Origin of the sequence: Rahnella sp. CJA17(1/100) (assembly GCF_963881615.1) — a bacterium.
In the GTDB taxonomy this organism is placed as follows: domain Bacteria; phylum Pseudomonadota; class Gammaproteobacteria; order Enterobacterales; family Enterobacteriaceae; genus Rahnella; species Rahnella aceris.
In genome coordinates this window covers 287,995-345,665 of the sequence record NZ_CAWOJA010000044.1, presented here as the reverse complement: position 1 = coordinate 345,665, position 57,671 = coordinate 287,995, and the positions used below count along the sequence as shown (strand labels likewise).

Here is a 57,671-nt window from a genome sequence, read left to right as displayed (position 1 = left end):
CGCATGTTCGCTACCAGCGGTGCCATGAATGCGATTACCTTTTCTCGCTTCCGGCGCTGAAACGGACGCAAACTGCACATTGCCCGCGCTGTAACGCCAAAGTGGAAAAAGGCAAAGTTTGCTCCCTTCCCCGGCTGATCACTATGGCCATCAGCATTTTGCTGCTGATGCCTTTCGCTTATACCGAACCACTGATCAGCATCCGTCTGCTTGGCACGCGTATCGACGCCAGCCTGCTTGAAGGCATCTGGCAGATGTCGCGTCAGGGCGATCCGGTCACGGCAAGTATGGTCGCGTTTTGCACCATCGGTGCGCCGCTGACACTCGCTGTTTCAATTCTTTATCTGCATTTTGGCAGCAAGCTGGGGATGAATCTTAAACCTGTATTGCTGATGCTTGACCGCCTGAAAGACTGGGTGATGTTGGATATTTATCTGATTGGCATGGCGGTCGCCAGCATCAAGGTCAAAGAATATGCGGATATCAATGCCGGAGTTGCACTGGCCGCGTATCTGATGATGACTGTGATGGTCACACTGACGATGATTAATCTTAATATTGAGCAGCTGTGGGAGGAGTTTTATCCGCAGCGCAGGCCAAAGGGCGTACCGTCTTCACTGCGTTTGTGCATCGCCTGTAAATTTACCGGATTACCGGATGAACGCGGGCGCTGTCCACGCTGTCATGTTCCCATGCAACAACGCTACAAACACAGTCTGCAAAAAACCTGGGCGGCGTTGATTGCGGCCATGATGTTTTTAATCCCGGCCAATTTGCTGCCGATTTCCATCATTTACGCCAACGGGCAGCAACTGAAGGACACTATTTTCTCCGGTGTCGTTTCGCTTGCCACTTCAGGGAATATTCCGATTGCCGCGATTGTGTTTATTGCCAGCGTACTGGTGCCTTTTACTAAAGTGATTGTGATGCTGACACTGTTACTCAGCATCCATTTTAAAGCGATTCAGGGACTGAAAACGCGCATCCGTTTACTGCGACTGGTCACCTGGATAGGACGCTGGTCGATGCTGGATTTGTTTGTTATTTCATTAATGATGTCGCTGGTAAACCGTGACCAGCTTTTGTCTTTTACTATGGGTCCGGCCGCCTTTTACTTTGGCTCTGCCGTAATTCTGACCATTCTTGCCGTTGAATGGCTTGATAGCCGCTTGATTTGGGATGCACATGCAACAGGAAACGCCGAATACACCGACTGAAGCACGGATAAAACACAGGCGCCGGATTTCGCCTTTCTGGCTTCTGCCGTTTATTGCTTTACTGATCGCCGGATGGCTGATTTACAGCAACTATCAGGAGCGTGGAAATACTGTCACGATCGATTTCCAGTCAGCAGCGGGTATCGTTGCGGGCCGTACTCCTGTGCGTTATCAGGGGGTTGAGGTTGGGACAGTAGAGTCCATCAGTCTGACCAAAGATCTGCGTACCATTCAGGTAAAAGTCAGTATCAAAAGCGATTTGTCTGACGCCCTGCGCGAAGGCACACAGTTCTGGCTGGTGACGCCAAAAGCCTCACTGGCCGGGGTTTCCGGCCTTGATGCGCTGGTGGGCGGTAACTACATCGGCATGATGCCCGGCCCCGGCAAAGAGAAAGATCATTTCGTCGCGCTCGATACCCAGCCTAAATTCCGCCTGAATACCGGCGAGCTGATGATTCACCTGCATTCAAAAGATCTGGGCTCACTGAGCACCGGCTCCCTGGTGTATTACCGCAAAATCCCTATCGGGAAAGTTTACGATTACGACATTGAAAGTGGTAATGACGGCGTCACGATTGATTTGCTGATCGACAAGCGTTTTGCCGGTCTGGTGAAAGACAACACGCGCTTCTGGAACGTATCCGGTTTTAAAGGCGACTTCAGCCTGAGTGGCGCGAAAGTGCAAATGGAAAGTCTGGCCGCGCTGGTTAACGGAGCCATTTCAATGGATTCGCCAAATGATGGTAATCCGGCCAAAGCAGACCAGTCTTACGTGCTGTATCCGGATCTGGCGCAGAGCCAGCGTGGGGTTGAAATCAATCTCGATTTGCCGAACGGCAACGGCTTGTCAGAAGGACAGACACCGCTGATGTATCAGGGGTTGCAGGTCGGTACCCTGACCAAAGTCACTTTGCAACCCGACAATAAAGTTACCGGTAAACTCACTGTTGATCCTTCGGTAATCGACATGATGCGTACCGGAACGCGTATCGAAATGAACAGCCCGAAAATTAGTTTGAACAACGCTAATATCAGTCAGTTACTGACGGGTAATACGCTGGAACTGATCCCGGGCGATGGGGAACCGCAAAAGCATTTCGTGGTGCTTGACAGTAACCAGCGCCTGCTTCAGAACCCCGGTACCGTCAAGATTCAGCTGATTGCGCCGCAAAGCTATGGAATTGATGCGGGGCAGCCGATCAAGCTTTACGGTATCAACGTCGGCTCGGTGATTGACCGCACGCTGACTGATGAAGGCATCCTGTTTAATGCCGCGATCAAGCCGGAATATAAAAATCTGCTGCACAAAGACAGCAAGTTTGTGGTCAACAGCCGCGTGGATGTGAAGCTGGGTATTGATGGCATGGAAGTGTTGGGTGCCAGCGCACAGGAATGGGTCGATGGGGGTATCCGCCTCATTCCTGGCAGTAAAGGTGAACCCGTTCAGAAATACCCGCTTTACAGCAACGCGGAAAAAGCCGCTGAAGGTATTCAGGGAGATCAGCCAGGTGCCACACTGACATTGACGGCGAAAACCCTGCCTGATATTCAGGCAGGATCAGTGGTGCTTTACCGTAAATTCCAGGTCGGGCAGATTGTGAATGTTCGCCCGAAAGCGAACGAGTTTGAAGTGGATGTGTATATTCAGCCGCAATACCGCAATCTTCTGTCTGAGAAAAGCATTTTCTGGGCTGAAGGTGGTGCCAAAGTGCAGCTCAATGGCAGCGGTCTGACCGTTCAGGCCTCGCCGCTGGATCGTGCGCTGAAAGGCGCCATCAGCTTTGATAATCTTGAAGGTGTCTCCACCAGTAAAGGCGTGAAACGGGTTCTGTATGATTCAGAAACCGCGGCCCGCGCTGTCGGCAGCCAGATAACGCTGAACACTTATGATGCCAGTAAGCTTTCTGCTGGCATGCCAATACGCTATCTGGGCATCACAATTGGTCAGGTCGAATCACTGAAGCTCGATCCGCAGCTCAATCAGGTTTCGGCCAAAGCCGTGTTATATCCGGAATTTGTGAACGACTTCGCCCGTCGCGGTTCGCGCTTCTCGATTGTTTCTCCGGAAATTTCAGCCGGTGGTGTCAGTAATCTGGAAACCCTGCTCCAGCCTTATATCAACGTTGAAGCAGGCAAAGGCGTTCCGGCGCGCAATTTCGACCTGCAGGAATCTACCATTACCGATTCCCGCTACACCGACGGTCTTGGTATTGTTGTTGACGCAGCAGAAGTCGGTTCATTGCAAATCGGCACGCCAGTGTTGTTCCGTGGCATCGAAGTAGGTACGGTCTCGGGCTTCTACCTTGGCGCGATGGCCGACAGGGTAAACGTGACGTTGAGGATCAGTAAGAAATACCAGTATCTGGTGCGCGAAAACTCGGTGTTCTGGCTGGCATCCGGTTATGACCTTCAATTCGGTCTGACCGGCGGCGTGTTCAAAAGCGGCACATTCCAGCAGTTTATCCGTGGCGGTATCGCTTTTGCGACCCCACCGACAACGCCGCTGGCGCCGAAAGCCAGCAATGGCAACCATTTCCTGCTCAATCCGGAAGCGCCAAAAGACTGGCAGAAATGGGGAACGGCAATCCCCAAAAATTAACCAATATGATTTTCATCAAGGCCACCTTCGGGTGGCCTTTTCGTTTCCTGGTTACGACTGAAGCCCCTCCCTGCGCAGGTAAATATGCTAAACTCCGCGGCTGAAAACTTATTCAGTTCTGGAACCGCACTCTTGTCAAAGCTCACCACTGCCAGCAGTTTTGCTGATAAATTACCCGCCGCTTTTCTGGAAGCCACTCGTGCAATCATGCCTGCCAGCCTGAGCATGGAGGATTTTATCGCTGCCTGTCAGCGCCCTCTTCGCCCCAGCCTGCGGGTCAATACCCTCAAAATCAGCGTGGAAGATTTCCTTACACTGGCCGGCAGTTATCAGTGGGATTTAGAGCCTGTGCCGTGGTGCACCGAAGGTTTCTGGATCAACCGCCATGCCCTGGATGAATCGCGTTTAGGCAATGCGTTGTCTCATCTTGCGGGGTTGTTTTATATTCAGGAAGCCAGCTCAATGCTGCCGGTCACTGCGTTATTTGCTGATGGCACTCAGCCGACGCTGGTGATGGATGTCGCCGCCGCACCGGGTTCAAAAACCACGCAGATTGCGGCGCTGATGGAAAATCAGGGCGGCATAGTTGCCAATGAATATTCCGCAAGCCGGGTAAAAGTTCTGCACGCCAATATCAGCCGCTGCGGTGTCAGCAATACAGCACTCACCCACTTTGACGGGCGCGTATTTGGTGCCGCATTACCGGAAACTTTCGATGCCATTCTGCTTGATGCCCCCTGCTCGGGCGAAGGCGTTATCCGTAAAGATCCTGATGCCATGAGCAACTGGTCTGAAAACAGCGTGTCGGAAATTGCTGCCACGCAGCGTGAACTGATCGACAGCGCTTTTCATGCGCTGAAACCGGGCGGTGTTCTGGTTTATTCAACCTGCACCCTTAATGCGCAGGAAAACCAGCAGGTCTGCCAGTGGCTGCTCGAGACTTATGCTGATGCGGTGGAAAGTGAATCGCTGGCAGACTTATTCCCGGGTGCGCGGAAAGCGGTGACGCAGGAAGGCTATCTGCACGTATTCCCTCAGGTTTATGACAGTGAAGGTTTCTTCGTCGCGCGTTTTCGCAAAACGGACTCCGTACCGCACTTGCCTGTTCCGGGATACAAAGTCGGTCGTTTCCCTTTCTCTCCGCTTTCCCGTCAGGACAGCGCAGAAATTATCAAAGCTGCCGGTCAGTCCGGACTGTTATGGCAGGAAAAACAATATACGTTGTGGCAACGCGACAAAGAGATCTGGATATTCCCGGCAGTTCTGGAACCGCTGTTTGGGAAAGTACGCTTTTCGCGTATTGGTATCAGGCTGGCTGAACGCTTTCCGAAAGGCTTCCGCTGGCAACACGAAGCCGTGGTGGCATTCAGCGATACTGAAACTAAAAACCGTTTTGAAATTGACGATGAACTGGCGCAAAGCTGGTTCCGGGGCGTCGATATTTATCCGCAAACTGCCCCACCGGCAGATGAATGTCTGGTGACATGGCTCGGCCAGCCGTTGGGATTAGCGAAACGAATCGGAAGCCGGATTAAAAATAGTTTGCCGCGTGAGCTGGTCAGGGATGGCGCGGTTCGTCCGCAGACCTTATCGAACGATTAATTAATTTAAACTTTTTGCAAACTTCTGTGCCATAAGATCATCGTGATGGCGCAGAATATTCTACCTAATCATTATCTTTAACGATTAAAAACTCATCCTGACAAGCATTTTGGCGAATTCTGTACAACGTCGTGTTTAGGTGAAATAGGGGTGACAAAGTGTATGGAACCCTTACTTAGGCAACATTTTATGCCGAATATAGTAGATAATTATTTATATTATCAAGAAAGATTTATTGAATTATAAGTAGGAATAATCCTACCGTGACATGTATTATTGCCATCAAGATAACATTGCTAGTGATATATCATTTTCAGATATAAATCTTAATGCCTGATGTTGAGTAAAGACCTGCCAGTCGGAGAAGTGTCATGTCGGATGAAATGAAACTCGAATCAGCAGATGGGCTGCTATTACAGCAAATGGCCAGCCTGCGGGATATCATCGATAACAATTCTGACTGGATCTGGGAAGTCGATACGCAGGGCCGTTATGTTTTCTCTTCCAATAAATGCATCGAGTTTCTCGGTGTTCCACCTGAAAAAGTATTAGGCAAAACGCCTTTTGACTTCATGCCACCTGATGAAGCCAAACGGGTTGGCGAGCAGTTTGCTGCTATCGTCGAACGACGCGCGCCATTCGGCGGTTTGCTGAACCGTAATATTCGCCCTGACGGGACGGAAGTCATTCTTGAAACCAGCGGTGTTCCGCTGTTTGACAACGAAGGTAATTTCCGGGGTTATCGGGGGATCGATCGTAACCTGACCAGCCTTGATCAGGCTCCGGGTCAGCGCCTCTTCCAGCTTGAAACCATTTATTCCAATGCGCCGGTCGGCCTGTGTTTTATCGACCTGCAAATGCGCTACGTCACCGTAAACGATGCCATGGCAAATATTATCGGTTTACAACCTTACGAAGCGATTGGTCGTAAAGTCGGCGTGTTTCTGCCCGGTCTTTCTCCGTTGCTCAATAATGCACTTGAACTTGCGAAGCGGAATGAAACCACGCCGGACCGCGAATTTTCCGTTCCCGGTAAGAATCAGGTTTTCTTTGTACGTATCAAAGCCGCCTGTGATACGCAGAATCAGCTTAATGGCCTTTCCGTCGCGATGACCGACATTACCAGCCTCAAACGTATGGAAAGAGCACTGCGTGAAAGCCAGGAGCATTACCGCAATATGGTTGAGCTGAACCCGCAAATCCCGTGGACAGCCGATCCGCGCGGCCTGCTCAACGACGTCAGCTCGCGCTTCCAGCGGATTACCGGCATGACGCGACAGGATATTCTGGCAGATAAGTGGATCCAGAGTATGCATGTGGAAGACCGTCGTGCTGCCGTACAAACCTGGGAACATTGCCTGAAGACCGGCGCCCCCCTGGATATTGAAGTTCGTTTCTGCCACGTAGACCGCGGCTGGAACTGGATGCGTATTCGTGCCGCAGCGAGCTATGCCGCTGACGGCTCCATTCAGCGCTGGTATGGCACCGCCGAAGATGTGCATGAACGTAAGTTGCTGGAACTGAAACTGGTCAAAGCTAACCGCCGTCTGGAAATTCAGGCGCGCACGGACTCGCTGACCAAATTGCCGAACCGCCGTGAATTTAAAAAAGTGCTCAGCCATGAATATATGCGTGCCAAGCGTAACCGCACGCCGCTGACCGTGGTGATGATCGACATCGATTACTTCAAACATTTTAACGATCACTACGGCCATCTTTCCGGTGACGCCTGTCTGCGTCTGGTCGCCCGTACATTACGAAAATCACTCAAACGCAGTACCGATGTCGTGACACGTTTTGGCGGCGAAGAATTTGCCGCGATTCTGCCGGATACGGATTTGAAAGGGGCGTGGATTGTGGCGCAGCATATTATGGAATCCATTGAAGTGCTGGGCATCAAACACAGCTTCAGTGAATTTAATCGCGTGACCATCAGCCAGGGAATTGCGACCTATATGCCAGATCAGGATCCGGACATTGAGGATCAGTCGGATATTGTGAGTGCCGCTGATGAAGCGCTGTACCTCTCAAAAAACAACGGCCGCAATCAGATTAATGCCATGCCCGTCTCGGTAAGATTCAATAAACTTTAATCCTCTGTACAGTCAGTCGTGCGCTATCTGCCGCGCGGCTGGTCACCTTTCCCTCCTCATTTTTTGCCTGTTTTATGCAGCAGTAAAATTCAGGTGGCACTTTTTGTGCTGTCGTCTATCCTCATATAAGGGCGGCCAACTGGTCATACCTGATGTTGTTGAAATTACTCACGACACTCTGGCAAGGGGTACCTGATGGGAAAATCGAGCATAAGAATTGGTAGCTACGAAATTGACGATGCGCATCTCTCAACGCCTGAAGCAAAAGGCGGCGATAAAGTGCACATCCCCTGCAAGTCAGATCCTGATTTGTGTATGCAACTTGATGCCTGGGATGATCACACCAGTGTCCCGGCAGTGGTCGATGGTCGTCACTCTGTGTTGTACAAGGAGAAGTATGACGAACAGAAAGATGAGTGGATAATGCGACTGGAGTGATACAGCATGGCGAACGGGATGATGTTCGCCATGCCGCTTGCGTTCACTCAGCGTTTTCAACCAACGAAATACCCCGTCCGGCAAAAAAGCGGGCGAAGACTTTCACCGGTAACGTGACATCCTGTTGTGTGGAAATATCATGACCGGAAGGATTATGAAAGGTCACAAACTCCCTGTCGGCACGCGTCACCAGCACCAGATGCCCGCCTTTACGCGGCGGAACAGTCTCCGGAATACGAACCGACGGATGCACCGAGGCAATGAAGAACCGGTGATCTACCATTTGTGCAGCAATATCCTCAGCAGCAATTCCCACTTTAACTACTGCGGTCATCCCCAACTCCTGGCGAACATACTCAACAAAAGGTGCATAAATCAACCCCTTAATGTTGTCGCCATCACGAACATACGCGCCATATGGCAGACTGCGCTGAGTCAGATTAAGAACAGGCACCACTTTTCCGGAAACCGCCGCCAGCACCATTTTCAGGCAACACATCCCACAAACATGGTTTGCCCACTCAATAAATTCCTGCTGGGTTGATGCGCCAGACTGGGCCCATAGTTTGATATCACTCAGTTCGAGTTCACCGGCAATAATTCCGGCAGCACAGTCAGGGTCTTCCCACTGGCTGAAATAAGGTATTCCTGAAAGGGTTGCAAAAGCGCGTTGATTTACTGAATTCACTGACATGACATATTCCTGAACGGCAGATCGACAACATCAGGTTGATCATATAGCTGGCTGGCGAGATTTAAGGCCTGATTTTCCTTATCAGGCCCCTCAGATATTTAGAACTTCTCTATCATCCGGAACTTCATCAGTAACAATGGCATAGTGGGTTCAAACATCTCGTACTCTTCGAAGAAACGCTGATGCTCAGCGCGCCAGTAAGCCAGCGTGCGATCACCTTCACCTTCTTCCCAGGCATGTTGCTCTGTCACCTGATCAAAAGGAACTTGTTTCACTTCGGTCAGTTGTACGGCACACACCGGATTATTGCGACCATCGACCACCACAAAGATTTCGCCAGGTTCTGGTTCCGGGTCATCATCCAGGTTTGAACAGGTGGCGGTTTTTGTGCCTGCAATAACACGTTTAGCCAGTTCGTCTGCTGACGACTCGGTATCACCAAACGACCAGCGCTCTGCATCCCTGTATTTAAGTGGGATCTGCGGAATCATAATTTATCCTTTCAATTGAGATAGTTCACTACTATGACAGTTAAACATTAGCACAAAAAAACCCGCCGTAGCGGGTTTTAAAAGCCAGAAATGCGTTCTACGGTTTGCAGTTATCCGGCATCGCTACCGGCCACTGTCTTGCGCTGCCAGCGCCGTATAAAACGGCAATGCCGCATTCCTTATCGATCCTTGCAAGCGGTTTACCCGTTTTATCAATCATCATTGACATCGCAGGCGTTGAAACGACGGCAACGCCGCTGTCAAACGGTGAGACGGCACTGAATAGCGGTGCAATGGCAAAGTTACCCTGTACATCGACAAAACCGTAATTATTGTTCGTTTTGGCGAATGCCAGGCCATCCACAGGCAAACCTAAGTCGGCATAAGCAATACCCTCAGCTTGTTTCCCCTGGCCGTTTATCCAGGTTTTCATGCCGTCTGCGCGTGTCAGTACAGCATGATCATTCACCATCAGGCTGGCATTCCCCTGTACCGTCAGTACTAATTTACCGGTGTTGTCGACATAACGGGTCGCTGGCGCACCATCCTGCGGGTCGTTAGAGACAGACCACGTGCTGGCTGACGGCATTGTCCACCTGCCCTCAGGCATAGCCGCAACCCGCACACCTTTATCATCGATCAGCTCATACCCTGCCAGCGTCGAACGCAAAGCGCGACCCTGCACAAAAGCAGAACTTTGGGCTTCCGCTACGGGCTGAATTTGCCATTCTCCTTGCGCAGAAAGATAACCTTCCTGCGGCTTACGGGATAATTTTACCCAATCGCCCAGCGCGCTGATACGGGTTTGCTGTTCGTGCAGTTCAATGTTGCCTTGGGGATCCAAAAGCCAGGACTGTCCTGCGACAGAGGTGGCAAGAATGCGTCCATCACTGAACTGAGTGACTGATAACCCCGCCGTTGGTGCGACTCTCGCTTTCGCATCATTGCCAATGATTTCAGCAATCACACTGGATTCGGCTTGGTCAGGAGCGGCCGGTTGCGTCAGCAGCCAGAGCGCAGAATTAATACGTTTTGCTTTAGCATACTTCGCTTCAACAATGATTTTACCCTGACCGTCCACAATGCCCCATAAGCCTCCCGGCGCTCTGAACGCCGCCAGACCATCGGCGTAGTCACCCACATCCTGATAAGAGGGCTGAACAACCGTTTTCTGTGTGTTGACATCAAAGATGCCCCACAGCGCGCCTTCGGCAGCGGTTTCGCGAAAACGGAACCAGCCGTTACCCACAGACTCAATCTCGAATACGTTGGGCAAATCATAATGCTTACCCGCGTGATCCAGTGCGGTCAGCTTGCCGTCCAGATAATCAAGCGCATAGCCATGAACAAAGGGCGAAATATTGTCTTCGGTCAGCGGGATAACAATTTTCCCCTGAGCATCGACAACACCGGTTCCCTCAGCCGTTCTGACAATAAACTGTTCGATATTACCGTCTGCGTCAGCAGATTGAATATCCTGCCATTTGCTGTCGAGCTGAAGTGAACCGTCCGGGCGCAGGAAACCGGCACCGTTTTTACCGCTTCCGGATTCGGGACGAATCAGTGCCAGTGGCGATTGTGCAGAAGTAACATCATTTCTGACATAGAGAGGTTCAATCCGGCTGCCACCAAGGGCGCTGATATTCTTCTGATTCAGTAACGCCTTTCCTGATGCATCAACAATATTGACGACATCACCCTGGTCGTTGCGCAGCCATAAACGGTGGTTGATCACTTCTGCGCTGGTGATTTGCGCCAGCCAGCCCACATTCTGTGAGCCTCCGATGATGCCGCCAGAAGGTGCAACAATCGCGTTAACCTTTTTCGGTTCACCTTTGGTAGTGATCAGATATTCACCCGTGCTGTGCTCCCAGGGCTCACTGCCCGCAGGCAGCAAAAGAGGTTGTTTACGTCCCGGTATATACAATGTAAGAGCATCTTTGGTGACGGGATTCAACACGTAATCACCGGAGACACGGAGCGAAGAGGCCTCGGCTTCGCTAAAGGTGGCGATAACCACCGCGGAATTATCAAGTAATTTGATCCCTTCAGGGGTTTTCGCCAGCCAGAAAGCGCCGGTTTCTTCACTGACCGACAAGTACTTCTGTTCGTCCGGCACACCGTCGGTGCGAATTAAGGTAATTCCTTCCGCATTTTTCGCCAGGGCGACAGAAGAGTTTTGCGGATCAAGGGTGATTGCGCTGTATTGCGGCAGAACGCGCCAGGTAAGATTGCCATCAATGATGCCGTAACCTTTGCTGGCATCAAAAGCGATAAAGAGATCTTTCGGGCCAAACGGTTCAACCACTTCCATTTTGTCGGTAGCCACATGACGGACACCATCAGGCGAAAGCAGAACGCTGTTAAACGTCAGAGTCAGGCGGGCCGGAACGCCGTCACTCAGAGTGGCGTCATCCACTAATTCATCCAGCGCTTTACCGACCTGGGCACCTTTGTGGTCAATAATTTGTGGTTTACCTCCCGCCGTCACCACGGCCAACCCGGATTCGGTAAAGGGCTGGACGCGATCAAAAGCCGGCGGAATCATCCAGTTTCCTGTCAGATCGATGAATCCCCACTTGCCCTGTTGCATGGCAGCGGCGGCACCAAAATGATAGTCACCGACTTTTTCAAAAACAGGTTTAATGACCAGTTGCCCCTGATTGTCTAAAAAGCCCCAACGCTCGCCATTTGCATCTGCAGCAGGCAAAAGCACTGCTGCACGGCCTTCATGGACATCACGGATACATAAATTCTGAACCACAGGCAATGCATTATGCCTTTGTGCATCCGCCTGCGCCGCAGATAACGGCGCAAAGCAACTGTCGGGCTCTGCCGCGATTGCAGCGGATGTCAGCGTCAATAAGGCCAGTGTACTGCTGGTATTCAGAGCACAACGGAGTGCATTTCTTAGCCTTGAAGGTTTGCTGACAATCATTAATTACCTCCGGTACCGCATGCAGGAGCCTTGGCTGGCCAGAGATAAGCCCCCTTAGCATCCACAATGACACGCTGATTACAGCGCACCTGAATTTTCGCCTGAACAGCGCCATCACTGTTTAGCAAACTGACCACACCTTTACCCCCTGCCCAGGCATGTTTCTCGCTGAAATCATTTGCCCAATCGAACTTAGGCAAAATAGCGAAACGCCCTGTGGTATTGATGTAACCTAGCAAATTGCCATAGGTCGATTTCTTCATGGCGGTAGCAAAATTATTGCTCATTGCACCAACCTGATCAAAGTAAGAACCGATCAGTTTCTTGCCTTGCTGATCAACAAAACCATACAGGCCTTTGCTATCACGCAGAGGGATGACGCCAGAGTTGGCTTTATCCGCCTGCAGGCTGTCGAGTCCGGCGAAACGCTGAATCTCATTGCCGTCGTTGTCATACAACACAGTTTCGCCTGTAAGGTCGTCATTCATGACCAACCGTGCCATCGAGTTCAATGCCTGGGCCTGTTCAAAACCGTCTAACGGAACCGCGCCATGATCATTAATCAATGTGACGCGGCCATCACTGACCGCGCGGCTCAGATTAAGAGGCGGGATGAAATTGAATTCAGCGGTATAAAGTGGTGGGATTTGCCAGTCGCCCTGACTGTTAATCGCCCCAAAATGAGGGGAAAAACTGAGCATAACCCAGTCGCCATCAACAGAACTTGAAGATGCAGTAATTGCCTTGCTGACAGGGAAACGCCCTGCGCTGTCGAGCAATGCAACACCACCTTCGGAAGGTTGAACCAGCCAGTGGTTGCGGCCCACAGGCTGCGGCCTTGAGAGCAAATCTGTGGCTAAAGCCTGACCGTTTTCAGCGCTGTAGAGGCTGTAATGGCTGGCAAGCGCACCACGCTCACCGGGCTGATCGTTATCAGAAAGCGTAAAGGCACCCTGCCCGATATACTGGAATTTACCGCTACGGCCCGCATCAGGCGCAATCGCCCAACTGCCGTCGGTTCTGATCACGCCCCAGCCCGTATCTGTCTGCGCCAGGGCATAACCGTCATTGAAGGAATCAATCTGGATAAACTGAGGTGCAGCTTTATTGCTTTTACTCGCGATGTCCCATAAACCCCAGCGTTGGGCATCTTTTTCGCCCCCGGTATAAAACAGCAGTCCGGATGACAAACGCTGAGCGCTTTGCTGAATATTTGCCGGAACGTCTATCGCGTTACCGCTGCGATCAATAAGGTGCTTAACGTCTGTATTGCCATTGTTGTCAGTGGCCCAGGTATAGTCGCCGTTAAACGGGGTGATTTGCGTAAAGACTGGCTGGATAACCCATTTCCCTGCGGCATCGATCGCGCCAACTTTTTTGTTTTCAGTATGGATGATCAACGGAGCCTGAGAAGCCTCTCCTTCAATCGATGCCCACTGAGGATCGGAAAGCACGTTCCCCTGGGAGGTGAGGATTGCGGGAGGTTTTGTCGCATCAACAGGCGTCAGAACTGCCCATGGCAGGCTTTGCGCCGTATCTGTGGTTGCTTGCGCCAAAGCATTGATGTCATCGGTCATCGGCGTCGTGGCCAATGGTCTTAACTGATAGTCTTTCAGCGCTGTCAGCGTGGCGTCATTAAGAAGCGCTACGCCGTTATTGTCATAGATCTGCGCGACCTGAGGCGTTTTCCCCTCAGTTTGCATCACCCAAAGACGGTTGCCCTGTTGCAGAACTTGCGGCTTATTCACTTTCAGCGAAGCAACCTGATTATCAGCACCGATAATCACAATGCCTTTACTGCCCGTTCCCAGCGTAGCTTTACCCCAGGCGAGGATGTTTTCAGATTGATCTGCAGGAATATCCTGCACTTTTTCCAGCTTATTGTTGAGCAGCTGTTTGCTGCTATCCGCAGCTGTAACCAGCCAGCTACCTGAAGCCAGCGGACGTACAGATTTATATTGCTCTTTATTTAACGAAACACCCTGCCGGTCAACGAACATCCAGACGTTTTTGGTTTTCACCGCAACGACATCAGCACTAAATTGCGGCTCGTCGCGGGTTTTCAGGATCATCGGGTCAATCGCCCAGTCACCATTTTCGTCGAGATATCCCCAGTAACCGTCTTGCGCAGAATCACGCTTTTTAGCTGGAATCAGCCCGGACTGAGGCAAATCCAGTGCGATGACATCATCAGGCAGAGAAAGGGAACGATTTGTGGAGGCATTCCACAAGGCAGGCGAAACTTGCGTTTGCACACTTGCCAATGCCTGACCGCGCACAAATCCCTGGCTGTCGAGAGAAACGGCAAACGGCAGCGTTTTTATCACTGCACCTTTGCGATCAATCAGTACCAGACGGTTATCGGTCACGACCAGCGCGGTGCCTTGTGCATTGAAATCGGTTGCCCGCGTAAATTTAGGTTCAATAACCCAGTGGCCTTTCTTATCGATATAGCCGAATTTATCGCCTTTTTTCGCAGCAGCCAGGTCGTTCACAAAACCCCGGGCTTCACTGAAATCAGGCTTGATCACCATATGCCCGGTGGTATCCACGTACCCCCACAACGGTTCGCGGGATAACCCGACCTGCACAGGGGAAAGCCCTTGCTGGAAAGGCAACTGGCAATCCTTGGCCGTTTTTGCATTGCTACACGCCCGTAACAGTGCGTCATCCGCATGTACCGGCAGGCTAAAAAAAGCATTCAGAACCAGGGATAACGCACTGAAGTTTCTGACATATTTGAATTTTTCGGAGCAATTCATCCGATGCCCTTATAACTGGATAAAATTAGAAAGTGTAGCGCCCGCATTTTTTTCATCACCCGCAGAATGGGCGCGTGAGACGGTAAAAAAACCGATAATAATCAATTTAAAGCGAGCGCACATGCCATACGCCTATAGGGTGTCAGCTTGTGAAAGAAAAAGCAGCTATTTTATTACTCTGTAACGAATGAATACATATTATCAATTCCCGGAAAGAGACGCCCTGTGTGTTACCGCTCACCTGCATTACTCACCCGCCGATAACCTGACAGCAACATTCCAACCTCCTTACTAGAAATTAGATCATTTTCATTTACATGTGTTTGAGTGGCTAACAATTAATCTTCGGAAGATTATTACAACTCTTGATTAAGGTCATTATTTCCCCCTCTTTTGTCTGGTTTTATAGATTCCAGAGCGTTGTGTGACCAATATCACTCCCGGTCCGGGTGGCGTCAAACCTGGCAGTGTTCGGTTACAGCGTATTTCAGGTGTTTTATCTTATTGGGGGAAGTCATGCCTATCGTTCGAGCCAGATTGAGTCTGTTTGGTGGCGACACCGTCGTCATACGTTGTTCAGAAAAATGTCACATTCATCTGATGTGTGAAAATGATGTTGAGCGAAAAGGACGTCACTCAGGTTTCGGCGATATTTTGACGGTTAATGATCAAAATACGGCTTATGTGGGGATCCCTTATAAAGGCATCTGGAATGTTCTTATCGATTCCCAGTGTGACTCACTGGAGCACTCAATAAGTTATATGCCCGCCTGAAACCCGCTATTACCTCCTCGATTCTGCTGCTTTATCTGAGACCTTTATCAGGCGGATGGAAAACCATTTGCCTGATATTTCATGAATTACCAGTCAGCCCGGTCTGCATCACAACGGTACAGTTAACCGCTGACACCATCCAGCAGCAAAATGTTGAATTGCGTAACGTCGCGGAAAAAACTTTAGTCTGTCACATCAATTACATACCGTTATTGAATTGAACATTCCATAATTTTCAAAAGTCCTTTTTTTGCCTGATTTATGTATTGCCAGTCCGGATTTCACATTGCATTCTGTCAAAGGTAATGACATGGCACCGGTCATATTGGCCGGATTTCTTTCAGGCAAAAAACAGATCCTTATAATGAATAATAAATCACTTTGCACCATCGCTGACGTAGCGGATCTCGTTCCGCAATTGCGCCAGGTTCGCCAACACCTGCACCAACACCCTGAACTTTCCAATGAAGAATCTGCAACCGCAGCACTGGTCGCTGAAAAACTCGAATCTCTAGGCTATCAGGTGACCACCGCCGTGGGCGGATACGGCGTCGTCGGCTCAATGAAGCATGGAAACGGGTCACGTAGCATTGGCATCCGCGCAGATATGGATGCCCTGCCCATCACCGAACGAACAGACTTGAGCTACTCCAGCCAGTTTCCTGGAAAAATGCATGCCTGCGGCCACGACGGCCATACGACGATGTTGCTGGGTGCCGCTGAACAGCTTGCACGCAGCAAAAACTTTTCCGGCACCGTGCATCTTATTTTCCAGCCCGCTGAAGAAATTGGGTTTAACAGCGGTGCAGAGCGCATGCTGGCCGAACAGTTGTTTGAACGATTCCCCTGTGATGCCGTCTACGGGCTGCATAATCATCCCGGCTATCCGGTCGGCAAAATGATGTTCCGTTCTGGCCCGTTTATGGCAGCCTGCGACACGGTCAACATCACTATTCATGGTAAAGGCGGACATGCAGCCCGCCCGCATATGACCGTAGATCCTATACTGGTTGCCAGCAGTCTGGTCATCGCCCTGCAGTCTGTTATTTCGCGCAATATCGACCCTAATGACACAGCGGTTGTCACCATCGGCTCATTACATTCAGGGCATGCGGCAAATGTCATCCCTGAAACTGCACGCCTTGAAATGAGTGTTCGCTCCTTCGATCCCGAAGTCCGCAAAACGCTTGAGCAACGTATCCGCACTCTGGTGGAGAATCACGCTGCCGGTTACGGCGCCCGCGCTGAAATTGAATATGTTCCCGGATATCCGGTACTGGTGAATCACGATCAGGAAACGGCATTCGCGGTGGAAGTGGCAAAAGAACTGCTGGGTGAAGAAAACGTGGTCGATAATCTTCCGCCAATTTCTGGCAGTGAAGACTTTGCGTATTTCCTGCAGCAGAAGCCCGGCTGCTTCCTGCGTCTGGGCAACGGAGACAGCGCGGTGCTGCATAATCCGGCCTACAACTTTAATGATGAAAGCCTGAGCTTTGGCACCGCCTACTGGACGCGTCTGGTGGAGCGCTATTTAGTCGATTAACGGCAAAAACCGAACCAGCGCATGCCGAGGTGGAAGTGATTGGCATGCGCTGCGTTGTATTCCGGCCCGATGGAATTGCCAAAATACGGGCAGCTCTCTGAAAATAATGTCCGCACATACTCCCCTTCTGCGCCGGGCTGAGGCCATTGTTTCAGCACCGTAAGATGGCGCCCGTCAGACAGCGAGAAACCGGCAATATCCAGCGCTTGCGCCGTAGCGTGTTCGCTTAGCCGGGCGTCGGGCTTGTTATAGACGTTCCTGCAGGCATAACTGCCCAGATGATCAATACGCACCAGCGGCGAACCTAATTCCCGAGTGGCCAGCGGTTTCGCCACCTGCGCGACAAACATTGCGCTGCTCAGTGCAAGGCGACAGCTCGCCAGATAACTCGAACTCAATGAAACATCACCAAATCCGCGAACGCGCACAGAATGAGTCAGCGGACATTTCCCGCCCATATTTCCGGCGCTGTTAAACTCAATCATCCCCTCTTGCTGAGCCCGTTCAAGCACAGCCAGACATTCCTGAGGATTGTTATCCAGCTTCCTTAATTTGTAGCGGGTGATCAGATTCGGCGGGTCATTAATAGTTATCGGTGCGAAAGGATTATATTCAGAAGGCACATGACGGCTTATCCACGGGGCACTGAACCAGGCAATGCCGATAATCACAATGAAGCTAACCCAATATCGCATAGTGTTCCTTTAGCACCACTTAGGTTTAGCAGTACATTGTTTTTCACGCGGAATATTTTGAGTATAGCGCCTGAGTAAATAGTGATCTGACGGGGTTACAAGTCGGGAAATAAACTTACTTAGCTTTGACATAAATAGACATTGAGTTTGTTACTTTTATATCCGAAGACGATGTTTCTTCTCCTGTGTCCACTGTGAACTGTCCTTCATAGTGTGTAAGACCCTCGCATTACCCCTTTCAGCCCGCCCCGAGCGGGCTTTTTTTTATCGGCTATCTCGCACGTAAGTCATGAGTGACGCAGCAAAAGATGCTAAGCCGCGCCACCCGACACCCTGAAAACCTTACTTATGCGTAAAGTCGATCACCATTCTGCCTTTAATTTTGCCTTGTTCCATTTCCTGGAAGATCGCATTGATATCACCCAGCGGACGCTTTGTGACTTTCGGCACCACTTTACCTTCAGCGGCAAACTGGAAAGCCTCAGCCAGATCTTCACGGGTACCAACCAGTGAACCGACGACCTGAATGCCGTCAAGCACCAGACGAGGAATATTCAGGCTCATGGATTCCGGCGGTAAACCCACGGCGACAATACGACCGCCGGCGCGCATCGCATCCACTGCAGAGTTAAAAGCAGATTTCGCCGTTGCTGTTACCACCGCAGCATGAGCGCCACCGACTTTCTCCTGAATAATTTTTGCTGCATCGTCTTTCCGCATATTAATGGTCAGGTCAGCCCCCATATCGGCGGCAAACTCCAGTTGCTGATCATTAACATCAATACCGATCCCTTCATGCCCGAGGATTACGCCGGTTTTGTCACCGAAATCACCGTTTTTGACATGCAAATCCGTATGACATACACCACAGCACTCCATTCCCAAAAGTGCCTCACATGTTCCAGGTCACGCAGAGTCTTCTCCACGACGTCCACAGAGTGGTCTTTATTCACAACAGCAGCTTTCATTTTCATTTCCTTATCGTTGTGGCGGAACCTCAAAGTTACAACGCTATTTATCCGGCTGCAAATGAGAATGAAACGCTTTAACTATCAAGTTCAAAACGTTGGCGGAAAGTTTCATTTTCATTGTTGATGAGGAATATGACGGCTGATACTCAGGCAATAAGGAACAGGTTTTTACTATAATCATGAAAAAATCAATTGGTTAAAAAATTTAGCAGCGCTATGAAGGTGGTATATTCCCCCGCGGATTCACGTACTCTACGTACAGTCATAATTTAATGTGTATTAATTTTAACCACACAATTAACGGTCGGTAAGTCTGCTACCCATTTAAACCTGACTAAAACACTTAAAGGACTGGTAATTAGGATGCATATTAGTATTTCCCTATCATTAAGTAATATCCATACTTTTCAACACGAAAAACTCTCCCCATACTTTTCACTTTTATAAATAAAAAAACAGCTCAAGATATAAATTTTGATGCCGATAGTGAGATCAATGAAATATAAAAAAGCTGGCTCAGCTGTTTTATAAATTATAAAAAAAATCCGAAGCCTGTTCAGGGCGAATTTATCGTTTAAATACATGAGGATTCTAAAGTGAGATTTATAAGAGATATTAAAATACGAACAGTATTAATAACCATTCTCATCACTTTTTCACTTTTATGGGCCGGAGTATCAGGTTTCGCTTTATACTCACTTAATCAGTTAAAAAGTGAACTGAACTTCACCAATGTTCAACAGCAAAACGGTGACATCATCAATGGTGCCAATGCGCAGTATTACCGTGCAGTAACAGCGCTGGAACGGGCTATGGCTGGGTTAGAAAAAAACAATAACGGCATTTATGATATTGAAATAAAAGCCACGTTGATTGAATTAGAAAGTCTTAAAAAAGGGCTGGATCAATTTAAAAATATTGATCATGGCAATTTAGACTCCAACACCGTGGAGGATATCTATAACAGTTCCTTTACTCTTTTCAACAGTGCTGTATTCCCCATGTATGAATCAGCAGCAGTGAAAAATACAAGTCTGTTCGCATCTTTAAAAAATGATAAATATCTTCCGCTTAGACGTAATTTCAGCGCAGCCATAGAAAAATATAATGACAAAATTACCTCTCTTAACGCTGAAGCGAATCACAGAATTACCCAGTGGGTTGCATGGTGCCAATATATACTTATAGGTGCTATGGCCCTCAGCGTTGTCATTATGCTTTTGAGCGATCGTTATCTGGCAAACTTTCTTGTTAAACCATTAAACAAAGTGAAAGCTCACCTTGAATCATTGGCAACCGGCATACTTGATAGCAAAATTGCTTTCCAGGGTAAAAACTGCGTTGGACAATTAATACCTTATATCAACAAGATGCAGGATAACTGGGCAAAAACAGTATACGACATCCGAAACAGCGCTGATTCAATTTATAAAGGCTCCAGTGAAATCTCCACCGGGAATACCGATCTTTCCTCCAGGACGGAAGAACAGGCATCTGCACTTGAAGAGACAGCCGCAAGCATGGAACAACTGAGTTCAACCGTTCGACATAATGCAGATAATGCGAGTCAGGCCAGCACACTGGCAGAACAAGCAACTCAGGAGGCAAACCAAGGCGGTGTTATTGTGAACGACGTCATATCTACCATGGTAAAAATTAACGCCAGCTCGCATAAAATCGTAGAAATAATCAGTGTTATTAATGGAATAGCCTTCCAGACCAACATTCTTGCTCTTAATGCCGCTGTTGAAGCAGCACGAGCCGGAGAGCAAGGTCGGGGATTCGCCGTCGTTGCAAGCGAAGTAAGAAATCTGGCGCAGCGCAGTGGACAAGCCGCAAAAGAGATTGGCGTGCTCATTAATGAATCGGTTGAGAACATTCAGTCCGGGTCAGAACAAGTGACCCAGGCCGGGGGAGCCATGGAGAAAATCGTCAGCTCTGTCAGCCGTGTAAATGACATCATGAGCGAGATAGCGGCTGCATCGACTGAACAAAGCAAAGGAATAAACCAAATTGGTATAGCAGTCGTGCAAATGGATAGTGTTACGCAGCAAAATGCCGCACTGGTGCAGGAATCAGCCGCCGCCGCCGCCTCACTTGAAGAGCAGGCACGTCAGCTCACAGAAATTGTCTCGGTGTTTAAAATCGAAGGCAGAGCTCCCCTTTCTTCAGCGAGTCTTCTTCCCAAAAATAAAACACAAAAAAATAGCAGAGTCTTAACCACAGAAGATAGCGGCTGGACGAAGTTCTGATATTCCAGCCCTTCCCGACATGAATGGGAAGGGCTGGTTCGTCATTCTTGTGGGGCAATGTGACGGCGTTGAATCGGGAAGTTTTACTGTCAGACCCGTCCCCCGGGAGGACAGAGAGCGATGACCGGAAACAGAAATAAAAACCGAATTAAATGAAATTAAAAATAATCATTGCTAATATTTAACTTAAAAAAGCACCTACATCCAATAAGTTGTGTGTTTTTTTATGTTCAAACATTGCGCAATGTAACATCGCGATTATCCTTAAAATGAGTCATGAAAAGATTAATCCACAGTCGTTATACCCCGGGTGAGGTATATCGCATGCGGATTAATGAATATGCCCACCTGGTGGGGTGATTATTTTTAAGGATAAGCAATGAAGCTTAAATTGATAGTCAAAAGCCTTGCTCTGGCAGGGTTACTTTCATCAACCAGCCTCACACCGCTATTTGCCCAGGAAGCGCCAAAGGATGCTACGGCGGCGACCAAACAGGCCAATGACGCACTTTATAATCAGCTTCCTTTCTCCGACAACACCGACTTTACCAACGCACATAAAGGATTCATTGCTGCAATACCTGCAGAGGTGATCAAAGGTACCCAGGGGAATATTGTCTGGGATCCTCAGAAATATGCCTTCATCAAAGAAGGCGATAAGGCTCCTGAAAGCGTCAACCCAAGTCTTTGGCGACAGTCACAATTAATTAATATCAGTGGTCTCTTTGAAGTTACCGACGGGGTTTATCAGATCCGCAATATTGATCTTTCAAACATGACAATTATCGAGGGTAAAGAAGGGATTACGGTGGTTGACCCGCTGGTATCGGCAGAAACCGCGAAAGTGGGTATGGATTTGTACTATAAAAATCGCGGGCAAAAGCCTGTCGTCGCGGTGATTTATACCCATAGCCATGTTGATCATTATGGCGGCGTCCGTGGTGTCGTCGACGAAGCTGATGTGAAATCCGGTAAGGTAAAAATTTATGCGCCTGCCGGATTTATGGATGAAGCGGTCTCCGAGAATATCATGGCAGGCAATGTCATGAGCCGCCGAGCCAGTTACATGTACGGTAACCTGCTGAAACCAGATGCGAAAGGCCAGGTGGGTGCGGGTCTGGGCACCACGACATCTGCGGGAACAGTAACGTTAATTGCTCCAACCAACTACATCACCAAGACAGGACAGAAAGAGACGATTGATGGCCTGACTTACGATTTCATGATGGCGCCAGGCTCTGAAGCACCGTCTGAAATGCTGTGGTATATCGAAGAGAAAAAACTCATCGAAGCAGCAGAAGATGTTACTCATACCCTGCACAACACATACTCGTTACGTGGCGCAAAAATTCGCGACCCCCTCGCCTGGTCAAAATACATTAACGATGCCATTAACCGCTGGGGTGATAAAGCAGAAATCATCATGGCACAGCACCACTGGCCGACGTGGGGTAAAGATAACGTTGTCAGCCTGATGAAAAGTCAGCGCGATATGTATCGCTATATCAATGATCAGACGTTGCGCCTGGCAAATACCGGCCTGACACGTGATGAAATAGCCGCAAACTTTAAACTCCCGGACGGTCTGGCTAAAACCTGGGCAAGCCGTGGTTATTACGGTTCTGTCAGCCACGATGTAAAAGCGACCTATGTGCTTTATCTCGGCTGGTTTGACGGCAACCCGGCAACATTAGATGAACTGCCACCTGAGGAGGCGGCGAAAAAGTTTGTCGATTATATGGGGGGGGCCAATAACATCCTGAAAAAGGCCAAAGAAGATTACGATCAAGGGAATTACCGGTGGGTAGCACAGGTGGTGAGTAAAGTTGTCTTTGCTGACCCGAAAAATGAGGCTGCGCGTAACCTCGAAGCTGATGCACTGGAACAACTGGGCTATCAGGCCGAATCGGGACCATGGCGTAATTTCTATCTCACTGGCGCGCAGGAATTACGTAATGGCGTGCAGAAACTGCCAACGCCGAATACGGCAAGCCCGGATACGGTAAAAGCCATGTCGCCTGAAATGTTCTTTGACTATCTGGGTGTGCATATCAATGGTGAGAAAGCGGCGAATGCGAAAGCGGTGTTTAACGTTGATCTGGGCAGTGACGGCGGCAAGTACAAGCTGGAACTGGAAAACGGTGTGCTCAATCATACAGCCGATGCAGAAGCGAAAGACGCCGATGCCACTATTGTCCTGAACCGTGACACCCTCAACAAAATTATCCTCAAGGAAGTCACACTGAAACAAGCTGAAGATAAAGGCGATGTGAAGGTGACCGGCAACGGTGCGAAGCTGGATGAAATGCTGGGTTATATGGATAAATTTGAGTTCTGGTTCAATATCGTCACGCCATAAATAAACCCCCTGCGGTGTTTCTACCAAAGCTGCAGGGGAATTCAATTCAGGTGATCTTATGCGTCGGATATTCACACTCTTACCCTTACTTTTCCCCCTCGTTTCGGGTTATGTCCTGGCGGCCGAAGAACATACGCCGGACGCTGCGCAGGCGAATAACCCGCTGGCCAATATGACTGCATTCAATATGCAGAATTATTATATCGGCGACGTCAGCGGAACCGATAAAGATGCCAACCAGTTCTGGTTCCGTTATGCCCAGCCATTTTCGCTGGGTGAAAGTCACTGGCTACTGCGCGGCTCTTTACCTGTAAACACATACCCTTCACCTCCCTCTGGCGGCCATAAAACCGGCACAGGTGATCTTAATCTTTTCGCGTCATGGTTGATTGATACCGGCAATCCTGCTGTCAGCTTTGGCTTTGGACCGCAAATCACTGCCCCTACTGCAAGCGATGATTCATTGGGCACAGAGAAATGGTCAGCGGGTTTGGTCAACGTGTTATTTGATGCGAGTTCACCAAAATTTCAATACGGCTACCTTGCGTCATGGCAGCACAGTTTCGCCGGAAAAGACGATCGCAACGATGTTCATCTCGGGACATTCCAGCCATTTCTCTTTTACCAGTTAGGGGGCGGGACTTATCTTCGCGCAGCACCTATATGGGTTTATAACTTCCAGAATGACAGTTATAGCGTCCCCATGGGGCTTGGGATTGGGCAGGTCATCAGGCAGGAAAAAACCGTCTACAACTTCTTTATCGAGCCACAAGGCTCAGTGGCAGATCACGGACCTGGTCAGCCCAGATGGCAGATTTTTGCCGGGCTGAACCTGCAGTTTCTCTAGTTTACTCCGTTCGCTGAAACATAAGGGGAATGGCTGCCATGCTTACGCGGGTGCAACGTTCCCCTTTCTTATTATGGTAACGGGAAGGGGTTTAATGGGTTGTTTTAAAGGTAGGTTATTGATTTAAAGAATGATCAAAAAAACAACCAAACACTCATTCAATTTATTAAAATCAATAAGTTTAATGAATAGGAAGCGCGTCAGTCGAGCGCCTGGTCGTTCATTGACGCCGGATCTTCCAAGGGTTCTACGTGAGTGGTGATATGGATAAAAGGCAGTGCTGTGCGGATATCATTCTCTATACGCTCAGCCCAGTCGTGCCCATGTTGAACAGTCCATAGCCCAGGAACGAGGATGTGCAGTGTCATAAACGCGCGCCCGCCCGCCTGGCGTGTGCGCAGCGCATGGAAATCGAGCCCCTGCTCACGGTATCCCGCCAGCAGCGACTCGATTTTTTCGAGTTCTTCAACGGGTAGCGAGACGTCCATCAGACCTGCAGCTGAACGGCTCATGAGCTGATAACCGGTCCACACGATGTTGGCCGCGACCAGCAATGCAATAACCGGATCGACCCATAACCAGCCGGTCAGATAGACCAGTCCGACGCCCAAAATGACCCCGACCGACGTCCAGACATCGGTCAGCAGGTGGTGAGCATCTGCCTCAAGCGTGATCGAATTGTGCTGCTTGCCAGCCCTTAACAATATTCGTGCCGTCACAAAATTAAGAACGGATGCAACCACAGAAACCAGTAGTCCGACACCAACCGCGTCGAGTGGCTGCGGGGCCAACATACGATCAACGGCGGTATAGGCAATACTGGCTGCCGCCAATAGGATCAAGAACCCCTCAAAAGCGCTCGAAAAATATTCGGCTTTACCGTGTCCATATGCGTGCTTATCGTCGGCCGGAAGTGCAGCCAGAGTCAGCATCCAGAGCGCCATCAGGGCTCCCGCGAGGTTGACCACGGATTCGATGGCATCAGACAGCAGACCGACCGAACCGGTCATTTTCCACGCCACACCTTTTAGTCCGATGGTGGCAATCGCAGTGGCAATGGACAGCCAGGCGTAGCGCGTAAGGGATGGCGTCAATGCTTTGTTTTTACTCATTATTTCACCCTGTAATGGACGGCAAACTACATTATTGCCACATCAAAAATTAATCACTTAAGTCAGGTGTACCATTTTTATATGCTTCAATTAAAAGATGCAAAACTCCCATCGCACCATGTGCATAAAAATAGACCTCAGTGAAATTAGAAAACCACATATAATAAGCCCAAATCCTGAAATAATGTGCATCCAGGTTATAACCCCTTCAAGACTATGTTCAGCAATTGCTTCGGTCTCTGTCAGATTAGCGTTAATAATTTCCGACAGTATTAAAAATGCCACCATGGTGTGAAGAATACGAAAAAAAGTAGCGTATTCATGGGGTAACAGACTCCAGACTCGCAATTTCATTAATGAGCTCTTAGCATATTTACCCATAGTCTGAATCAGACAAAAGAATTATTAGCATAACCTTAATTCTGAAAATTTCAGCAGACATTAGCTCACTTCATGATACTGATATCCATGAAATAGGAATGATAACTATTATTATGATTTATTCTCTTCTTGTTACTCAGCAGATCCCCTATATATAATTTTAGTTTGCAGAATAATAATACTGAGTTCATTCTCAGTTCTGCCAGCAGAAAAACCGGCTGGCAGCCCGGCACGCTTCGAGCGGATAGCATTACCCAAGCATTCTGGCGCGCGGTAAAAAAGCGGTGTATCACAGAGCAAAAGCCCGCCGTCTTTTCATGAGATCCGCAGTCTTGCTTCCTGGCTTTACGAGCGGGAATACGGCGCGGAATTTGCTCAAAAACTATTGGGGCATAAATCGATGAAAATGACGAACGTTTATCCTGATAGCCGCGGTACCGAGTGGACGGAGATATAGACAGGATTTAGGATTTAGGATTTAGGATTTAGGATTTAGGATTTAGGATTTAGGATTTAGGGAGATGCTGAAATTATCTTTATAAATCAAATAGTAAAAAAAAGACCGAATACGATTCCTATATTCGGTCTAGGGAAATGGCTCTTGGGAGAGAGCCGTGCGCTAAAAGTTGGCATTAATGCAGGCGGTTAAGCCGTACAACTTAAAGAGTAGACGACAGATGACTATTTTCCACCCAGTTTGAAACATAGTGATAATAACAATGATGTATTATTTTCATTGTGTGACAACATACGCAAAACATGGGATTTACATCAGTCAGTTATCGTCGGCACGGCGGTTCAGCAAAGCGACTGAGCTTTGGCAATAAAAGGGGCCAGACTCATTTTTTGCCCTGGGTTCTGCGGGTCGTCCAGCCAGATTTTCTCCAGTGGCACAGCCTGAACCTGATGGTTTTTTACCTGCTCTTTCGCCACGTCATTGAGAGGATATTGCGCCAGCGTGCTGTCGTTAATCACATACAGCGCATTACCGGGACGGCATTGCAGCATGACTTCTTCACGGGTAAAGGCCCAGGCTTTGCCGTATTGCAGACGGCTGATCGTTTCCAACTGGGGTGCCGCAAAGCTGCTGGCAGATAAGGTCAGCAGCACACAAGCTAGCAGTGTTTTCCTCATAATTTTTCCTCGGTGATATTAAATTCCTGGTACTTATTCAGATAACCCGTTCAGCGCGGTGCCAGTGTGGCAAACACACTCACCAGCAGTAACACGCCCAGCGCCAGCCCCCATTCGAGCCAGGTCATCATGATAAAATAGTGTTGTGCCCTGTCGGGATCTTTACCCATTGAGGGCACCAGCCGGTAGCGGTTAAACACAGCGACAGCCACCATCATTCCTACCATGAGCACTTTGACCACCAGAAGACACTGGTAAAGCGACGTCATATCCGTTGGCCAGCGCTGTAAAATAATGGCCGTGTTGATGATACCGGTGAGGATCACCAGCGCGACGGCGGCATGTCCCCAGAGCGAAAAACGGATAAGCGTGGCAATAGCATAAGGTCTTGCTGAAGGCTGTCGGGTATACCCCATACAGATCAGCAATGGCAGCAAACACCCGAACCAGTAGGCCGCGCTGAGCAGGTGCACCACATGATTCGTCCGCTGTACCAGCCCGGGCAGACCTTCATGCATCGCAGCATGGCCGACCAACGCCTGACTCATCAGTAAACCGCATGAGCACAGGAAGACCAGCATATTCCGCGCGGGCAGCCAGTCCATCAAAAGCACCAGCAACAGCGCGGCCGTCAGTAATAAATGCCAGCGCCAGACTTCACCAAATGCAGTGGTTAAAACCAGCAGCCAGACATTCAGATTCAGCGCATCACTCCAGCCGTTGCCCATCAGCGCAGCCTGAATCGCCAGCATACCGACCGAAGTGACCGCCGCAACCAGGGCGGAGCAAATCATCAGGGTCTGGTTTTTGCGCAACAACACGGCCGAGAAACCTGCAGGCGTCAGCAGCGAGCAGAAAACGCTCAGACCGAAGATTTGCATCAGCGAAGCAAAATGCATGAAGCGGCACAGAACAAACAGTGCAGTCAGACTCATCGTTTATTTAACGGTGAAACTGTACTGACCGTGCGTTTTGTGACCATCAACGGAGACAACGTTCCACGAAACAATGTATTTCCCCGCGCTCAACGCATCGGAAAGTGGCAGAACGGCCTGAGTATTGTCATTCGCTGCCAGCGTCATTTTGCCGGTTTTCACTGTTTTCTGGCTGGCGTCCGTCAGGGTAATTTTACTGAAATCAGGCTCGATCCCTTCACTGAAGCCGAGAGACAGTTCAGTCGGGCTGACGGTTAACACCGAATCCGCCGCCGGGGTTTCTGTTTTCAGATGGGCGTGAGCAGAAGCCTGCTGTGAGATAAATCCGCTCAGCAGAACGGCTGAGACTGCCAGGGCACGGCAAAGAGAAGTGGTTTTTTTGAACACGATAATTCCTTGGCTTGCTTAACGATGAATTTATAACGCCGTCACTTTAGCGCAAACCGCCACAAAACGTTTGCCAAAAAGGCATAAAAAAACGCAGAGGCGGAAGCACTCTGCGTTTTTGTGAACACCTCTGGCGGGAAATTAGCCCGCCGGAGTTTGCGTCACCATATTTTTGAGATCTTTATCCACGAAGAACAGGCCGTTACCGGTGTTGCTGACCAGCGCCAGTTTATCAAGGACTGATTTGAACAACGTCTCTTCTTCATGCTGTTCAGAAACGTACCACTGCAGGAAGTTGAAGGAAGAGTAATCTTTCAGCGTCATAGACAGATCAGCCAGTTCGTTGATTTTCTGGGTGATCAGCTGTTCATGCTCGTAAGTCTGTTTGAACAGATCAGTCAGGGATTCAAAAGCCACCGGCGGAGCGGCAATTGCGCCCAGCAAAGGCAGAGCACCCGTATCGCTGACGTATTTGAACAGGCGATGCATGTGGTCCATTTCTTCCATTGAATGCTGTTTAAGGAAAGCGGCGGCACCTTCGTAGCCTTTGTCGCTGCACCATGCACTCATCTGCAAATATAAATTGGCAGAATAAAACTCGAGGTTCAGCTGTTCATTAAGCTGATCAATCATTTCTTTTTTAAGCACGATACGGCTCCATAAATTGAATTAAGTCAGGTGGGCTGATTTATTTATCTGCATTATGCCCGCATCAACACAAAATAAATACACCTTATTCACATTAATATGCACAGCAATAACAATTAATTTTAACCAATTGATTTTAAATAATTTTATAAATCAATAAATATTCAACAATGATAATCATTAACATGTAATTCCCTATTAAAAGGAATCATTCTTATTTACGATATTAATTAACACCGCCTTGTTGAATATAATTATCACTTCTGCTTTGTGAATGGTTCTTATTTACTCCTGATAATTATCCGCATTCTTTGCCGGGCACAGGAACATAAAAGCCAAATCGCAACATTCACGCTGGCGCCTGCCTCGGGTACAATGTGGTAAAACGGATCATCGGGAAGCAGTTATGAGCATCAATCTGGCTGAAATCAGTAAAGAAGAAATGGATCGTATCAATGTCGATCTTGCGGCCTCAGCGGTGGCCTTTAAAGAACGCTACAACATGCCGGTTGTCGCTGAGATGGCGGAACGCGAGCAGCCTGCGCATCTGCGCACCTATTTTCGTGAGCGGGTGATGTTCTATCGCGGGGAATCACATAAGTTCTCCCGCTTACCTTATGAGCCGAAGCAAAAGTAAACGGGAGTAGCAGGCAACATTAGCGCCGGGCGGCGAAACGCTGGTTGGTGCGGATCAGTTGATCGAGAATGCCAGGCTCGTCGAACGAATGCCCTGCCCCTTCAATGATGTGCAACTCCGCTTCCGGCCATACCTGCGCCAGATCCCAGGCATTTTGCACCTGGCAGGCCATATCATAACGGCCATGCACAATGACGGCCGGAATGTGGCGAATACGTGTGACATTTTTCAACAACTGGTCGTCACTTTCCAGAAAACCCAGATGTGTAAAATAGTGGTTTTCTATACGGGCAAACGCCAGCGCAAAATTGTCCTCACCAAAGGATGCCGAACCTTCCGCAGGCAACAATGTCACGGTCTCCCCTTCCCACAGGCTCCAGATTTTAGCAGCCTCAAGCTGCACAGCGCGATCGCCGGAAGTCAGACGGGCCCGGTAAGAAGCAATCACGTCTTTACGCTCTTCATCCGACAGAATCGACAAAATACGTTGCCACTTTTCCGGGAAGAAGCGGGACGCGCCGTCCTGATAATACCAGGACAGTTCCTGCTTACGCAGCGTGAAGATTCCGCGCAGCACCATCTCGCTGACATGTTCAGGATGCGTCTCGGCATACGCCAGCGCCAGTGTTGAACCCCACGAGCCGCCGAACACCAGCCATTTGTCGACACCGGCCATTTTGCGCAAACGCTCGATATCCTCGACCAGATGCCAGGTTGTATTGTTTTCGAGACTGGCGTGAGGTTTTGAGCGTCCGCAGCCACGCTGGTCAAACAGCATGACGTCATAATCATTGGGATCAAACAACTGACGGTGTACCGATGAGCAGCCGCCGCCGGGTCCGCCGTGGAGAAATACTGCTGGCTTGCCTGCCGGGTTTCCGCTGCGCTCCCAGTAAATTTGGTGACCATCGCCGGTATCAAGCATGCCGCTGGCATAGGCTTCCCGTGGCGGATATAACCCTTTAAATTTTGGCATGACATTTCCTGTTCTATTCGGCCAGTGTATTGATTGATGTGCTTACATCTTCATAACAGCGCATCGGCTAGCCCGCCACAAGGTGTTATAAGCAAAAATCGTTATTTTGCATGCCGTTCGCATACTTATCGCGCAATTTCACTTTCAGGCACGCCCGGCCCGCCTTAAAGCGGCCGTGCAAAGAGTGAAGAAAAACCTGCGAAGACACTTGCAACCGGAGCGAATTAAGCAGTAAATAGCAGAGCAACCCAATCCACCAGCTTTAAGAGAGGCAAATATGAGTAAAGGAATGGATAGCAAAAAGAATGCGAAGAAAAAACCACTGAAAACCCCGGCCGAAAAAAAGGCTGAGAAAAAAGCCAAGAAAGCTTCTGCCTGACAATGGACTTCGTAGAATAAACCCGCCGAGAGCGGGTTTTTTTTATTCTCCCCGTCCTACTTCGCGCTGCAGTGGCGTTGGCTGCAACCCGAATTATTTAGGGGAAAGGTGTGATATTTAGTGCTTCGCTGCCAGCGCCAGCACAAAGGCATATTCCAGCGCGATATCTTCGTAGGCTTTGAAGCGTCCGGATTTACCGCCGTGCCCGGAATCCATATCGGTATGCATCAGCAACTGGTTATCATCGGTTTTAAGCTCGCGTAATTTCGCCACCCATTTTGCCGGCTCCCAGTATTGCACCTGCGAATCATGCAGTCCGGTGGTGACCAGCATATGCGGATATGCCTGCGCGCGAACCTGATCATATGGGCTGTATTGCAGCATATAGTCATAATACGCTTTGTCGTTCGGGTTGCCCCACTCGTCATATTCACCGGTGGTCAGTGGAATGGATTCATCAAGCATGGTGGTCACCACGTCAACGAACGGCACCTGTGCCACAATGCCGCGATACAATTCTGGCGCCTGATTAATAATCGCGCCCATCAGCAAACCGCCTGCACTGCCGCCCATGGCGTAAACCTGCCCGGCGTCACCGTAGCCTTCAGCAACCAGTTCTTTGGTCACATCAATGAAGTCATGGAAAGTGTTGAGTTTGTTGAACAGTTTGCCATCGTCATACCATTGCTGGCCCAACTCAGCGCCACCGCGGATGTGCGCCAGTACGAAAACAAATCCTCTGTCGAGTAAACTCAGACGGCTGCCACTGAACGCCGGATCCATACTGCTGCCATAGGAACCGTAACCGTAAACCAGTAACGGATTTTCATTCGGCTTAAACAGTTCGCGGCGATACACCAGTGACACCGGGACTTTCACGCCGTCACGTGCCGTGACCCAGACACGTTCGCTGCGGTAATTTGCCGCATCAAAATCTTTCACTTCCTGCTGCTTGAGCAGCGTACGGTCATGCGTATCCAGATCGAGTTCAAACAACGAGCTCGGCATGGTCATGGAAGAATAACCATAACGCAGCAATGAGGTGTCCGGCTCCGGGTTGTACGCCAGCCAGGTGGTATAGGTCGGATCGTCAAACGCCAGCGATTTTTCCTCGCCGGTTTTCCAGTGGATCTGACGCAATTGCGTCAGCCCCTGATGACGTTCTTCCACCACCAGCCAGTCACGGAACAGGCTGAAGCCTTCAAGCATCACTTCAATACGCGGCGCAATCAGCGTCTGCCAGTTTGCTTCCACGCCATCTTCACTCTTATAAAGTCCGAAGTTTTTGCCATCTTTATTGGAGCGGATGTAGAAATGCCCGAGGTAATGATCGAGAGCGTATTCATGATCTTTACGGCGTGAGAGAAACACCTGCGGTTTTGCCTGCGGATCATCGGCATCCAGCAGCAGGATCTCGGAAGTCGTGGTGCTGTCGAGGTGGATCAGAATGTATTTTTCAGACGTGGTTTTATCCAGCCCGACGTAAAACGTGTCGTCTTTCTCTTCATACACCAGCTTGTCGGTCTTAGGATCAGTGCCGACCACGTGGCGATAAACCTGATACGGCAGCAACGTTTTCTTGTGTTTGCGCACGTAATACAGTGTCTGAGAATCGTTCGCCCATTCGCTGCTGCCGGAGGTGTTTTTCAGCAGATCGTCAGTCCAGGTTTCGTCATCAAGTTTTTTGATGCGGATGTCGTACTGACGGCGCGAAAGAAAGTCTTCCGCCACGGCCATCAGTTTGTTATCAGGGCTGATATCCAGACCGCCCAGCGTGTAAAATTCGCTGTCTCTGGCACGTTCATTGCCATCAATCAGCGTGCTCCAGTTTTCATGTTCCGCTGCGGGCTGACGCAGATAAAGGGGGTATTCGTTGCCCGGTTCATAGCGGGTCTGATAACGGTAGCCATGTTTCACGTAGGGAACGGAATGATCCTGTTGCGCAATACGCGCAACCATTTCGCCATACAGGGTTTCACGCAGCGCCTGATGCGGTTGCATGGCCTGTTCGGTATATTGGTTTTCAGCGGTCAGATACGCCAGAACCTGAGGATCGGCGCGGTCATCATCACGCAGCCAGTAATAGTTATCGACGCGGTCATCGCCGTGTACGCTCAGGGTTTGCGGGCGTTTTTCAGCCTTTGGAGGTGTCATCATCTCGGGATCTCTTTGTCCTCTTTGCGGTGTGACAAGAGTGACAGGTTTAGGCAGGGAAACCAAGAGACGTCAATGCAGGGAAATAATGCGTCCGCTAAGAAATAACGGACGCAACCGGAAGTGCAGAAAGGCTATACCGGCGTGCTGTAGCTGATTTCGCCGATCTGGCAGTTGAGGGTCACCTGATAGGTTTTATCAGTGTGATCACCGCGCACTTTTAGCGGGATATTCCATCTGGCGTTATTGCCGCTGATGCTGTCAGTCACCACCCACGCGACCGGCGTGGAAGTGCCGAGCACTTTTTTATCTGCATCCCAGCGCGGAATACGGTTTTGCAGGAAATCACGTTTAACCAGTGCTGCCACTTCATCTTTTGTGGCCGTGGAACAGGGTGTTACCGTTGCCGTTCTCACTTCAGGCTCATCGGCCTGTGCAACCTGGCTCAGACCGCTCATTCCTGCAACGGCCATCACAACGCCCAAGATTATCTTTTTCATCGTTCGTCTTCCCAGTCTTTGTCGTTCATTCAGTTGACCTTGCCGGACAATATCCCTACATAAGACAAGGTCATCGCTTGCGTTAGATAATATAATCCTCAACAAGGCAATAACACAACATTAACAACAAGACGACCAATGCAAAGCGATAAGAAACCCGGTTAACGCAAGATAATGGCTTTGCAATTCTTGCCTTTAATTTTCCCTTCCTGCAAACGTTGCAGCGCTTTCTTAGCGCTCTTCTGACGAATCGCCACATAAGCATGAACCGGGAACATATCGATTTTACCGACTTCAGCTGCGGTCAGCCCGGCGTCACCGGTCAGCGCGCCCAGAATATCGCCGGGACGGATTTTGGCTTTACGGCCGCCATCGATGCATAACGTTGCCATTTCAGGATCAAGCGCCACCGGGGCGGCGGCCAGTGCCTGCGCTGCGGGCTGCCAGGTAAACCGCTGGCGGGTGTAATCTTCCAGCGCCGTTACACGCGGCATTTCCTGCGGTGTCACGAGACTGACGGCCAGACCACTGGTGCCCGCACGACCGGTACGGCCCACGCGGTGAACGTGAACTTCCGGGTCGAAAGACAGCTCGTAATTAATGACCAGGCCGAGCTGTTTAATGTCCAGCCCGCGCGCCGCCACATCTGTCGCCACCAGTACGCGGCAACTGCCGTTGGAGAAACGCACCAGTACGCGGTCGCGGTCACGCTGCTCGAGGTCGCCGTTCAGCGCCAGCGCACTGATGCCTTTCGCCTTCAGGTCATCACAAACATCCTGACAGTCACGTTTGGTGTTACAGAACACCACACAGGAAGTCGGCTGATACTGATACAGCACTGCGGCCAGCAGCGATAAGCGCTGATGTTTGTCGGCTTCGATGAAAATCTGCCTGATATCAGCAATGTCATCTTCACCTTCGATTTCTACCTTCAGCGGCTGACGCTGAAATTTAGAACTGATGCGCTCAATGCCGTCCGGATACGTCGCGGAGAACAGCAGCGTCTGGCGATCCTGCGGCGTATAACTGACGACATCTTCGATATCTTCGCTAAAGCCCATATCCAGCATGCGGTCCGCTTCATCCAGCACCAGTACTTTCAGTTCGTCCAGTTTCAGCGTGCCTTTACGCAAATGCTCCTGAATACGGCCCGGCGTACCCACCACAATGTGCGGCGGATGGACCAGCGATTCAAGCTGTGGCCCGATTGCCTGGCCACCGCACAGAGTCAGAATTTTGATGTTTTGGGTAAAACGCGCCAGACGGCGTAATTCTTTGCTGACCTGATCGGCCAGTTCGCGGGTCGGACACAATACCAGCGCCTGAGCGACGAACTGTGAAACGGTAATGCTGTTCAGTAAACCGATACCGAAAGCGGCTGTTTTACCGCTGCCGGTTTTGGCTTTGGCGCGGACGTCCTGACCCAGCAGGATGGCAGGCAACGACGCTTCCTGAATCGGGGTCATTTCGGTGTAACCCAGTTCATTCAGGTTTGAAAGTTGCTCAACGGGTAATGTCAGGGCAGAAAAGGAATGCGTGCTCAAGGGCGATAACTCTTTATGTGAGGCAAAAATCGGGACAGCGGCAGGAAGCCTGACGCCATGGTTTGGGTAAATGATAACAGAGACGCCCGCAGACTGCCTTAAACGGCAGAAAACAGGCTAAAAAAATCCTGCTTTTATTCCCGCTTAAATTTATCAACAGCACTGCGCAATCGTTTTCGTCGACAATAATTTCAGATATACTGCGCGCCGAAATTCCTATTTTCCTTCACACAGATCTGGGTACGAAGCTATGTTAACCATTGGTACTGCACTGCGCACTGGCGCCACCCGCGTCATGTTATTAGGCTCCGGCGAACTGGGCAAAGAAGTGGCGATTGAATGCCAGCGACTGGGTCTGGAAGTGATTGCCGTTGATCGCTACGCCGATGCACCCGCGATGCAGGTCGCCCATCGCAGCCATGTCATTAACATGCTGGATGGCGATGCACTGAAACAGGTTATCGAAAGCGAACACCCTGATTTTATCGTGCCGGAAATCGAAGCGATTGCCACCAGCATGCTGGTCGAGCTGGAAAAACAGGGTCACAACGTCGTGCCTTGTGCTGAAGCGACACGCCTGACCATGAACCGCGAAGGCATCCGTCGTCTGGCTGCCGAAACGCTGAAGCTGCCCACTTCCACTTATCAGTTTGCCGATGATGAAGCGGCTTTCCGTGAGGCGATCGACGCCATCGGCTATCCGTGCATTATCAAACCGGTGATGAGCTCTTCCGGTAAAGGTCAGAGCCTGATCCGCAGTGCCGATCAGTTACAGGCGGCATGGGATTATGCCCAGCAAGGTGGCCGTGCTGGCGGCGGACGGGTCATCGTCGAAGGTCTGGTGAAGTTTGATTTTGAAATCACCCTGCTGACGATCAGCGCCGTTGATGGCATTCATTTCTGTGCGCCAATCGGACACCGTCAGGAAGACGGTGATTACCGCGAATCCTGGCAGCCACAGCAGATGACAGACCTTGCATTGCAGCGCGCCAAAGACATCGCAGAGAAAGTGGTGAAAGCGTTGGGCGGTAAAGGCCTGTTTGGCGTTGAACTGTTTGTTTGTGGTGATGAAGTGATCTTCAGCGAAGTGTCACCTCGCCCGCACGACACCGGGATGGTAACGCTGATTTCTCAGGATTTATCAGAGTTCGCCCTGCATGTGCGCGCATTCCTCGGTCTGCCGGTGGGCAATATCCGCCAGTTCGGCCCTTCCGCTTCTGCCGTAATCCTGCCGGAACTGACCAGCAACAACGTGACGTTTACCGGCCTGGAAAACGCACTGACCGGTTACAACCAGATCCGTCTGTTCGGTAAGCCGGAAATCAGTGGTAAGCGCCGTCTTGGCGTAGCGCTGGCGACGGCGGACAACGTTGAAGACGCCGTGGAACAGGCCAAACAGGCAGCGGCTGCAGTGGTGGTTAAAGGCTAATCCATTCCTGACGCTGAGATGAAAAAAAACCGGACGCCTGAAAAGAGTCCGGTTTTTCTTTGCAGCAAAGGGAAACTGCGGAGCAACGTTTTATTCGTCGTCTTCGTCATCAAAAATGACGGTCACACGGTCGCCTTTATGCGTTTCGCGGATTTCTTCTGCAACTGTCGCAATGGCTTCGCCGCTGCTCATGCCGTTTTCCATTAACTGGCGGATACGATCGGCGGCCTGTTCTTGTTCGTGATGTGATAATGAAGGCATACCTGTCAGCATGGGAGTGTCCTGTTGTACGGGTGATAATAAAAAGCCCGCGCAGTGCGGGGTTGCACAGTATACGCCTTATTCACGCAAATCGCCTGCGCTGCTTTCAGGCAGCCCGATCTGTGTTAGGATCCTGAAAAATAGTCACTGCGCCAGAGAAACTCATACCCGTCATGCCATTCGCCCAACCCGTTGTTTTCCATTCATTACCTTATCAGCCCGATGCAATAACTGAACGGTTCGCGCCGCTTTCTGCTTTGCCGTGGGCGATGTTACTGCATTCCGGTTCGGCACAGCACCAGCATAATCGTTTCGATATTCTGGTGGCCGATCCGCTGATCACGCTGACCACACGTGGCAAGCTAACGCAGATTGAGCACAACGGCATGGCCGAAACCCGGGCAGAAGATCCGTTTGCTTTACTGGAAGAGCAAATGGCAGTGGCCGGTTTACAGGCAGAAAGTTCAGCGGATTTTCCTTTTCTGGGCGGCGCACTGGGTTTGTTTGGTTATGACCTGGGGCGCCGGATAGAAACATTGCCTGAAACTGCAGAACGGGATATTGACCTGCCGGATATGGCGGTAGGGATTTATGACTGGGCGCTGATTGCCGATCACCATTTACAGCGCCTGACGCTGATTTGCCAGGGTGACATTTCTGAACGTTTACGCTGGCTGGCCCAGTACCAACCTGTTCCTTCTCCTGCGCCTTTCCGTTTACATGCGCCGTGGCGGGCAAATATGAGCCGCGAAGAATACGGTGAGAAATTCCGTAAGATTCAGGAATATATTCACAGTGGTGATTGCTATCAGATCAATCTGGCGCAGCGGTTTTCGACAGAATACAGCGGCGATGAATGGCAGGCTTTCCTGCGCCTCAATCAGGCTAACCGCGCCCCTTTCTCCGCGTTTCTGCGTCTGCCGGAAAATGCCGTTGTCTGTCTTTCACCTGAGCGTTTCATCTGGCTGAAAGACGCTGAAATCCAGACCCGCCCGATTAAGGGAACGCTGCCGCGCTGCGAAGATCCGAGTGAGGATATGCAGCAGGCAGAACGACTGGCGGCATCGGAAAAGGATCGCGCCGAGAACCTGATGATAGTCGACTTGCTGCGCAACGATATTGGCCGCGTGGCGACACCCGGCAGTGTGCGGGTGCCGGAGCTGTTCGTTGTGGAGCCCTTCCCCGCCGTCCATCATCTGGTCAGCACGATCACCGCCCGGTTACCCGAAACCTGTCACGCCAGCGCCTTATTGCGTGCCTGTTTCCCCGGTGGCTCCATTACCGGTGCGCCCAAAGTGCGTGCCATGGAAATTATCGAAGAACTTGAACCGCAACGGCGCAACGGCTATTGCGGCAGCATTGCATATCTGAGTTGCTGCGGCACGATGGACAGCAATATCACCATCCGCACATTGCTCACCGCACAGGGCAAAATTTACTGCTGGGCGGGTGGCGGGATCGTCGCTGACAGTCAGGAACAGGCGGAATATCAGGAAACTTTTGATAAGATTGCCCGTATTCTGCCTGAATTAGGAGAAATACAGCCGTGACGCTGCTGGAACAACACGCGCCCTTACAGACGTTTTCACCTGCTGTGGAAGATTTCATCCTGCGTTTTCAATTGCAGCAGCCGCGCCTGCCTGCTGCGGCGTTGCGCGGAACCCGCCACGCCGCTGTGTTGATCCCGATTATCTGCCGTCCGGAACCGACCCTTTTACTGACGCGCCGCTCCGATCAGTTGCGTAAACACGCCGGCCAGGTCGCCTTTCCCGGTGGTGCAGCAGATGCTTCCGATGCCTCAATTATTGCCACCGCATTACGCGAAGCGCATGAAGAGGTCGCGATCCCCCCTGAACAGGTTCATATATTAGGCACACTGTCGCCGCAGGACAGCAGCAGCGGTTTTCAGGTCACGCCGGTTATCGGGCTGTTGCCTGTTGATGTACCACTGCATCCCGCGGAAGATGAAGTCGCCGAGTTGTTTGAAATGCCGCTGCGGGAAGCCTTTGATCTCGCTCGTTATCACCCTCTGGATATTCACCGCAGAGGCACTCACCACCGGGTTTATCTGTCCTGGTATCAGCAACAATTTGTCTGGGGGCTGACGGCGGGAATCATCCGTCAGTTGGCCCGGCAGGTTGAAGTCTGAGCTCAGTGATTACATTACGATCACACTTTTGCATCAAATAAGTTTATTTCATGCGAAAAATGAAACTTTTGCCTCTCAGCCCTTTTAAACTATAAGTCTATCCATAAGAACAAGAGACCCGTCCATAAGGGCTGTCTCTGGTGTTGGTTCATTTATGGAAGCCAGGGATCCCGTTCCCTGCCGCAATCTATTACAGGAGTATTCGACGTGATTAGCGTTTTCGACATGTTCAAGGTCGGGATTGGCCCTTCCAGTTCCCATACTTTGGGCCCGATGAAAGCAGGCAAACAGTTCGCTGATGACCTGCTGGAAAAGGGCATGATGCCTGCCGTTACGCGTGTCGCCGTGGACGTTTTTGGTTCTTTGTCTCTGACAGGTAAAGGCCACCACACAGATATCGCCATTATTTTAGGTCTGGCGGGCAATCAGCCAGATACCGTCGACATCGACGGCATTCCGCATTTTATCCGCGACGTTGAGCAACGTGAGCGTCTGCCGCTGGGCGGAACCCAGCATGAAGTCGATTTCCCACGTGATACCGGTATGGTGTTCCGCGGGGAGAATTTACCGCGTCACGAAAACGCCATGCAAATTCACGCTTTTGCTGGCGACAAGATGATTTACAGCAAAACCTATTACTCGGTCGGCGGCGGCTTTATCGTTGATGACGAGCATTTCGGTCAGCCTGTGCTGGATGAAGTGGCGGTGCCGTACAGCTTTAATTCGGCCAGTGAAATGCTGGCAAAATGTAAGGAAACCGGGCTGTCATTATCCGGCCTGGTGATGAAAAACGAGCTGGCGCAGCACAGTAAGCAGGACATTGAGCAGTATTTCGAGAAGATCTGGCACACCATGCAGGCCTGTATCGATCGCGGCCTGAATACCGAAGGCGTTCTGCCTGGCCCGTTGCGGGTGCCGCGTCGTGCTTCTGCCCTGCGCCGGATGCTGGTGTCAAACGACAAACTTTCCAGTGACCCGATGAACGTGATCGACTGGGTGAATATGTTTGCCCTCGCGGTTAACGAAGAAAATGCGGCGGGCGGACGTGTCGTGACGGCGCCCACCAACGGCGCATGCGGCATTGTGCCTGCGGTGCTGGCGTATTATGACCAGTTCATTCAGTCGGTCAGCCCGGATATTTATCTGCGCTATTTCCTGAGTTCCGGTGCTATCGGTATTCTGTATAAAATGAATGCGTCGATTTCAGGCGCGGAAGTGGGCTGTCAGGGCGAAGTTGGCGTAGCCTGTTCAATGGCGGCGGCAGGCTTGACGGAATTGCTGGGCGGCAGCCCGGAACAGGTGTGCGTTGCGGCCGAAATTGGCATGGAACACAATCTGGGATTAACCTGTGACCCTGTTGCCGGACAAGTTCAGGTACCGTGCATCGAACGTAATGCCATCGCGTCAGTGAAAGCCATTAATGCCGCCCGTATGGCATTACGCCGCACCAGTGAGCCGAGAGTTTCACTGGATAAAGTCATTGAGACGATGTACGAAACCGGTAAAGATATGAATTCCAAATATCGGGAAACCTCGCGTGGCGGTCTGGCGATTAAGGTTCAGTGCGACTGATCCGGTCGAAAAGATGACCTCTTCCTGCGGTATTTTCAGGTTGTATTAATTTCAACCAATTTACCGCAGGAAATACCACCTGGCCGGTAGCCGGCAGCAATAAAACCTTCGCTAACAGCAACCTGTTGTATTATCAATACATAATGGTAGTGAGACTTGCATTATACCCTGCAGGTGCGGCATGCTGATTTCCGCCTGATTTCCCTGTCCGGGTCCCCCTTATTACGTCTGCGTAAATGTCGGAAATGGACAGGAAAAACCTCAGTGACACTGTCACCTGTATGTTTTTTTTTCGATTTGAACAGAGAAATATAGGGAGTTTGCCGCTACTCAAACTGAGCGCCCGACGATTTACAGCTACTCTCTATAAAAACGAAATGGCTGTTACGCATCGGTAACCCTTTAAAATAATAATTTTGAGCCTGCCTTTAACTCGGGATAAAAGGATTAGAACGATGCTGTTCTCCCAGACCGGACTCGCGAAGTATCGCTACTATCGCATTGCGCTCGCCAGTGCAATGGGGATATGTACGCTGCTTCTGACGCTGGGCATTCGTATCTACGAACAAGCCCAGGTTATCGCCGAAGATCAAAAACGGGTGGCTGTTCACACCGTTGAAAAACTGGAAAAATTGCTTGAACCCGCTTCTCCGGCCGGCAAAATTATTCCTTTCGACCAGACACTCGCCTGTAAGGCACAGCAACCTCTGTTGCAGCAAACCGTCGCCCGCATGCAAACATTACGTTCAATCAGTCTCGTCAGCAACGGCACCATTGTTTGTTCAAGCCTGGTGGGCACGCTGGATCTGAATTTCAATCAAACCTTGCCTTCCTTCGCACAGGGTAAAACCCAACTTGAGTTGCGCGCCTCGAAATGGAGCCGTGTCAATACACCGACGCTGGTTTTATGGCATCCGACCACACCGGATAATCTTAACGGTGAACTGTTTGTCTATAACATCGGGATCTTGTCGAATTTCCTGCTCGAGCCCCAGCCGCCTTATGCCAGCCACATCGTTCTCAACGTCGGACAACAAAATCTCGAATACGGCAAAAATTCAATCATCAACACCAGTGCCCTGCCGCGCGCCCCTTTGCTGAGCGCCCGATCGGAAAAATATGATTTTGCGGTCTCTATTTATGGTGAAGAAGCCAGCACACTGGCCTGGGAGGAGCTGTTTTCACATCTGCCGCTGTCGGTTCTGATCAGCCTGCTGACAGCAACAGCCATATATCTGTTCTCCGGCAGTCGCATCAGTCTGGCTTATCCAATCAGCCACGGCATTTCCCACCGCGAGTTTAAAGTTTATTGTCAGCCCATTATTAACAGTACGGATGGCCGTTGTATTGGCGTGGAAACACTGATGCGCTGGAAAAACCGCCGGCAGGAATGGGTTTCGCCCGATGTGTTTATTCCTCTGGCAGAACAGCACGGTTTAATCATTGCGCTGACACGCTATCTCATTCAGACAGTCGCTGAAAATCTGTCCGTATTTCCGGCAACGCCGGGTTTTTACGTCAGTATTAATGTTGCAGCACAACACTTTAATAATATGGAAATTGTTGATGACATCCGAAAGCTGTGGCTTCCGGCGCAGCCGTCAGTTTCTCTGATGCTGGAGCTGACGGAACGGACGCGGTTACAGGAGTTACGTGCTGCTGAGATTTCACAGTTGAAAGAAATGGGTATTCTGCTGGCCATTGATGATTTCGGGACGGGTCACAGTTCCCTGAGCTATCTCAAAACCCTTAATCCCGATGTGCTGAAAATCGATCAGGCGTTTACGGCCTCAATTGGCACCGATGCGATTAACGCCACCGTCACAGATACCATCATCACACTGGCGCAGCGTCTCAATCTAAAGCTGATTGCTGAAGGGGTGGAAACCCGTGAGCAGGTAGATTATCTGCGCGAACGCAGGGTCGATTCATTGCAGGGCTATTACTTTGCCCGCCCGATGCCTATAGAAGTATTCCCGATCTGGCTGGAACGTTATAAAAAAACTACGCAAAACATGGAATTGCAGGATAATACAGATCCGGTCTGAAGGTGGGAGCCCGTTTTCCCCGACCATAAAAAACGGCGACCTGAGTCGCCGTTTTACATCCCGAAATAAAGCCCCGTTACTGGTCTTCATCCCATTTGTCTTCTGATTTCAGCCGCGTAATACGCACGCGTTCGATACGGTATTCCGACACGTCAAGAATTTCAAAGTGCAGCGACGCCATTTCGATCACTTCACCCACGACCGGCATTTGTCCTGATTTCGACAGCAGCAGCCCGGCAAGAGAAGCAAAATCGTCGTCGGCATTCACCAGCGTTTTGACGTCCAGAATTTGCTGCAACAGATGCAAATCGGTTCCGCCTTTAGCAATCCAGCTATCACCGTCAGTCACGACGTCCGGCGTTTCATCTTCGTCCGGGAATTCACCCGCGATGGCCTCCAGCACATCCAGCGGCGTCACCAGCCCCTGAATCACACCAAACTCATTGCTGACCATCACCAGACGACCTTTGGCTTTACGCAGAACGGCCAACAAGTTGATGACGTCCATGGTTTCCGGCACCACAATCGGCGGCGTTTTTTCCGCGAACGCGACAATGCTTTCACCGTTTTCCAGCGCCACCAGCAGATCTTTGGCACGCACCACACCGATAACATCATCCAGTGAATAACGGCAAATCGGGAACAGGCTGTGCGGCGTATCGAGAAGCTGACTGCGGATTTCGTCCGGTGACTTTTCACAGTCTACCCAGGAAATCTCGGTGCGTGGCGTCATGATGCTGCGCAGGGAGCGTGACGCCAGCGTCAGCACGCCGGTGATCATGTGACGTTCTTCTTCCGCAAAGGTTTCACCGGCTGGCAATACATCGCCAGCGGGCTCATCTTCATGCTCATTCTGGCGTTTCCCGCCCATCAGTCGCTGAATAGCTTCCGCTGTACGTTCACGCATCGGACGGCTGGACTGGCTTTTCAGGAAGTTGCGGCGCGCAATCTGGTTGAACAATTCAATCAGGATAGAGAAACCAATCGCGGCGTACAGGTAACCTTTCGGAATGTGGAACCCGAAGCCTTCAGCAATCAGACTCAGACCAATCATTAGCAGGAAGCTGAGGCATAGCACCACGACGGTCGGATGGTTGTTTACGAAACGGGTCAGCGATTTCGATGCCAGCAGCATCACGCCCATGGCGATAATCACTGCAGTCATCATGACGGCCAGGTTATTCACCATACCGACGGCGGTTATCACCGCGTCCAGCGAGAAGACCGCGTCCAGCACAACAATCTGCGCCACTACAGCCCAGAAGCTGGCATAGCCGCGATTCGTTGCTCCATGCTCGTCATGCCCTTCCAGCCGCTCATGCAGCTCGGTGGTGGCTTTGAATAGCAGGAATATCCCCCCGACTAACAAAATCAGATCACGGCCGGAGAAACTGAACTGCGCAATACTGAACAGCGGCGTGGTTAGTTTCACCATCCACGAAATCAGTGACAGCAAACCTAAACGCATGATCAGCGCCAGCGAGAGGCCGATGATACGGGCTTTATCACGCTGCTTCGGCGGCAGTTTATCAGCAAGAATGGCAATAAAAACAAGGTTGTCGATACCCAGAACAATTTCAAGCACGACAAGCGTCAGCAAACCGACCCAAATTGAAGGGTCCATCAAAAATTCCATGTCAGACTCCGCAATGAGTTAAAGAAAAAAGACGCACAAAAACACCACACCCCAGGCTGTCAGATGACCGTCCGGAAGTATTGACTGCAGAAATAGCAGATGAAAGCGGTTTCAGTGCGGCTGAAATCAGGCCCATCGGGGCAGATTTGCCGGTAAGAATGAGGTGAAAAAGCGAAGAATAGTGACGTCGGTGACAGTCCATAGGGAGGGCTGAGGCCCGGTACTCCTGTTCAATTATTCGGAAAATCACTTTATCAGGAATGATTATTTGAAGAAAGAGTGATCTTTTACCTTCAGCATCAGTTTGTAACATCTATGCTGTTTTAATGTGCGATGTGAAACCGTATTCACAATACGTCGTTCAATAACGGACAGTCGTCACAAAAATTATTTTTTCGCACACTAAAATAAATCACGTCGCACAACCCGTTGAGGTTCTGCCATTTATAGTTTTGCAGTCTTATCAGAAATTAAGGACAGTCAGGACGCACGGAATGCCCCGTCCGCCTCAGGAATAAAAACGGGCGGATATCATCAGCACCATTACTTATGTGCATAACTCTTTCCCAGAGTTAACAGAGGAGGTAGCGAGTGAGTATTGCTATTATCATCGGCACGCACGGGTCAGCAGCTGAGCAATTGCTGAAAACAGCGGAAATGATTTTAGGTGAACAGGATAATGTCGCCTTTATTGATTTCGTTCCCGGCGAAAACGCCGAAACCCTGATCGAAAAGTACACGGCTAAGTTGGGTGGTTTAGACACCAGCAGCGGCGTCCTTTTCCTGGTCGACACCTGGGGTGGCAGCCCGTTCAATGCCGCCAGCCGTATTGTTGTCGATAAGGAAAATTACGAAGTTGTCACCGGTGTTAACATCCCGATGCTGGCAGAGACTTTCATGGCACGTGATGACAATCCTGCTTTCGCAGAACTGGTTGCCATTGCAGTGGAGACGGGTCGTATCGGCGTAAAAGCGCTGAAAACCCCTGAACCTGCCGCTCAAGCCCCTGCCGCCGCCCCTGCGCCAAAAGCAGCCGCCCCGGCGAAACCTGCCGGTCCGAACGACCATATGAAGATCGGCCTTGCCCGAATCGATGACCGTTTGATCCATGGCCAGGTAGCGACCCGCTGGACCAAAGAAACCAACGTGACACGCATTATTGTTGTCAGCGACGAAGTGGCTGCCGATACCGTGCGTAAAACGTTGCTGACTCAGGTTGCTCCTCCTGGTGTTACCGCACACGTTGTTGACGTTGCGAAAGCCATTCGTGTCTGGGATAACCCAAAATACGCGGGCGATCGCGTCATGTTCCTGTTCACTAACCCGACAGATGTTCTGCGTCTGGTTGAAGGTGGCGTGACCATTACCTCCGTTAATATCGGTGGTATGGCTTTCCGCCAGGGCAAAACTCAGGTGAATAACGCCGTGTCTGTCGATGAAAAAGATATCGAAGCATTCAGGAAACTGAATGAAAAAGGTATCGAACTTGAAGTGCGTAAAGTCTCTACTGACTCACGCCTCAAGATGATGGATCTCATTAATAAAATGAATTAATAAGCGCACCGTTGTTGGCAGATTCCCTCAACGTTATCTGTCTGGTGTGCCTGTTTATACTCAGCGTCCTTTGGTCATAGGAGAAGTGCAATGGAGATCACCACACTACAAATTGTGCTGATATTTATTGTCGCATGTATTGCCGGGATGGGTTCGATCCTGGATGAATTTCAGTTTCACCGTCCGTTAGTCGCCTGTACTTTGATCGGTTTTGTTCTTGGTGATGTAAAAACCGGGATCATCATCGGGGGTACTCTGGAAATGATCGCGCTTGGCTGGATGAACATCGGTGCTGCCGTTGCGCCGGATGCTGCCCTCGCCTCTATCATTTCTACCATTCTGGTCATCGCAGGCGGTCAGTCTGTCGGTGCTGGTATCGCACTGGCGATCCCGCTGGCAGCAGCAGGTCAGGTATTAACCATCATCGTTCGTACCATCACCGTCGCCTTCCAGCACGCAGCGGATAAAGCGGCTGAAAAAGGGAATCTGAGCGCGATTAGCTGGATCCACGTTTCAGCGTTGATCCTGCAGGCAATGCGTATTGCCATCCCTGCTGTGATTGTTGCTGTGTCTGTGGGTACTGCTATTGTTCATGACTTACTGGCTTCAATCCCTGAAGTGGTTACCAACGGTCTGAACATCGCCGGTGGTATGATCGTCGTCGTGGGTTACGCCATGGTCATCAACATGATGCGTGCTGGCTACCTGATGCCGTTCTTCTACCTCGGTTTCGTTACTGCTGCATTCACCAACTTCAACCTGGTTGCACTGGGTGTGATTGGTGTGGTGATGGCTGTTCTTTACATCCAGTTGAGCCCGAAATACAACAAGTCTGCGCAAGCGGCGGCTGCACCGGGTGTTAACGATCTCGACAACGAATTGGATTAAGGGTGAAGGACATGGTTGATCAAACTGCAGTTAAAAAACTCACGGCCAGCGATATTCGCGGTGTGTTTATACGCTCCAACCTTTTCCAGGGGTCATGGAACTTCGAACGTATGCAGGCTCTGGGCTTCTGCTTCTGTATGGTGCCTGCAATCCGTCGTCTCTACCCTGAAAATAACGACGATCGCAAAGCGGCTATCAAACGCCACCTGGAATTCTTTAATACCCATCCTTACGTTGCGGCTCCGGTTCTGGGTGTGACGCTGGCGATGGAAGAACAGCGTGCCAATGGCGCACCTATCGACGACGCGGCCATCAACGGCCTGAAAGTCGGTCTGATGGGACCTCTGGCCGGTGTGGGTGACCCGATCTTCTGGGGTACTGTGCGTCCGGTGTTTGCGGCATTGGGCGCGGGTATTGCGATGACCGGCAGCTTGCTGGGTCCGTTGCTGTTCTTTGTTCTGTTTAACCTTGTACGCCTGCTGACCCGCTACTACGGCGTGTCTTATGGCTACAAAAAAGGTGTCGATATCGTTAACGATATGGGCGGCGGCTTCCTGCAAAAACTGACCGAGGGGGCGTCAATTCTCGGCCTCTTTGTCATGGGGGCCCTGGTTAACAAATGGACACACGTTAACATTCCGCTAGTCGTGTCGAAAATCACCGACCAGACGGGCCATACCACCGTCACAACTGTCCAGACTATTCTGGACCAGCTGATGCCGGGTCTGGTGCCATTACTGCTGACCTTCGGTTGTATGTGGCTATTGCGGAAGAAAGTGAATGCGTTGTGGATCATCGTTGGCTTCTTCGCCATCGGTATCTTCGGTTACTGGATTGGCCTGCTAGGTCTCTGATAACCTTCAAAGCCGGGGAAATCTTTCCCCGGCTTTTTTGTTTCTGCTATTTATCTCTTTGTCATTTTTACTTTGCTTTGCCTGATGGCTGTTAGCTGGAGTTTTCATGTCTGTAACCGATATCGTCCTCGCCCTTTTCACTCTCCTGTTGCTTGCCTACGCCATCTATGACGAATTCATCATGGGTACACGCAAGGGTAAAACTCGCCTGCGGGTCAACCTGCGCCGCCGTAACAGACTCGATTCGATTATCTTTATCGGTCTTCTGGCTATTCTTCTTTATAATAATATCCATGCGAATGGCACCGTTATTACCAATTATTTACTGATCGGCCTGGGGCTGATTGCTTTCTATCTCTCTTTTATCCGCTGGCCAAAAATGCTCTTCAAAGAGGAGGGCTTTTATTTCGCCAACACTTTCATCACCTACGATCGGATCCGCAGTATGAATCTTTCTGAAGACGGTATCCTGGTATTTGAATTAGAACAGAAAAAGTTATTAATTCGCGTAAACGAACTGGATGATCTTGAAAGAATATATAAAATTATGGTTAATAATCAATAGCTTGAATTTAGACCATGAGTTATCAGTTATAGCATGGTGCATATTTCCCAGGATTTAAGTTAACCTTACAGATAACAATGTTGATAAATACCTTGTCAATAATATTGTTATTCCCCAACATACGGCATTATTTAAAACCCCATTTTATTTGGTGTTGTCCCGAATAAAAATAGTGTGGTAAGGTTGCGCCGTCATTTGGGGGCTATTCTCGTGAACTTATCCGCTACGCTTATTCTTGCATTTGGCATGTCCATGGACGCCTTCGCCGCATCAATTGGCAAAGGCGCCAGCCTTCATCGTCCTTGCTTTCGCGAGGCCTTCCGCACGGGTTTTATTTTCGGTGTCATAGAAGCCATAACGCCACTGATTGGCTGGTATCTGGGCTTATTTGCCAGCCAGTACATCATGCAGTGGAGCCAGTGGGTCGCGTTTACCCTGCTGTTTATTCTGGGCGCACGCATGATCATCGCAGGGCTAAAAAATAAGCCGGAAGATAACCTGACAACGGCAACCCGTCACGGGTTCTGGATCCTGGCTGCAACGGCTATCGGCACCAGCCTGGATGCTCTGGCGATCGGCGTCGGTTTAGCTTTTCTTGAAGTGAACATCATCCTTACCGCGCTGCTCATCGGCATGGCGACCATGGTGATGTCAACGCTCGGGATAATGGTCGGGCGTTTTATCGGCCCGCTGTTAGGCAAATGGGCCGAAGTTTTAGGAGGTGCGGTTCTGATCGGAATTGGGTCGAGCATCCTGCTGGAGCATCTGGGTTATTTACGCTGATGTATCCTGATGAGGAAGTCTGTCTCGCATTCAAAGGCTGTCTGAGCTTTTAAGTTGGCCATCACTTCTTCTGTCGCCCGCCATGCAAATGGCGTCATCTGCAATAAATCAAACGCCTGTTCTCCGGAAAGCATCATGTCATAGGCGAGCGCTTCCGTACTTATCCGGTCAAAACCTTCCAGCTGCTCATCGAGATCAACATGCAGTTGTACATCCTGGTATATCAACCCTTTCAGCTGATATAAATGACGTGGTCCCGGTGCCACCGTAACCACCAGGCCGCCCGGTTTTATCGCCCGGTACAATTCCTGCGCCTTACAGGGTGCATAAATACGAATGACCGCATCCAGTGAACCCTCAGCAAAAGGTAAGCGATGGCTGGAAGCCACACAAAATGACACATCGCGATAACGTTTGGATGCATAACGGATGGCCACTTTCGCGACATCCAGCCCAAACACTTTCAGCGCACGTTTTTGTGTGAGCCTCTCAGCGAATGCGGCGGTGTAGTACCCTTCCCCGCAGCCAATATCCAGCAATGTGTCCGCCGTTTGCGCGATGACGTCGTCCAGAATATCTGTCAGACGGTCACGCAAAGGCTGGTAATGGCCTGCATCAAGAAAAGCACGACGCGATATCATCATTTCCGGGCTGTCACCCGGCTGCTTTGAGCGTTTGTGCTGTACGGGCATCAGATTGACATACCCCTCTTTTGCGTTATCAAACTGATGGTTGGCGGGACAACACCATTGCTGACCGGTCAGCGTAAGCGGCTGGAAACAAAGCGGGCACTGATAAGTCATGCGGAAAACCTGCAAGAAAAGTCTGAGGGGGCGAAAATTCGCAATAGTGTTAAGTCTAAAGAAGGTGCTCAGGGGTTGCAACTGCTGGAAAATCCCGCTCAAAGGCGGCTACACTGGTTGCATAACATTTTCTAACGAGACACAAGATGAGTGACCACTCAGCTTTACTCAGTCAAATCCCCGGTATTGTGCATGGCTTTGGCGATAAACAGGCGTTGCTGCCTGAACATCTGCAAAGCTATGAAGCGACCTGTCCCGGAAAAAAACAGGTACACGGCACACGGATTGTCGATGTGACAGTCGCAGGCCAGGAATGCGGTGAGGCAGATGGCTTCATCACCGCTATGCCGGGCATTCTTCTTGCCGTTTTCACTGCAGACTGCTTACCGGTAATTTTCTGTCGCAAAGATGGCAGAGAAGTTGCGGCAGTGCACGCAGGCTGGCGCGGGCTGATTGACGGCATTCTGGAGCAAATGGCACAGCGGATTAATCAGTCGGGTGATACTTCTGACTGGTTTGTTTCTGTCGGCCCGTCCGCAGGAGCCTGCTGTTATGAAGTCAGTCAGGAACTGATTGATACTTTTCTGCAGCGTCTCGATTTACCCCCTGCACTCATCTCACCAAGCCACCGCCATCTTGATCTGGTTGCCATTGCTGAAGCCAAATTGCGGGCGTTAGGATTTTCAGGCGTTGATCGTGCAGGCCGTTGCACGATTTGCTCGCCCGATGCAGCCGGAACCGGATTCAGGTACACGAGTTTTCGCCGTAACAGCCATCAGCGGGCACAAGACCCGACACACCCGGGTATCAGCGGACGTAACCAGCAATCAGGGATCATGATCCTCTGAGCCTGAACGGCTGACACAAAAAAACCCGCCTTGGCGGGTTTTTTTACAGCTAACGCTGCTTAGATTGCAGTTACGTTAACTGCTGACGGGCCTTTCTGGCCGTCTTGGATTTCGAACTCTACGTTCTGGCCTTCAGCCAGAGTTTTGAAGCCGTTACCCTGGATTGCAGAGAAGTGTACGAACACGTCTTTGCTGCCGTCAGCAGGAGTAATGAAACCGAAACCTTTAGACTCGTTGAACCACTTAACTTGACCTTTGATCTTTGCCATCTTGAGTATTTCCTTTGGATTGTTTAAACCGCCCAGCGGCGTTACATAGACAAACTAGAGTCGTTACTGCTTGAGGCACTAAGATTAGAATCGGCAGAGAAGCGGTATTCAACGTGAACGTCTTTACTCAGAACTTCTATACTGAAAATGCCACACATATACAGAACTGTACCTCGTTTTACCCAGATGCGTTATCACATACTCTGAATTCGATGGCAAGCCATTTTTAATCAGTGATGGACATGTCGCACATATTTGAGCCGGTTAAAGGCACTTCGTGTTCAGTTAAGCTGAAATATGTTGATAGACATGCTTTTTTCTGCTTTGCAGTTTTACCTGCATATCAAACAAAACAATAACGACCTGTTTCGATTATTGATCATTTAATGCAGAACCGTAAGCGTAAAACACACCTTTATTTGAATTTTTATTGCGGGAGCCCGCTAAAACTCTCCGCTTCTGTGCCCATTCGGCACAGCTTTACAGGCCTTACAGCGTGAGATCAGGTCCGGTGACAGCGCATCACACGGCGTTTGCGGCACTTGTGCAACAGAACGGGCATATGCACAACGTCAGTGCCTCCCAATATGACTGGTTATGCAATAATCAATTACGCTTTAGACGGATAAAATGGTGCAAAACAAACAGTGAAAATCAATAAATGCACCTTAACTGTGCGCCTGTACTTCCTGTCTGATAATAGCCCAAACCCAACCGGCTTCAGGCAAAATGAATTCCAAATTACGACACCCGGTAATGACTATTTTTTATCGTGGTGATTTTGACAATATAATGAATTAAAGTTTGCGAGTTGGTTAAAACAACATAACAGTTTGCCGATACTCCCGGCCGCCTTATTCAAATACTAAATATCCATATGAAAAACTAATATTAATTACCGTGATCAAAATCCCATATCAGCTTTCTATTCATACTCAGATCACGCTAAAATCGTCTCATTATCTGCCAGAAGCCAACCACGATAGTCTGACAGACAACCCGCCTGCGTTGCAGGCAGGCGAAGCGCAGTTCAATGCCCTGTTTAGCAACAAAAAAATCCATTTTTTCTGACAAAAAGAAGTCTCTCCGCGCTTACAAAAAACATTCTGTTTTGATAAAGATGAATTGAGCAGGTAATTAATCTATCTGACCTAATAATTAACATTCACATAACACACACAAAGTGTAAGTGTTATAAAAAATGCCACCCAACTGATAATACTTCTCATTTCATAGGTGAAGTGGCTACTTATATATTCCCAATACCGGTGGAAATGATATTCAATCTTTAGAAATGCTTGCGCCAATTTTTAATGGTTTAAATTCCATTTCAGGCGATTCACTTTGACTTATGGCTTCCGCTAATTCAATCAGTGGCTGATCCAGTGATTCATCGGCTAATTCAAAAACCCCCCAATGAATGGGAACCGCCTTTTTACAACACAGCTCAGTAAACACAGCCACAGCCTGTTGAGGGTCCATATGTTGCGCACGCATGAACCATCTTGGTGCATAGGCGCCGACAGGAATTGCGGCTAAATCGAAAGGTCCCAGACGTTGTCCAATTATTTCGAACTGATTGCTGTACCCGCTGTCGCCGGAGAAAAAGAACCGCAAACCGGGATGGCTGACCACCCACCCACACCAGAGAGACCGGTTTCGATCCCATAATGTCCGCATACTCCAGTGGCGCGCCGGCACAGCTGAAAACTTCAGCTCACCAAACTGCTGCTCATCCCACCAGTCGAGTTCCTCGATGTATCGTGCCCCGCGCCGCTCCAGCCAACGCTTTATGCCCAAAGGCACCATAAATTGCACTTCCGGGAAACGTCGCAATAGCTTGCGGACCGTCGCGCTGTCGAGATGGTCATAATGATTGTGGGATAACAGAACAACATCAATCGGTGGAAGTTCTTCTACCGTCACAGCAACCGGCGTTTTTCGCTCAGGCCCGTAGAAACTGAATGGCGAAGCACGATGAGACAATGCAGGATCCATCAGGATATAGCGCCCGGCAACACGCAGCAATAAACAGGCATGTCCTAAAAACCATAAACGATCATCAGACCCGCTGAAGTCGGCAGCCTGCCACCACTGGCTGACAAAATGTTCGTAACCTTTCGCCGGAGGCGCAGGCAGGCGAAGTTCCTTGCGCTCTTTCCTCCAGCGTTTGAGATCACCCTCCTGCCGGTCATGGGGTTCGGCATTGGTAAAACCATCCGGTGTGTGATGTGTTTTTGACGGGTCGTAAAAGGGATTTTTACCTGACATAAGGCTCCATGAGATCACTATTTTATCGGCGGCAGCGTAAAGCCATGATGCAGATTAATTAGCATACTTATTGAGCGCACTACAGATCGAAAGTGAAAAATTATGTGGCAGTTCAGCCACTACGTGAGGTTAAGAAAATCTTAATAACTTCATGTTTAACTGATGATGTTCAAAAAGGAGATTATTTATGATCAGGAACACAACAAAAGACCGCAAAACCTTTGCGTCAAGGCTGACCCATATTATGCAGATCCAGGCACAATATGGACGTTTATGGCTGCGTTCCCGCTTTCGCCGGATGACCGTTCCGACCTCAGTAAAGATTTTCCTTCTCGCCCTGCTGGGGCTGACGGCGTTAGTCATCACCGGAACATTGCTGTTGATCCTCGATGTCATCGCACTGATGCTATCTGTTATGAAACGGCCTTTTCAGCGGGGTAACCTCCGGCAGCGTTATCTGATGAGAAAGCCTGTATAACGAAAAACCGTGGCGGATATCTCCGGCACGGTTTGAAGTTACAGAAATGCTTTCCGATTATCAGGCAGGCATACCACAAAGTTTGGTGAGATTTCTGGCACCAATCATGAGGGTGGCAACATAGGATTGTCTGCGGGTCACAACTTCGACCGCAACACGCGCATCTTTATATTTGATGAGATAGGTGGAAGGCCAGCCCTGCCGGCGTTTGCCGTAGGCTTTTTCATGACTGTCGATAGCTGCATGAGCAACCACCAGATGGGAGAGAGTTTTATCACCTTTAATGATGCGCTTCATAATGGACTCCGCCTTAGACACAACTGTCAAAATGAGGAAACATTAATCACTTGATACGCATCGCTTTATGCGACGCTTATTCGAATCACTTCTTTGCAAAACTTTGTCACTATCTGAGTATCTCTGCGCTTTTGTTTATACGCAAGTCTTACTAAGCAGGAAACATACCATAGCGGCACGAAGGGGACGTTTGCTTTGCGCCTGCCATTGGCCTTGAGGACTGCTGATTTCAGCAAGCCAGAGAGGATTGCTTTGCAACTCTTTAAAATTAATGCTGATTTTGTTGGCGCAAATGATCGGCCACGCATCGGAGGGGTTGTTGCAATAATCTTTGCCTTTCATTCCGCCATAGGGATACCACTTCTCAGGTTCCTCTCCGGTCAGTAAGGCTATGTTGTGGTTCACTTCACTGTCGTTTTCTTCAGACCATTTGATCATCAGTTATTCCATCCTGCAGGGCACATGCGTGGAGACTACCGGAGGAATAAGACAGTTTTATGAAGGAAGATCAGAGAGGAAGAGAAGGAAAGATATGCACGCCGCGTATCAACGAAAAACCCGCCGGAAGGCGGGTTAACAAAACAACATTATCTTTCAGGAATAAAACCACGCAGGCTGAGCGCAGAGTCATCGTCTGCCTCAACAGAAGACACATTGCCCTTTGCCTGTGCAGCCAGAATTTTAAGTAATTCGGTCTGCTGGCGTTGCTGCTCAGCGATCTCCTGTAACAGAGCAATCTGTTCATTTGCCCTGACACTGGCACGGCTAACGAAAAACCATACCAACAGAAATAACAGTGCTGAAAGTGCACACAGCACCAATGAGGCCAGGCTGTTTTGGCCCATTGCGAAATCAAACATTGACTACCCTACCACTGAATGTTCAGAGCGTTCATCTTACCATCCCCGACAGGCCAGGGAAGCTATTCGCAAAAAAACAGGGTTTTCTTACTCCCCCGCAATCAGCGCAAGCATTGAGCAAAAAGACATTCAGGCAGGCATCCGCTAAAAAGGAATGAATGAGGTGATGGCACATACGCCCAGATCAAAGTTGCCCCCCTGATCACAGTAACTGTTTAACGCCAGCAGATACAGGCCGATGCAGATGAGCAGAAAAAGAACGAACGTAATGATCCTTCGGACATTGAAAACAGGCTTTTTCAATTTAATGGCAGGTCTCTTTTGGTTTAAAAAGCGTCTATCAGGGCTCAAAGGCGACGTCCGGCATTTGACTGAACAGAAGGACATAGTACGACGAATATCCTAAACAACGATATAACGAAAGTACGGCTTTTACACGTGATACAACGTGTAATAATCACCTACGTAAATCAAACAATAAAATGTATAAACTTTATCTATAAATAGCGGGTAATCCTTGTTTGATCCTGGTCAAGCAAAGTAATGTTTACTCCGCTGTATTTCTGATAACTCCCATTCAATAATTTCTATAAAATAGACATTTTAATAAAAACCATAACCCTGTTTATTAAGAAAGGAACAGAACGTGAAATAACGCATTAATTCTCGCAAGGCTCATGACAGAAATCTGACTCCTGTTTCGGGTGCTGACAAGATAAGCGGGATTACGCCTTGCGTCATATCCACAAGACCGGAGGAACGCAAGCCTAATAGCAGTAAATTTATATAATGACTTTATAATCATTATTCAGAAACCGTTAAAGAAATTATTTTCATTATAGTTGCCAAATAAATCCAATAATATTACTCCCGCCGTTAAAATAATTTAATTTTAGTGAGTATTCTCAGGAACTTCTTTGTTGAATTATACCACTCATTAAAATATCATCCCGCCGTCGAACAGTTCTTCTGTCTCTTCGGTTATATAAATGAAAGCATAGTGGCTGAATTAATTTCAGCTGATTCATGCTGACTATTTTTTGTTGAGGGATTAATAAATGCATGCATGGAATAAAAAGTTCTTCGTTTCTAAAATAGCGCTGGCCTGCGCTGTTGCAGTAACAGCACCTGCCGCAATATCAGCTGATATTTCTGGCACCGTATACGATACGTTCTATCATGACTCCACTCTGGCGGGTCATATCGGCTATCGTGGATATGTGGATAACGACGGCGCAGATAACGGTTACGTTGGCGGAGACATCTACTCTTCAATCAATAACGCTGTGGTTAACGGCGTTATTTCCACTCATTATCTCGGTTTTGATAGCAATAACAGCAACACGCTGAATATCACCAATACTACTGTCAACGGCATGATCACTTCTGAGTGCATGACGAGCGATTGCGGTACAACCCGTAATGAATATGATCAGTCACCTTTGCAGCTGACTATTGATAACTCCACCATTAACGATACTTACGAACACTTCGATTACGACGTTACTGATGCTAACAACGTTCGGGATCATGAAACCCTGAACACCTTTGACAAGGGCGTTGCGGTGACATTGGATCAGGAAAGTGACATCGTTATTAAAAATAACTCTCACGTCGCTGGCATTGCGCTGACGCAAGGCTACGAATGGGTTGATACTGACGTAAATAATGGCAATACTTTTGATAATACCCTGACAGTTAATGATTCCGTGCTGACTTCAGGTTCTTATACAGAATTGCAGACCAGCGGTTTCTACGGCCAGTCTGATAAGCCAAGCGATTACGGTAATATCAGTGCTGCCGGTACTCAGGCTGACGATATCGCCTTATCTGTTGTTGCCAGTGCCACCGCAGATAACGCAATGAAAACCCATGCCGTATTCAATAATTCAACCATTACCGGTGACGTCGCTTTTGTCAGCACCTTCGACGAGAACTATTACGTCGGCGGTCATGACAGCAATGCGGATGGCGTGCTGGATACCAATGGCTGGGATGATACAGATGAACTGAATCTGGCGCTGGATAATGGCAGCAAATGGGTTGGCGCAGCTATCTCAAATGTTCAGATGGATTCAGCCCTCTATAACCGCAGCACCAACAGCATCTGGCCTTACTCTGTCTTCAGCAGTACCAATGGCTATCTGGTTGGCGATGACGTTTATCAAAGCGGATTGTTTAATGTCGCGCTAAACAACGGTTCCGAGTGGGACACCACCAAATCATCCAACATTGACAATCTGACTGTTAACAACCGGTCTCAGGTGAATGTTGTTGAATCTGCCCTGCTGGCAGATCACATCTCCCTCACCAATGCATCAACCCTGAAAATTGCCGCGCACGGCGGCGTTAAAACCGATGTGTTGAACCTGAACTCAGGCAGCCAGGCATCATTGACCGAAGAAACTGCGTCTCTCTACGCCAACACCATCATTGTGGGCAGCGGTTCTGAGCTGAACTTAGGTTTAGGTCAGGTTGATACACATAACATGGTTCTGACCGATAACGGTACTTTCGATATCGGTAGCCGTGAATATGTTCTCAACTCTGATTTGAACAACGCACGCGACAAAACTGCCGCTGACTATGTTTATGATCAGGGCACTATCGGCATTAACTCCGACGGTCATCTGGCCGTTAATGGCGTGACCAACGGTAATTATCAGGTACGCATCGATAACGCGACAGGTGAAGGCCAGGTTGCTGATTATCAAAATAAAGAGCTGATCCGCATCTACGGCGGCAATGCGACCTTTAACCATGCTAACACCGCTGATCTGGGTGCTTATAAATATCAGGCTGAGCAGTACGGCGATACTGTGGTGCTGGCAAAACAAGGCATTACCTCTACTGCAAATGCGGCCCTGAGCCTGCCTTCTTCCAATGCGGCAACATGGCATATGGAACAAGACACCTTAGAAAACCGCATGAACAGTTCGCGTCACACTCAGGGCAATGATAAAGGCGGTGTGTGGGTTAACTACTTCGGCGGTCAGCAAAACGGTGACAACGGCGTGATTGATTACGATCAGGACGTTAATGGC

At 49.7% G+C, this 57,671-nt stretch carries 49 protein-coding genes and 1 pseudogene (2 of these 50 only partly in view); 25 read left to right on the top strand and 25 right to left on the bottom strand.

Annotated features, from left to right (window positions below):
• The 5 genes from yebS to AACU55_RS18480 form a co-directional block, all read left to right on the top strand.
• Positions 1-1,217 carry the 3' portion of a membrane integrity lipid transport subunit YebS gene (yebS, locus tag AACU55_RS18500; RefSeq protein ID WP_037037453.1) on the top strand. Its footprint begins 31 nt before the window's first position, so 1,217 of the gene's 1,248 nt are visible here — the last part of the coding sequence; its start codon lies off the left edge, out of view; the stop codon is at positions 1,215-1,217.
• Entirely contained in the window at positions 1,186-3,816 is a 2,631-nt protein-coding gene (locus AACU55_RS18495) for a PqiB family protein (RefSeq protein WP_037037452.1), read from the top strand. The genes yebS and AACU55_RS18495 overlap by 32 nt, the downstream gene beginning before the upstream one ends.
• Positions 3,817-3,900: 84 nt before the next feature.
• On the top strand, positions 3,901-5,418 hold the full coding sequence (gene rsmF / locus AACU55_RS18490) for a 16S rRNA (cytosine(1407)-C(5))-methyltransferase RsmF (RefSeq protein WP_134705895.1): 1,518 nt from the start codon (positions 3,901-3,903) through the stop codon (positions 5,416-5,418).
• A 371-nt stretch (positions 5,419-5,789) separates the two neighbouring features.
• Positions 5,790-7,511, top strand: a complete 1,722-nt coding sequence (locus tag AACU55_RS18485; protein WP_013576156.1) for a sensor domain-containing diguanylate cyclase — start codon at positions 5,790-5,792, stop codon at positions 7,509-7,511.
• A 195-nt stretch (positions 7,512-7,706) separates the two neighbouring features.
• Positions 7,707-7,949 carry a YebV family protein gene (locus tag AACU55_RS18480; protein WP_013576157.1) on the top strand — a complete coding sequence of 81 codons (243 nt, stop codon included), beginning with the start codon at positions 7,707-7,709 and terminating at the stop codon, positions 7,947-7,949.
• A 43-nt stretch (positions 7,950-7,992) separates the two neighbouring features.
• Here the strand turns inward: AACU55_RS18480 and AACU55_RS18475 are convergent, their stop codons facing one another.
• The 4 genes from AACU55_RS18475 to AACU55_RS18460 all read right to left on the bottom strand — a co-directional run bounded on the left by AACU55_RS18475 (position 7,993) and on the right by AACU55_RS18460 (position 14,834).
• Positions 7,993-8,643: a hypothetical protein gene (locus tag AACU55_RS18475; RefSeq protein ID WP_112152166.1), complete on the bottom strand. Its 651-nt coding sequence runs from the start codon at positions 8,641-8,643 to the stop codon at positions 7,993-7,995.
• A 98-nt stretch (positions 8,644-8,741) separates the two neighbouring features.
• On the bottom strand, positions 8,742-9,134 hold the full coding sequence (locus tag AACU55_RS18470; protein ID WP_013576159.1) for an ASCH domain-containing protein: 393 nt from the start codon (positions 9,132-9,134) through the stop codon (positions 8,742-8,744).
• 97 nt (positions 9,135-9,231) lie between these two features.
• Entirely contained in the window at positions 9,232-12,072 is a 2,841-nt protein-coding gene (locus AACU55_RS18465; protein ID WP_134705894.1) for a WG repeat-containing protein, read from the bottom strand.
• Positions 12,072-14,834 carry a WG repeat-containing protein gene (locus tag AACU55_RS18460; protein ID WP_134705893.1) on the bottom strand — a complete coding sequence of 921 codons (2,763 nt, stop codon included), beginning with the start codon at positions 14,832-14,834 and terminating at the stop codon, positions 12,072-12,074. The genes AACU55_RS18465 and AACU55_RS18460 overlap by 1 nt, the downstream gene beginning before the upstream one ends.
• 516 nt (positions 14,835-15,350) lie before the next feature.
• Here AACU55_RS18460 and AACU55_RS18455 point away from each other — a divergent pair.
• Positions 15,351-15,608 (top strand): DUF1883 domain-containing protein, encoded by a 258-nt coding sequence (locus tag AACU55_RS18455; RefSeq protein WP_013576162.1) that lies wholly within the window; start codon positions 15,351-15,353, stop codon positions 15,606-15,608.
• Between the two features lie 364 nt (positions 15,609-15,972).
• Positions 15,973-17,151, top strand: a complete 1,179-nt coding sequence (locus tag AACU55_RS18450; RefSeq protein WP_134705892.1) for a M20 aminoacylase family protein — start codon at positions 15,973-15,975, stop codon at positions 17,149-17,151.
• Here the strand turns inward: AACU55_RS18450 and AACU55_RS18445 are convergent.
• Positions 17,148-17,846: an extensin-like domain-containing protein gene (locus AACU55_RS18445; protein WP_134705891.1), complete on the bottom strand. Its 699-nt coding sequence runs from the start codon at positions 17,844-17,846 to the stop codon at positions 17,148-17,150. The genes AACU55_RS18450 and AACU55_RS18445 overlap by 4 nt on opposite strands.
• Positions 17,847-18,188: 342 nt before the next feature.
• A pseudogene (locus AACU55_RS18440) lies at positions 18,189-18,814 on the bottom strand (zinc-binding dehydrogenase).
• Between the two features lie 599 nt (positions 18,815-19,413).
• Here AACU55_RS18440 and AACU55_RS18435 point away from each other — a divergent pair.
• The 3 genes from AACU55_RS18435 (at position 19,414) to AACU55_RS18425 (ending at position 24,275) form a co-directional block, all read left to right on the top strand.
• Positions 19,414-21,069 carry a methyl-accepting chemotaxis protein gene (locus AACU55_RS18435; protein ID WP_134705890.1) on the top strand — a complete coding sequence of 552 codons (1,656 nt, stop codon included), beginning with the start codon at positions 19,414-19,416 and terminating at the stop codon, positions 21,067-21,069.
• A 379-nt stretch (positions 21,070-21,448) separates the two neighbouring features.
• The gene (locus AACU55_RS18430; RefSeq protein WP_134705889.1) at positions 21,449-23,428 is read left to right on the top strand and encodes an alkyl/aryl-sulfatase; all 1,980 of its coding nucleotides are present in this window, start codon (positions 21,449-21,451) and stop codon (positions 23,426-23,428) included.
• Positions 23,429-23,486: 58 nt separating this feature from the next.
• Positions 23,487-24,275 carry a hypothetical protein gene (locus AACU55_RS18425; RefSeq protein ID WP_037037435.1) on the top strand — a complete coding sequence of 263 codons (789 nt, stop codon included), beginning with the start codon at positions 23,487-23,489 and terminating at the stop codon, positions 24,273-24,275.
• A 200-nt stretch (positions 24,276-24,475) separates the two neighbouring features.
• Here AACU55_RS18425 and AACU55_RS18420 read toward each other — a convergent pair whose 3' ends face one another.
• Positions 24,476-25,387: a cation diffusion facilitator family transporter gene (locus AACU55_RS18420; RefSeq protein WP_013576167.1), complete on the bottom strand. Its 912-nt coding sequence runs from the start codon at positions 25,385-25,387 to the stop codon at positions 24,476-24,478.
• 703 nt (positions 25,388-26,090) lie between these two features.
• Here AACU55_RS18420 and AACU55_RS18415 point away from each other — a divergent pair.
• Positions 26,091-26,225 carry a tyrosine-type recombinase/integrase gene (locus AACU55_RS18415; RefSeq protein WP_131638935.1) on the top strand — a complete coding sequence of 45 codons (135 nt, stop codon included), beginning with the start codon at positions 26,091-26,093 and terminating at the stop codon, positions 26,223-26,225.
• Positions 26,226-26,566: 341 nt separating this feature from the next.
• Here AACU55_RS18415 and AACU55_RS18410 read toward each other — a convergent pair whose 3' ends face one another.
• The 4 genes from AACU55_RS18410 to ftnA form a co-directional block, all read right to left on the bottom strand.
• Positions 26,567-26,902, bottom strand: coding sequence for a YebY family protein (locus tag AACU55_RS18410; RefSeq protein ID WP_013576173.1), 336 nt, complete (start codon positions 26,900-26,902; stop codon positions 26,567-26,569).
• A 50-nt stretch (positions 26,903-26,952) separates the two neighbouring features.
• On the bottom strand, positions 26,953-27,837 hold the full coding sequence (copD, locus tag AACU55_RS18405; RefSeq protein ID WP_134705888.1) for a copper homeostasis membrane protein CopD: 885 nt from the start codon (positions 27,835-27,837) through the stop codon (positions 26,953-26,955).
• A 3-nt stretch (positions 27,838-27,840) separates the two neighbouring features.
• Positions 27,841-28,227 (bottom strand): copper homeostasis periplasmic binding protein CopC, encoded by a 387-nt coding sequence (gene copC, locus AACU55_RS18400; protein WP_369794827.1) that lies wholly within the window; start codon positions 28,225-28,227, stop codon positions 27,841-27,843.
• Positions 28,228-28,365: 138 nt separating this feature from the next.
• Positions 28,366-28,872, bottom strand: a complete 507-nt coding sequence (gene ftnA / locus AACU55_RS18395; protein ID WP_013576176.1) for a non-heme ferritin — start codon at positions 28,870-28,872, stop codon at positions 28,366-28,368.
• Between the two features lie 406 nt (positions 28,873-29,278).
• Between ftnA and AACU55_RS18390 the strand changes: the two genes are divergently transcribed.
• Positions 29,279-29,509 carry a DNA polymerase III subunit theta gene (locus AACU55_RS18390; RefSeq protein WP_013576177.1) on the top strand — a complete coding sequence of 77 codons (231 nt, stop codon included), beginning with the start codon at positions 29,279-29,281 and terminating at the stop codon, positions 29,507-29,509.
• A 19-nt stretch (positions 29,510-29,528) separates the two neighbouring features.
• On the opposite strand, the gene pip is transcribed toward AACU55_RS18390, so the two are convergent.
• The 4 genes from pip to dbpA form a co-directional block, all read right to left on the bottom strand.
• The gene (gene pip / locus AACU55_RS18385) at positions 29,529-30,485 is read right to left on the bottom strand and encodes a prolyl aminopeptidase (RefSeq protein WP_134705887.1); all 957 of its coding nucleotides are present in this window, start codon (positions 30,483-30,485) and stop codon (positions 29,529-29,531) included.
• 496 nt (positions 30,486-30,981) lie between these two features.
• A complete protein-coding gene (locus AACU55_RS18380) occupies positions 30,982-33,021 on the bottom strand; it encodes a S9 family peptidase (protein ID WP_121020076.1) in 2,040 nt (679 codons plus the stop codon).
• A gap of 131 nt (positions 33,022-33,152) precedes the next feature.
• Positions 33,153-33,518, bottom strand: coding sequence for a protein YebF (gene yebF / locus AACU55_RS18375; RefSeq protein WP_013576181.1), 366 nt, complete (start codon positions 33,516-33,518; stop codon positions 33,153-33,155).
• A 161-nt stretch (positions 33,519-33,679) separates the two neighbouring features.
• Complete coding sequence (gene dbpA, locus AACU55_RS18370; protein WP_013576182.1) at positions 33,680-35,062, bottom strand: ATP-dependent RNA helicase DbpA; 1,383 nt, start codon at positions 35,060-35,062, stop codon at positions 33,680-33,682.
• 250 nt (positions 35,063-35,312) lie between these two features.
• On the opposite strand from dbpA, the gene purT reads away from it, so the two are divergent.
• Positions 35,313-36,491: a formate-dependent phosphoribosylglycinamide formyltransferase gene (purT, locus tag AACU55_RS18365; protein ID WP_112152151.1), complete on the top strand. Its 1,179-nt coding sequence runs from the start codon at positions 35,313-35,315 to the stop codon at positions 36,489-36,491.
• Between the two features lie 90 nt (positions 36,492-36,581).
• On the opposite strand, the gene AACU55_RS18360 is transcribed toward purT, so the two are convergent.
• Positions 36,582-36,764: a YoaH family protein gene (locus tag AACU55_RS18360; protein WP_013576184.1), complete on the bottom strand. Its 183-nt coding sequence runs from the start codon at positions 36,762-36,764 to the stop codon at positions 36,582-36,584.
• Between the two features lie 161 nt (positions 36,765-36,925).
• Between AACU55_RS18360 and pabB the strand changes: the two genes are divergently transcribed.
• From pabB to AACU55_RS18340, 4 genes are all read left to right on the top strand, one after another.
• Positions 36,926-38,302 carry an aminodeoxychorismate synthase component 1 gene (gene pabB, locus AACU55_RS18355; RefSeq protein ID WP_134705886.1) on the top strand — a complete coding sequence of 459 codons (1,377 nt, stop codon included), beginning with the start codon at positions 36,926-36,928 and terminating at the stop codon, positions 38,300-38,302.
• The gene (locus AACU55_RS18350; protein WP_013576186.1) at positions 38,299-38,901 is read left to right on the top strand and encodes a CoA pyrophosphatase; all 603 of its coding nucleotides are present in this window, start codon (positions 38,299-38,301) and stop codon (positions 38,899-38,901) included. Before pabB ends, AACU55_RS18350 begins: the two co-directional genes overlap by 4 nt.
• 207 nt (positions 38,902-39,108) lie before the next feature.
• A complete protein-coding gene (locus AACU55_RS18345; protein ID WP_013576187.1) occupies positions 39,109-40,473 on the top strand; it encodes an L-serine ammonia-lyase in 1,365 nt (454 codons plus the stop codon).
• Positions 40,474-40,928: 455 nt separating this feature from the next.
• Positions 40,929-42,521 carry an EAL domain-containing protein gene (locus tag AACU55_RS18340; RefSeq protein WP_013576188.1) on the top strand — a complete coding sequence of 531 codons (1,593 nt, stop codon included), beginning with the start codon at positions 40,929-40,931 and terminating at the stop codon, positions 42,519-42,521.
• Positions 42,522-42,597: 76 nt separating this feature from the next.
• Here the strand turns inward: AACU55_RS18340 and AACU55_RS18335 are convergent, their stop codons facing one another.
• Positions 42,598-44,157 carry a TerC family protein gene (locus AACU55_RS18335; protein ID WP_037037410.1) on the bottom strand — a complete coding sequence of 520 codons (1,560 nt, stop codon included), beginning with the start codon at positions 44,155-44,157 and terminating at the stop codon, positions 42,598-42,600.
• 591 nt (positions 44,158-44,748) lie between these two features.
• On the opposite strand from AACU55_RS18335, the gene manX reads away from it, so the two are divergent.
• The 5 genes from manX to mntP all read left to right on the top strand — a co-directional run bounded on the left by manX (position 44,749) and on the right by mntP (position 48,801).
• A complete protein-coding gene (gene manX, locus AACU55_RS18330; protein ID WP_037037407.1) occupies positions 44,749-45,711 on the top strand; it encodes a PTS mannose transporter subunit IIAB in 963 nt (320 codons plus the stop codon).
• A gap of 90 nt (positions 45,712-45,801) precedes the next feature.
• Positions 45,802-46,599 carry a PTS mannose/fructose/sorbose transporter subunit IIC gene (locus AACU55_RS18325; protein WP_013576191.1) on the top strand — a complete coding sequence of 266 codons (798 nt, stop codon included), beginning with the start codon at positions 45,802-45,804 and terminating at the stop codon, positions 46,597-46,599.
• 11 nt (positions 46,600-46,610) lie between these two features.
• Positions 46,611-47,453 (top strand): PTS mannose transporter subunit IID, encoded by an 843-nt coding sequence (locus AACU55_RS18320; RefSeq protein WP_013576192.1) that lies wholly within the window; start codon positions 46,611-46,613, stop codon positions 47,451-47,453.
• A gap of 106 nt (positions 47,454-47,559) precedes the next feature.
• Positions 47,560-48,018, top strand: coding sequence for a DUF986 family protein (locus tag AACU55_RS18315; RefSeq protein WP_013576193.1), 459 nt, complete (start codon positions 47,560-47,562; stop codon positions 48,016-48,018).
• Between the two features lie 210 nt (positions 48,019-48,228).
• Entirely contained in the window at positions 48,229-48,801 is a 573-nt protein-coding gene (mntP, locus tag AACU55_RS18310; protein ID WP_134705885.1) for a manganese efflux pump MntP, read from the top strand.
• On the opposite strand, the gene rlmA is transcribed toward mntP, so the two are convergent.
• Positions 48,789-49,604 carry a 23S rRNA (guanine(745)-N(1))-methyltransferase gene (gene rlmA / locus AACU55_RS18305; RefSeq protein WP_134705884.1) on the bottom strand — a complete coding sequence of 272 codons (816 nt, stop codon included), beginning with the start codon at positions 49,602-49,604 and terminating at the stop codon, positions 48,789-48,791. The two genes, mntP and rlmA, sit on opposite strands and share 13 nt — an antisense overlap.
• A 146-nt stretch (positions 49,605-49,750) precedes the next feature.
• Here rlmA and pgeF point away from each other — a divergent pair, with 146 nt between their 5' ends.
• On the top strand, positions 49,751-50,452 hold the full coding sequence (gene pgeF, locus AACU55_RS18300) for a peptidoglycan editing factor PgeF (RefSeq protein ID WP_112152147.1): 702 nt from the start codon (positions 49,751-49,753) through the stop codon (positions 50,450-50,452).
• Between the two features lie 59 nt (positions 50,453-50,511).
• Here pgeF and cspE read toward each other — a convergent pair whose 3' ends face one another.
• The 3 genes from cspE to AACU55_RS18285 all read right to left on the bottom strand — a co-directional run bounded on the left by cspE (position 50,512) and on the right by AACU55_RS18285 (position 52,992).
• On the bottom strand, positions 50,512-50,721 hold the full coding sequence (gene cspE, locus AACU55_RS18295; RefSeq protein ID WP_002221949.1) for a transcription antiterminator/RNA stability regulator CspE: 210 nt from the start codon (positions 50,719-50,721) through the stop codon (positions 50,512-50,514).
• 41 nt (positions 50,722-50,762) lie between these two features.
• On the bottom strand, positions 50,763-50,879 hold the full coding sequence (locus AACU55_RS18290) for a DUF2627 domain-containing protein (protein ID WP_071823629.1): 117 nt from the start codon (positions 50,877-50,879) through the stop codon (positions 50,763-50,765).
• A 1,123-nt stretch (positions 50,880-52,002) separates the two neighbouring features.
• Positions 52,003-52,992 (bottom strand): MBL fold metallo-hydrolase, encoded by a 990-nt coding sequence (locus AACU55_RS18285; protein WP_013576197.1) that lies wholly within the window; start codon positions 52,990-52,992, stop codon positions 52,003-52,005.
• A gap of 187 nt (positions 52,993-53,179) precedes the next feature.
• Here AACU55_RS18285 and AACU55_RS18280 point away from each other — a divergent pair, with 187 nt between their 5' ends.
• Positions 53,180-53,470, top strand: coding sequence for a hypothetical protein (locus AACU55_RS18280; RefSeq protein ID WP_112198421.1), 291 nt, complete (start codon positions 53,180-53,182; stop codon positions 53,468-53,470).
• Between the two features lie 60 nt (positions 53,471-53,530).
• Here AACU55_RS18280 and AACU55_RS18275 read toward each other — a convergent pair whose 3' ends face one another.
• The 4 genes from AACU55_RS18275 to mgrB form a co-directional block, all read right to left on the bottom strand.
• Positions 53,531-53,767, bottom strand: coding sequence for a DUF4060 family protein (locus AACU55_RS18275; RefSeq protein ID WP_013576199.1), 237 nt, complete (start codon positions 53,765-53,767; stop codon positions 53,531-53,533).
• Positions 53,768-53,902: 135 nt separating this feature from the next.
• Positions 53,903-54,205 carry a phage protein NinX family protein gene (locus AACU55_RS18270; RefSeq protein ID WP_013576200.1) on the bottom strand — a complete coding sequence of 101 codons (303 nt, stop codon included), beginning with the start codon at positions 54,203-54,205 and terminating at the stop codon, positions 53,903-53,905.
• A 149-nt stretch (positions 54,206-54,354) separates the two neighbouring features.
• Positions 54,355-54,627: a YebO family protein gene (locus AACU55_RS18265; protein WP_013576201.1), complete on the bottom strand. Its 273-nt coding sequence runs from the start codon at positions 54,625-54,627 to the stop codon at positions 54,355-54,357.
• A gap of 144 nt (positions 54,628-54,771) precedes the next feature.
• Complete coding sequence (gene mgrB, locus AACU55_RS25775) at positions 54,772-54,900, bottom strand: PhoP/PhoQ regulator MgrB (RefSeq protein WP_437127735.1); 129 nt, start codon at positions 54,898-54,900, stop codon at positions 54,772-54,774.
• Positions 54,901-55,685: 785 nt separating this feature from the next.
• Here mgrB and AACU55_RS18255 point away from each other — a divergent pair.
• On the top strand, positions 55,686-57,671 hold the 5' portion of the coding sequence (locus AACU55_RS18255; protein ID WP_134705883.1) for an autotransporter outer membrane beta-barrel domain-containing protein. The gene runs 708 nt beyond the window's last position; the window shows 1,986 of its 2,694 coding nt (coding positions 1-1,986); its start codon is at positions 55,686-55,688; the stop codon falls past the right edge of the window.

Bases quoted from the DNA above. Each gene is read 5' to 3' on its own strand.
- AACU55_RS18495 (WP_037037452.1), top strand. From the start codon at position 1,186: ATGCAACAGGAAACGCCGAATACACCGACTGAAGCACGGATAAAACAC.
- rsmF (WP_134705895.1), top strand. From the start codon at position 3,901: ATGCTAAACTCCGCGGCTGAAAACTTATTCAGTTCTGGAACCGCACTC.
- AACU55_RS18485 (WP_013576156.1), top strand. From the start codon at position 5,790: ATGTCGGATGAAATGAAACTCGAATCAGCAGATGGGCTGCTATTACAG.
- AACU55_RS18480 (WP_013576157.1), top strand. From the start codon at position 7,707: ATGGGAAAATCGAGCATAAGAATTGGTAGCTACGAAATTGACGATGCG.
- AACU55_RS18475 (WP_112152166.1), bottom strand. From the start codon at position 8,643: ATGTCAGTGAATTCAGTAAATCAACGCGCTTTTGCAACCCTTTCAGGA.
- AACU55_RS18470 (WP_013576159.1), bottom strand. From the start codon at position 9,134: ATGATTCCGCAGATCCCACTTAAATACAGGGATGCAGAGCGCTGGTCG.
- AACU55_RS18465 (WP_134705894.1), bottom strand. From the start codon at position 12,072: ATGATTGTCAGCAAACCTTCAAGGCTAAGAAATGCACTCCGTTGTGCT.
- AACU55_RS18460 (WP_134705893.1), bottom strand. From the start codon at position 14,834: ATGAATTGCTCCGAAAAATTCAAATATGTCAGAAACTTCAGTGCGTTA.
- AACU55_RS18455 (WP_013576162.1), top strand. From the start codon at position 15,351: ATGCCTATCGTTCGAGCCAGATTGAGTCTGTTTGGTGGCGACACCGTC.
- AACU55_RS18450 (WP_134705892.1), top strand. From the start codon at position 15,973: ATGAATAATAAATCACTTTGCACCATCGCTGACGTAGCGGATCTCGTT.
- AACU55_RS18445 (WP_134705891.1), bottom strand. From the start codon at position 17,846: ATGCGATATTGGGTTAGCTTCATTGTGATTATCGGCATTGCCTGGTTC.
- AACU55_RS18430 (WP_134705889.1), top strand. From the start codon at position 21,449: ATGAAGCTTAAATTGATAGTCAAAAGCCTTGCTCTGGCAGGGTTACTT.
- AACU55_RS18425 (WP_037037435.1), top strand. From the start codon at position 23,487: ATGCGTCGGATATTCACACTCTTACCCTTACTTTTCCCCCTCGTTTCG.
- AACU55_RS18420 (WP_013576167.1), bottom strand. From the start codon at position 25,387: ATGAGTAAAAACAAAGCATTGACGCCATCCCTTACGCGCTACGCCTGG.
- AACU55_RS18410 (WP_013576173.1), bottom strand. From the start codon at position 26,902: ATGAGGAAAACACTGCTAGCTTGTGTGCTGCTGACCTTATCTGCCAGC.
- copD (WP_134705888.1), bottom strand. From the start codon at position 27,837: ATGAGTCTGACTGCACTGTTTGTTCTGTGCCGCTTCATGCATTTTGCT.
- AACU55_RS18390 (WP_013576177.1), top strand. From the start codon at position 29,279: ATGAGCATCAATCTGGCTGAAATCAGTAAAGAAGAAATGGATCGTATC.
- pip (WP_134705887.1), bottom strand. From the start codon at position 30,485: ATGCCAAAATTTAAAGGGTTATATCCGCCACGGGAAGCCTATGCCAGC.
- AACU55_RS18380 (WP_121020076.1), bottom strand. From the start codon at position 33,021: ATGATGACACCTCCAAAGGCTGAAAAACGCCCGCAAACCCTGAGCGTA.
- yebF (WP_013576181.1), bottom strand. From the start codon at position 33,518: ATGAAAAAGATAATCTTGGGCGTTGTGATGGCCGTTGCAGGAATGAGC.
- purT (WP_112152151.1), top strand. From the start codon at position 35,313: ATGTTAACCATTGGTACTGCACTGCGCACTGGCGCCACCCGCGTCATG.
- AACU55_RS18360 (WP_013576184.1), bottom strand. From the start codon at position 36,764: ATGCTGACAGGTATGCCTTCATTATCACATCACGAACAAGAACAGGCC.
- pabB (WP_134705886.1), top strand. From the start codon at position 36,926: ATGCCATTCGCCCAACCCGTTGTTTTCCATTCATTACCTTATCAGCCC.
- AACU55_RS18340 (WP_013576188.1), top strand. From the start codon at position 40,929: ATGCTGTTCTCCCAGACCGGACTCGCGAAGTATCGCTACTATCGCATT.
- AACU55_RS18335 (WP_037037410.1), bottom strand. From the start codon at position 44,157: ATGGAATTTTTGATGGACCCTTCAATTTGGGTCGGTTTGCTGACGCTT.
- AACU55_RS18325 (WP_013576191.1), top strand. From the start codon at position 45,802: ATGGAGATCACCACACTACAAATTGTGCTGATATTTATTGTCGCATGT.
- AACU55_RS18320 (WP_013576192.1), top strand. From the start codon at position 46,611: ATGGTTGATCAAACTGCAGTTAAAAAACTCACGGCCAGCGATATTCGC.
- AACU55_RS18315 (WP_013576193.1), top strand. From the start codon at position 47,560: ATGTCTGTAACCGATATCGTCCTCGCCCTTTTCACTCTCCTGTTGCTT.
- rlmA (WP_134705884.1), bottom strand. From the start codon at position 49,604: ATGACTTATCAGTGCCCGCTTTGTTTCCAGCCGCTTACGCTGACCGGT.
- pgeF (WP_112152147.1), top strand. From the start codon at position 49,751: ATGAGTGACCACTCAGCTTTACTCAGTCAAATCCCCGGTATTGTGCAT.
- cspE (WP_002221949.1), bottom strand. From the start codon at position 50,721: ATGGCAAAGATCAAAGGTCAAGTTAAGTGGTTCAACGAGTCTAAAGGT.
- AACU55_RS18290 (WP_071823629.1), bottom strand. From the start codon at position 50,879: ATGTGTGGCATTTTCAGTATAGAAGTTCTGAGTAAAGACGTTCACGTT.
- AACU55_RS18285 (WP_013576197.1), bottom strand. From the start codon at position 52,992: ATGTCAGGTAAAAATCCCTTTTACGACCCGTCAAAAACACATCACACA.
- AACU55_RS18280 (WP_112198421.1), top strand. From the start codon at position 53,180: ATGATCAGGAACACAACAAAAGACCGCAAAACCTTTGCGTCAAGGCTG.
- AACU55_RS18275 (WP_013576199.1), bottom strand. From the start codon at position 53,767: ATGAAGCGCATCATTAAAGGTGATAAAACTCTCTCCCATCTGGTGGTT.
- AACU55_RS18270 (WP_013576200.1), bottom strand. From the start codon at position 54,205: ATGATCAAATGGTCTGAAGAAAACGACAGTGAAGTGAACCACAACATA.
- AACU55_RS18265 (WP_013576201.1), bottom strand. From the start codon at position 54,627: ATGTTTGATTTCGCAATGGGCCAAAACAGCCTGGCCTCATTGGTGCTG.